This window comes from Comamonas sp. Z1 (assembly GCF_008121555.1).
Lineage (GTDB): Bacteria > Pseudomonadota > Gammaproteobacteria > Burkholderiales > Burkholderiaceae_C > Comamonas > Comamonas thiooxydans.
In genome coordinates, this window is the sequence record NZ_VOQT01000001.1 from 683,932 (window position 1) to 741,602 (window position 57,671).

Here is a 57,671-nt window from a genome sequence, read left to right on the forward strand (position 1 = left end):
GATGCCCTTCATGGTTTCCACCACTTCGGCCACCACGGCGCCGCCCTGCGCTGCCACCTGGGAAGCATTCATCGCCATTTGATTGGCGGCACGGGCGTTGTCGGCGTTCTGGCGCACGGTAGAGCCCAGCTGCTCCATGGAGGCGGCGGTTTCCTCCAGCGCACTGGCCTGCTCCTCGGTGCGACCGGAGAGATCAGCATTTCCCGAGGCAATCTGCGAACTGGCCGAGGCCACGCCTTCCGCGTTCTGGCGTACCGAGCGCACGGTCTGCACCAGACTGCTTTGCATACGCTCCAGGGCGCCGAGCAAGCGGCCTGTTTCGTCCTGTCGCTCCACGCGGATGACGCCGCTCAGATCCCCATTGGCCACACGGTCCGCAGCCTGCACCGCCTGCTCCAGCGGCGCACGGATGGAACGCACCAGCCAGATGCCTGCCCCTGCAGCCCCCAGCACCGCAATCAAGGCAGCCAAGGCAAGCATGCTCACAGCCTGGTCGTAAACCTTCTCCGAAGCCAGAGTCTCGCCCCTTGCCACATCGCCGTTGAACTTGATCAGCTTTTGCAGAGTCGCCGAAGACTGGTCATAGAGCTTGAGAGATTCGCCTCCCAGCAATTGCTTGGCCTGCTCTTTATCGCCTCGACGCGAAATTTCGAACAGTTGCTTGTTCAACTCGACGTAGCGCTCCCGTTCGCGCAGGAACTGCGTGTAGAGCTCGCGCTCCTCGGCAGTGACAATCAAAGGTTCATAGAGCTTTTTTGCCTCCGCCAGGTGTTTCTGCAATTGCTCGAATTGAGCTTCCACCTGAGCCATATAGCCGGGCTCGTCATTATTGACATGTCGCAACTCGAGCAAACGGGTGCGCGCCAGGTCGGTATTGAGTGTATTGATCACTTCCACACTGGGCAGGGCATTGCCGGTGATGGTTTCAGCACTGGAGCGCATGGAGCGCAGCTGCAGCAATGCCATGGCAACCACCACGACCAGCAGCAAGACCAGAACCCCGAACGTACCGAGAATCCGCGTGGAGATTTTGATGCTTTTCATTGATTGCACCTCCCTCTATTACCAATTAGTTTTTATAAATACTTCTTTTGAATCCATGCCCACAAAGCGCAAGGATTCAATGTTTCTGCTCGATCGGGAAATATCTCTCTGAATGGCATACCAGAGATGGAATGGTCCTTGATACCGGCTTATATTTTTTCAATTGTTTCCAGTTTCATATTCCTTGCCTATCTTCACGAGCCTACAGTCATGTAGGCAGTCGCTTACGTCGCACTTGAGTTACTGAAAGTTACCAATCAGTGACAGCAGAGATTCTCGATGCCATGGCAACCTACATAGCCTTGAAAAAGCATCAAGCCACCCCTCTTCTTGATCAATATCAAGACAGTTTGAAGAAAGCTTGTAAAAAAAACCCCGACAGCATTCGCTATAGGGGTTTTGAGACGGAAGTCGTTGAAACCGGCAATACCTCGACCTCAGAACTGCTCCCAATCCTGGTCATTGCTCAAGGCAGGCTGAGCCGTTTTGACCGGCGCAGGCACAGCATTGCCCGGGCCTTGATCGGCTAACGCCGCAGCCCGCGGGCCAGCGCTCATGCCGGCCTTTGCAACCGGCTCGACCCGATTTTTCAGCGCCGCAGCGGCAAAGCTCTGCGCCTGATTCCCCAACTGAAAAATCGCCACCGAATCGACCAGCGCCTTGGCCTGGCGCTGCAAAGAATCGGCGGCCGCCGCGCTCTGCTCCACAAGGGCCGCATTCTGCTGCGTGGTCTGATCCATCTGGGTGACGGCTTCACCCACCTGGGCCACGCCCTGGCTCTGTTCGCGGCTGGCCGCGCTGATCTCGCCCATGATGTCGGTCACGCGGCCTATGGCCGTCACGATTTCGGCCATGGTGTCACCGGCCTTGTCCACCAGCTGCGAGCCTTGCTCCACGCGCTCCACGCTGGCATGGATGAGCTGCTTGATTTCCTTGGCTGCCTCGGCGCTGCGCTGGGCCAGCGTGCGCACCTCGCCCGCAACCACGGCAAAGCCACGGCCTTGCTCACCGGCACGCGCTGCTTCCACGGCCGCATTCAGGGCCAGGATATTGGTCTGAAAGGCAATCGAGTCGATGACGCCGATGATGTCGGCGATCTGGCGGCTGCTGTCGTTGATGCCCTTCATGGTGTCCACCACCTGGGCAACCACATCCCCGCCGCGACCCGCGACATCGGAGGCATTCTTTGCCATTTGATTGGCTGTCTGGGCGTTGTCGGCGTTCTGGCGCACGGTCGAGCCCAGTTGCTCCATGGAGGCCGCAGTTTCCTCCAGGGCGCTGGCCTGGCTTTCGGTGCGAGCCGAAAGATCCGCATTGCCCTGAGCGATTTCGCTGGACGCAAGGGCCACGCCATGGGCATTGCCGCGCACATCCTGAACGACGGAGGACAGTTGCCGACGCATGTCTTCCAGCGCATTGAGCAGCAAGCCCATTTCATCGCGGCGCTGGTTCTTCACCACCATGCCCAGCCTGCCGGCTGCCACGGCCTGCGCCAGCTCAACTGCCGTGGCCACGGGAGCCGTGATGGCGCGTGTCATCGCAATGCCGACCACGGCGGCAAACAGCACCACCAGCGCCAGCGTACCGAGCAGCCAGTAGCGGGCCAGCTCGAAACTGGACTTTTCGGCCTGCTGGGCCTGAGCCGCGTTCTCGAGCTGCAGCGTCATCAGCTTGCCCGTGCTTTCCGCCAGCTGGCTGAAGGCCTGTTCGGACAACCCGGCAAAGAACAGCCCCAGCTCGTCGGCCATGCCTGCCTGGCTGTCCACGGTGTTGTAGTCGCCATCGCGTGCCCGCGCCAGCAACTGCTCGTGCAGCTTCAGGAAATTCGCCTTGTTGGCCTGATAGCCCTCGTAGGCCTCGCGCAGCGGCGGGCTGGCAATCAGCTCATGGACCACCTTTTCCTGCTCGGCAATGGTTTTCAGGCGCTGCTGGATCTGCTGCTCGTAGCCTTCGATCTCAACCAGGGTGCGAGCGGTGGCGATGCCTGCCTCATGGCGGCGCAGCCGGTTGTACTCGGAGCGCATGGAGGCTGCGTTGTAGACACTGGGCAGCGCCACTTCGGAAACCTCACGGCCCGCTGCATGAATGCTGGACAGCTGCAACCAGGCCACCAGGCCGAGCAATGCAGACAACAACACCAGCGCCGTAAAGCTGATGCCCAACTTGGTCCCCACGCGCCAGTCCGAAATCTTCCAACTCATGCGCATCCCCTCGTATATATCGATACAGGCAATAAAAAACGCACCAAGCGATGTCCGCCGGGTGCGTTTCAAATTGTATATATGCAGATAGCGAGGCTTCTCTGCAAGTAAAGGTTAGAGACCCTTTACTAGTTTGGATCAGCCCTTGTAGTTGGCGATACCGTCCACGATTTCCTTGTGTGCCGCGTCCACGCCCTTCCAGCCCAGAACCTTGACCCACTTGCCCTTTTCCAGATCCTTGTAGTGCTCGAAGAAGTGGGCGATCTGCTGCAGGGTCAGCTCATGGATGTCGCTGAGGTGGTTGATCTTGTCGTAGGAAGGCAGCAGCTTCTGTGTGGGAACGGCCAGAACCTTGCCGTCGACGCCGGATTCGTCTTCCATCTCCAGAATGCCGATGGCACGGCAGGGCACCACCACGCCGCTGGGCAGGGGGAAGGGAGTCATCACCAGCACGTCCACGGGGTCGCCGTCGCCAGACAGGGTCTGGGGCACATAGCCGTAGTTCACGGGGTAGTGCATGGCAGTGCCCAGGAAACGATCCACGAACAGGCAGCCGGATTCCTTGTCCACTTCGTACTTCACGGGAGCCGAGTTGGCCGAGATTTCGATGACGACGTTGAAGACTTCAGGCGTCTTGGAGCCGGGGGTCACATTGTTCAGAGACATGATGGTTGGGAGAAGTAATACAAAAAGCCCGCCAGAGCCAACAAAGCATCGGCACCTGAGGGTCAGCCCGCGATTTTAGGCGCATGACCCTAACGCTGGCATTACATGTTTGAAAGATGCGCGTGCAGTCGTGTATTCCCGCCGGGCAGCCTCGCCCACTTCAACCATGAAAACCCACTCAAACCAATACCCATAAATCGGTGTCAGCTCTCAGAACAAGAGCATGTCAGGCGCTCACCGGATGCCGGCGACGCACGGGCCCGCTGCGCTGCTCCACCGCAGCCTGCACCTCCTTGCGCAGGCCCAGAGCAAAACCCAACTCGGCCGCCACAAACAGCGGGCCTATCAGCAGGCCCATCACATCGTCAAGAAAAGCGGGCTTGCGTCCTTCCCAGTAGTGACCGATGAACTGGATCACCCAGCCCAGCACAAACAGGCCCAGCCCCCAGGCCAGCCAGCTCCCCATGGGCTGCGCGGCGACAGGAGTTGCCAGCGCCAGCATGGCGGCCAGCAACACGCTCATGAACAGGCCGTATCGCCCGTCGAGCCGCCAGTAATACACTGCTGCGGCAACCGCTGCCAGCAGAGCCAGCGAGATCGGCATGCCGCCAAGCGCTCCCCATTGCAGCCTGGCCAGCAGAATCACCACCGCCTGCATGATCATGGGCACACCGATGTAGTGCGTGACGATATTGCGCGGGTCGCGGTGGTAGTCGGCGTAGTTGGACAGTTGATCGATTAGGGTTTTCATCGCTGTATCTCCTTGTCGCTTGTCAGAGCATGGTGGCGCAGCATCAACCTTGCCGTCTGTCATGCCACCGACACAAGCGCTAAACCCTTCACCCAGGCCTGCACTGGCCTCAGTGCCCACTGCACGCAAGCGCGGCAGCTTCGAGCATGTCAACTCCAATGATCTCTGGGCCATCGTGCAGGCCGGCCGCTGGTTCCGCTCGCTGCCGCCGGAATTGACCGCCCAGATGCAGCAACTGGCCCAGCCAAGGCTGCTGGCCGCCGGCGAATGGCTGTTTCGCCGCGGCGATGCCCCCTGCGGCCTGTATGCGGTGGCCAGGGGATCGCTCAGCATCTCCGGCACGGCAGCGCTTCAGGAAAACACCCGCACGGCCTTGCTGACCTTGATCGAGCCGCCGAGCTGGCTGGGCGAGATCGCCCTCTTCGATGGCGAGCCCCGCACCCACGACGCCTGCGCCAACACCGCCTGCGCCCTGCTGCATATCCCTATACCGCCGCTGCGCGAATGGCTGGATGCCAACCCGCATTGCTGGCGCCACATGGCCCTGCTGCTGACCCACAAGCTGCGTGCCAGCCTGATCGCGCTGGAAGAGCAGACCGTGCTGCCTGCACCGCAGCGCGTGATGTGCCGTCTGGTGCAAATGGCCATGGGCCACGAGCAATGGGCCGACCGCATGCGCACCCACCGTGAGCTGGCCGTCTCCCAGGAGCAGATCGCACGCATGCTGGGCCTGTCACGCCAGACCACCAACCAGATCCTGCAGGAGTTGCAGCAGGCCGGCTGGCTGCAACTGCGGCGCGGCAAGCTGGAAGTTCTCGACCTGGCTGCACTCAAGGCCGCAGCACTCACCGGGCAAATCCCCCCGAGCAGCTAGGCGCTGCCGGCCTGGCTCGGGGTCCCCCGTCCCGCCCCGCTGTCCGCTTGGTGCTGGACAAGCCTGCTATCTCTTTGATAATGAAATCGGGTCTGATGCACCAGACCCGGCTCAAGATCATCGCGGGCGACCCAGCCGAGTTCCGACATGCCGTCGTTGTCGCCCGCCATAACAACGGATACCCCATGCCCCTGTCTCCCAGTGCCAGCCGCAAGCCAGTCCCCATCAATATGCGCGACGTCAAATACCGGGGCTATGCCCGTGATGACGGCATGTGGGACGTGGAAGCCGAGCTGATCGACCAGAAAACCTATGACATCGAGCTTCATGGCCGCCGCAAAGTGCCAGCGGGCAAGCCGATTCACCATATGTGGATCCGCCTGACCATCGATGCCGACATGGTGGTGCACGGCATAGAGGCCGCCATGGACGACCACCCCCTGGGCCACTGCCCCCAGGCCACAAAGTCCATGCAAAAGATGGTGGGCTGCTGCATAGCCCGCGGCTGGCGCCGCGCCATTGCCGACAATCTGGGCGGGGTAGTGGGCTGCACGCATCTGCGCGAGTTGCTGTTCAATATGGCAACACCCGCTTTTCACACCGTGCTCAACCAGTTCGGCCCCAATGGCTCGGGCCTGCCGCCACGCCATCTGGGTCAGTGCCTGGGCTGGGACTTCAACGGCCCCGGCGTGGCCGAGTTCTACCCCGAGTTCAAGGGCTGGAAGCCGCTCTCTCAGCAACCCGTGGAAACCACTACAAAAGACTGATCCACAATACCATCAAGCACCACCAGCTATCAATTTTGATAGCCCACAACAAGCCCGCAGCCGGCCCGGACTTCGCTCTTGCGGCACAATTGAGCCTATGGCAGAACGTGTGATCCCCTTGGTCGATGAGCGTGCGGCATCGCGCAGCGCAATCGTCCCCAGCCCCCTGCAGGCCCCTACCGGGCTGCTGCAGGATCAATGGGGACGGCCTTTGCGCGACCTGCGCATCAGCGTCACCGACCGCTGCAACTTCCGCTGCAACTACTGCATGCCCAAGGAAGTTTTTGACAAGAACTACCAATATCTGCCCCACAGCTCGCTGTTGAGCTTCGAGGAAATTACGCGCCTGGCCAGGCTTTTTGTCGCCCATGGCGTACGCAAGCTGCGCCTGACCGGCGGCGAGCCACTGCTGCGCAAGAACATCGAAGCCCTGATTGCCCAGCTGGCCGAGCTGCGCACGCCCGACGGCCAGCCGCTGGACCTGACACTGACCACCAACGCCTCGCTGCTGGCGCGCAAGGCCCGCGCCCTGAAGGAAGCCGGCCTGAACCGCGTGACCGTCAGCCTCGACGGACTGGACGACACCGTGTTCCGGCGCATGAACGATGTGGACTTTCCCGTGACCGATGTGCTGGCCGGCATCGAGGCTGCACAGACCGCAGGCCTGTCGCACATCAAGGTGAATATGGTGGTCAAGCGCGGCACCAATGACGACCAGATCCTGCCCATGGCCCGCTACTTCCGTGGCACGGGAATCACGCTGCGATTCATCGAATACATGGATGTGGGAGCCACCAACGGCTGGCGCATGGACGAGGTGCTGCCTTCGGACGAGGTCATAGCCCGTCTGCGCGCCGAGCTGCCGCTGATCCCGCTGGCACCCAGCGCCCCTGGCGAGACCGCCGTGCGCTGGGGCTATGCCGACGCCAGCGGCCGACATGATCCGCAGCTGGGCGAGGTGGGCGTCATCAGTAGTGTGACCCACGCTTTCTGCGGCGACTGCAACCGTGCACGCCTGTCCACCGAGGGCCAGCTCTATCTGTGCCTGTTCGCCAGCCAGGGTTGGGACTTGCGCAGCCTGCTGCGCACCGGTGCCAGCGATGCCGAGATTGCAGCCGCCATTGCCCCCATCTGGCAACAGCGCGACGATCGCTACTCGCAAATGCGCAGCGAAATGCCCCCCGATGTGGCGCCAGTCCGGCAAGGTCGGCGCATCGAGATGAGCTATATCGGTGGCTGACTCACGCATCACCCCCGAGCAGATCACCGGTTGCGTGCTGGCCGGAGGACGCGGTGCGCGCATGGGCGGTGTGGACAAGGGCCTGCAGAGCTTTCAAGGCTTGCCTCTGGCACTGCATGCATTGCAGCGCCTGGCTCTGCAGGTCGGCCCCTTGCTCATCAATGCCAATCGCAATACAGCAGCTTACGCCGAGCTGGGGCAGCCACTGGCTGCCGAGGTCTGCGCCGACAGCCTGCCCGACTACCCCGGCCCGTTGGCGGGCTTCATGGCCGGCCTCGCCCATTGCCGCACGCCATGGCTGCTGTGCGTGCCCTGCGATACGCCGCTGCTGCCCCTCGATCTGGCTGCGCGAATGCTGGCGTCGCGTGGCGATGCCGATATCGTCATCGCTCACGGCTGGGATACCGAGCATGCCCAGCCGGGGCAGCCGCCGCAACTGCGCCCCCAGCCCGTGTTCTGCCTGTTGCGGGCCGGACTCGCCTACAGCCTTGAGCGCTTCATCACCAGTGGTGGCCGCAAGATAGACGCCTGGACCGGCCAGCATCACAGCGCCCAGGCCGTATTTGACCGCCCCGGGGACGAACAGGCCTTCAGCAACGCCAACACGCTGGCCCAGTTGCTTGATCTGGAGCAAATCGCCCCCGAACGCCAATACTGAGTCACCGGCACCACCAGCCAAAAGCGTAAAGTGCCACGCAGCCCATGGCCGCATCCTGTCATGAGGTTTTCTATTTTTTTGCTGTTATGACTGCGACTTTTCAACCTGCCGCCTCCACCAGCGCCCAGACGCTGACCACTGACCAGGTACTGCAACAGCTGCAAGCCTTGCTGCAGCCGCTGGGTGCGGTCGCCGAGGTGGAAGCCGTCGCCCTGCCCGATGCCCTGGATCGTGTGCTGGCAGCCGATGTGATCTGCCCCGTCAACGTACCGCCCCACGACAACAGTGCCATGGACGGCTATGCCTTTGCCGGCAGCGAACTGGAGCAGGCGCGGCCCGGCCAGCCGCTGATGCTGCGTGTGGTGGGGACGGCTCTGGCAGGAGGGCCTTGGCAAGGCCGGCTTGGCGCGGGCGAATGCGTGAAGATCATGACGGGTGCGGTCATGCCGGTGGGTGCGGATACCGTAGTCGCCCATGAGCAGGCCAGCTCTGGCGAGGAGTGCATTCAGTTTGACGGCAGTGCCCTGCGTGCAGGTGCCAATCGTCGCCTGCGCGGCGAAGACCTGGAGCAAGGCTCTGTGGCACTGCAGGCAGGCCAGCGCCTCACACCAGCCGCCCTGGGTCTGCTGGCCAGTCTGGGACTGGGCCAGGTCAGCGTGCGACGCCGCCTCAGCGTGGCTTACTTCTCCACCGGCGACGAGCTGCTGAGCCCAGGCGCCGAGCCGCGCGAGGGAGCCATCTACGACAGCAACCGCTTCAGCCTGCAGGCGCTGCTGCGCCGTCTGGGAGCCCATGTGCTGGACCTGGGAGCAGTGCCCGATGAACCGGCCGCACTGGAAGAGCGCCTGCGCGAAGCAGCCACCCTGGCCGATGTGGTGCTGACCAGTGGCGGCATCAGCACCGGTGAGGCCGATCACACCCGTGCGATGCTGCAGCGCCTGGGCACTGTGCAGTTCTGGCGGGTGGCCATGCGTCCCGGTCGGCCGCTGGCGGTGGGCCTGCTCGCTCCCGCCGGTGGAATCTCATTGACCAGATCAACAGGCATCCCGATCAAGACAAGCGCAAACCGCTCCCAAGATCTGAGCAATCCACCGCCCACTCAGCGCCCGGCGGTGCTGCTGGGACTGCCCGGCAACCCGGTGGCCGCCATGGTGAGCTTTCTGATGTTTGTGCGTCCGGCCCTGGCCATGCTGGCAGGCGAACGCAGCACCCCCGTGCCATTGCTGCAGGCGATCAGCAGCGAGCGCCTGCGCAAACGCCCGGGCCGCACCGAATATCTGCGCGGCGTGCTCGAACTCAATGAGAAGGGCCAGGCCGCCGTGCGCACCACGGGACCGCAAGGCTCGGGCGTGCTCAGCTCCATGGTCGCCGCCGACTGCATCATCGTGCTGAACGATGCGCGCGGCGACGTCCTGCCCGGAGAATCCGTCAACGTCCTGCTACTGCAGGGGCTGATCTGAAAACGGGCTTTCTGCCTGGTGTTCGACCCTCGATCCATTCTGGGAAATATTGCATGCCATACCAAGCCACCCACTGGGCCACAGAACCCACAAGGCAGGCCATCGATGCGCTCAAGGGCGCGAATTTGCTGGAATTCGGCACCCCCTGGTGCGGCCACTGCCAGCGCACCCAGCCGCTGTTGCAGGCTGCGCTGGCTGCCCAGCCGGAAGTGGCGCACATCAAGGTGGAAGACGGTCCCGGCCGGCCGCTGGGCCGCAGCTATCGCGTCAAGCTCTGGCCCACGCTGATTTTTCTGCGTGACGGCAAGGAAGTGGCGCGCATCGTGCGCCCCGAATCCGAGCAACAGATCCAAGAAGCGCTGGCACAAATCACGAACTGAGCCCAACGCATCTGCCCCGGCTCCTGGCTCAGCCCTTCTTAAGTGCCAGCTCCACACCCTTGTTGGCCAGCGCATCGGCGCGCTCATTGCCGGGGTCTCCGGCATGGCCCTTGACCCAGCGCCAGTCGATGCGGTGGCCGCTGCCCTGCACCAGCGCGTCCAGCTGCTTCCAGAGTTCGACATTCTTGACGGGTTCCTTGGAAGCGGTAACCCAGCCCTTGGCCTTCCAACCCTGTATCCACTCGGTAATGCCTTTGCGCACGTACTGACTATCCAGATACAGCACCACATCGCAGGGACGCTTGAGCGCGGACAGCGCCTCGATCACGGCCTTGAGTTCCATGCGGTTATTGGTGGTCCCCAGTTCACCACCAAAGAGTTCTTTCTGCGCCGATCCGGCCTGCAGCAATGCGCCCCAGCCGCCAGGGCCGGGATTGCCCTTGCAGGCACCATCGGTATAGATCACAACTTGATTCAATTTTCTTCCTTGTTACGCCAGGACATGTCCGGCGGCTGCCTCTGGGTCACGGGCGCCTTCATGCCGGCCGGCACGCTGCTCTTGCGCCAGCTCGGGCTCATCAGCCGCATGCCCTGCACACGCTTGACGGCCACCACGCAATAGACGCCCCCCATCACCGGCCAGCAGCGGTGGCCCAGGCCTTCCATGAACTGCCAGCGGCTCAGCCACTTTTCACTTTGAGTGGCAGGACGATAACAGCCAAATTGCACTGCTTCGATCTCGAAGCTCAGCAATCGCAGCCAATCGCGCAAACGCCAGTAGCCCACACCCAGGCTCAGGTCCGGCAAATAGCCCGCACTGCGCTCCACCCGGCGTTGCAAGCCCAGCAGGCTCGAGGGGTTCAGCCCGCTGATCACCAGTCTGCCTTCCGGCACCAGCACGCGCGCAGCCTCGCGCAGCGCGGCATGCGGATCGTTGCAAGCCTCCAGCGTATGCGGCATCAGCAGCAGGTCGAGGCTGGCCTCGGCAAAAGGCAGGGCTTCCGGGGCGGTTCTGAGCGCCGGCATCAACGGGGCAAAATTCTGTGCTTCATCAGCGGGCGGCAGCGGCGGCGACACTGCGGTCGCCTTCGCTTGCGCTACAGTGCCTGCTTTTGCATCCGGAACGGGATCGAGGCCCTCCAGCGCCAGCCAGCGATGAGGCATGCGGTTGCCGCGCAGGCCTTGCAGCTGTGGCAAGCCCAGCTGCAAGGCATGGTAGCCAAAGATATCGGCCACCGCCTCGTCAAAGCGCTGCTGCTCCCATTCCAGGAGATAGTGCCCGAGGGCTGAATCCGTCCAGTGATGCATCTCTATAATTTTGCAGCTCATGAACCTGTTGCCCATTCCCGCTTTTTCCGACAACTACATCTGGATGCTCCACGATGCAGAACATGCCGTGGTCGTCGATCCGGGTCAGGCCGAGCCTGTGCTGAGCACATTGGCACAGCGGGGTCTGAAACTGCAGGGCATTTTAGTCACCCACCATCATGCCGACCATGTGGGCGGCGTGGACGCCATTCGCGCGGCCACGGGTGCTCCGGTCTGGGGCCCCGCCTACGAGACCCTGCCCGAGCCCGTCACGCGCGTGCAGGGGGGCGACCACGTGGAGCTGCTAGGCGGCCCCTGGCAGGTCATCGATGTGCCGGGGCATACCAGCGGCCATATCGCCTTCTTCAGCACCCGGGCGCAAAGCCAGCCCCTGCTGTTCTGCGGCGACACACTGTTCTCGGGCGGCTGCGGTCGCCTTTTCGAAGGCACGGCAGCGCAGATGCAGGCCTCGCTGGACGCACTGGCCGCCCTGCCCGGCAACACGCTGGTGTGCTGCGCACATGAGTACACAATTTCCAACCTGCGATTTGCGCAGGCCGTGGAACCAAACAACCCGGAACTGGCTCAGTATCTGGAACATTGCCAGCAACTGCGCAAGAGCGGGCAGCCGACGCTACCCTCCACATTGCAGACCGAGCTGGCCATCAACCCATTCATGCGAAGCCGCGCTGCAGATGTGATCGCAGCCGCCGTGCACCATGATCCTCAAACCAGGCCCGAGGAGCCCGCCAGCGTTCTGGCTACCTTGCGCCAATGGAAAAACGTTTTCTGATGAAGCTGCTATCCACCCTGCTGCTGACAAGCGCACTGATATTGACCGGCTGCGCCACCACCAGCAGCGTCGACCCCATGTATCCGAACGGCCCGCTCAAACCCCTGGGCCAGGGCAAAGTCGGCAGCTCCGAAGTCGCAGAACTGGAAGCCACGGGCGACCTCTGGGTGCGTATCCGCAAGGGCTTTGCCATGCCCAACCTTGAGCAGGATCTGGTCCAGAACCAGGAGCAGTGGTATGCCACGCGCCCCGACTACATCCAGCGCATGACGGAGCGGTCGAGCAAATACCTGTTCCACATCGTCGAGGAGCTGGAGCGCCGCAACATGCCGACAGAGCTGGCGCTGCTGCCCTTCATCGAGAGCGCCTTCAACCCTCAGGCCGTATCCAGCGCCAAGGCCGCCGGCATGTGGCAGTTCATGCCGGCCACGGGCACCTATTTCGACCTCAAGCAGAATGTCTTCCGCGACGATCGCCGCGATGTGCTGGCCTCGACCCGTGCCGCGCTCGACTATCTGCAAAAGCTCTACAACATGTTCGGCGACTGGCATCTGGCCCTGGCCGCCTATAACTGGGGCGAAGGCAGCGTGGGCCGCGCCATCAAGCGCAATGAAAAGCTGGGCCAGCCCGCCGGCTACCTCGACCTGCAGATGCCGGCCGAAACCCGCAACTACGTGCCCAAGCTGCAAGCCGTCAAGAACATCGTGGCCGAACCCGAGAAGTTCAACACCGAGCTTCCCATCATCGAGAACCACCCCTATTTCCAGGCCGTGGATCTGCCGCACGACATCGACGTGGAGCTGGTGGCCAAGCTGGCCGATGTCAGCGTCAAGGACTTCAAGGCACTCAACCCCAGCTTTCACAAACCGGTGATCTTTGCGCGCGCCACGCCACAGGTGCTGCTGCCCTGGGACAACGCCAAGGTTTTCCGCCGCAATCTGCAGGCCTATAGCGAAGGCCAGTTTGCCAGCTGGACGGTATGGACCGTGCCCACCACCATCACCGTGGCCGAAGCCGCCCAGCGCGCAGGCCTGGGCGAAGCCGACCTGCGCGCCATCAACAACATCCCGCCGCGCATGCTGATCAAGGCCGGCTCGACCCTGATGGTGCCGCGCGATGCCAATGTCAAGACCGATGTGCCCGGCCATGTGGCAGACAACGGTCAGATCTCCTTCGCTCCTGAAGTCGTGACCGTGCGTACCACGGTCAAGGCTCGCAAGCGCGATACCCTGGTCAGCGTGGCCAGCCGCTATGGCATCAGCGTCTCCAACCTCGCGGACTGGAACGACCTCAAGTCCACGGCATCCTTGCGCCCCGGCCAGTCGCTGATTGCCTACCTGCCCAGCCGCGCAGCCCGCAGCGCACGCGCCGAAGCCAACGACAGCCCACGCGAGTCAGCCCGCAACACCCGTGGCGGCAGCAAGGTGGCAGCCGCCAGCAAGAACGCCAGAGCCAGCAGCGCCCCCGCTCCCCGTGGCGGCAAGAGCGAACCCAAAGCACGTGGCGGCACACCGGCCAAGAAGCGCAAATAAGCTTCGCCGCCCGCAAAAAAGCCCGCTGTTCGCAAAATCAGCGGGCTTTTTTATTTCTGCTCTCTCAAAGAAATCAATAGCAGCACACGCCTGATTTCAAATCGCTGGCAGCCAATTCAAGCGATATTTTCAGCGCCTGTCCACCAGCGCGTGGGCAATCGTGCCGAGATCCACATATTCAAGTTCGCTGCCCATCGGCACGCCGCGCGCCAGCCGCGTGACCAGAATGCCGCGCGACTTGAGCGCCTCGCTGACAGCATGGGCCGTGGCCTCGCCCTCTGCCGTGAAGCTGGTGGCCAGAATCACCTCCTGCACCACGCCATCACAGGCACGCTCCAGCAACTGCTTCATGCCGATTTCCTTGGGGCCCACGCCGTCGAGCGGGGACAGCCGCCCCATCAGCACATAGTAATAGCCCTGATAGGCCCCCGTGCGCTCCATGGCGGCCAGATCGGCCGGAGCCTCGACCACGCACAGCCGAGCCCCGTCGCGCCCGGCGTCATCACAGATGCTGCAGATAGCGCCTTCGGTAAACGTATGGCAGCGCTCGCAGTGATGAACAGAGTTCACCGCAGAATCCAGCGCCCGCGCCAGTTGCAGCGCACCAGCCTGATCACGCTGCAGCAAATGAAACGCCATACGCTGCGCCGACTTGATGCCTACGCCCGGCAGTCGGCGCAAGGCCTCGATCAAGGCGTCCAGAGATTGCACATCAGACACAGGCTTGTCCTTTCAGTCACCAGAAAAAAGGCGACCCGGAGATCGCCTGATATTTGAATGCAGGATTTCGCACACCGCACTCAACGCTGGCATGCCCCAAGCCAGAGGCAGCAAGCAAGCGCCGCCGCGCAGCGAGGCTGCCGTCCCCCTCAGGGGGAAGCGGCTTCGCCGCACAGGGGGGAGCCGTTTAAAACGGGAACTTCATCCCGCCGGGCAGGCCGGGCATACCAGCAGTGATCTTGCCCATCTTCTCGTTGGAGGTCTCTTCCGCCTTGCGCACGGCCGCGTTGAAGGCGGCAGCCACCAGGTCTTCCAGCATGTCCTTGTCTTCGGCCAGCAGGCTGGGGTCGATGGTGATGCGCTTGACGTCATGCTTGCAAGTCATCACGACCTTGACCAGACCGGCACCGGATTCGCCTTCGACTTCGATATTGCCCAGCTCTTCCTGAGCCTTCTTCAGGTTGTCCTGCATGGCCTGAGCTTGCTTCATCAAACCGGCGAGTTGTCCTTTGTTGAACATGAGAATTCCTTCTTTTGTTGAAACGCCTTATTCAGGCTGAATAGATATGGGCTTGATGCTACCGGGCACGATTTTCGCGCCAAAGTCTCGCATCAAGGTTTGAACCTGCAGATTGCTTTTGACAATGTCCTCGGCCAGCAACTGGCTGGCTTGTCTTTCCAGGGCCAGTCGACGGGCAGGACTGTCCGTCACAGGCCCCTGCTCAACCTGCAATTGTCGCGCATGACCGGCCGCTTCCAGCGCAGCGCGCAGACGATCACGTGTGCCGGCCTGATTCAGCGAGCTGGACTCCACGCGCAGTAGCCACAGATCGCCGTCACGACCCAGAAGTTGCGACTGCAGCGCCAGCTGCCGCGCCACGGCCACCACGGCCTCGCTCTGCAGCAACTGCTGCACCACGCCAAACCACAGATCACCCTCGGCTGTGCGCTCTACGGGGGCTGCATCCTGGGCCGTGCTGACGTAGCCGCCGCTTGCGCTCTGGGCCGCCGGCTCGTCCGACTCCATGGGCGGCATGACATGCAAGGGCTGGCCGACATCCAGGTCGGCATCATCGCCCCAGCGCCCATCATCAGACCAGCCCTCATCGGGCATGCCTGCCCAGGCCGCCTCGCTGACATCCTGCTCTTCAGGAGCGTCAACCATATCGGCGGCCTCGGCGCTCTCGGGCGCATCGTCGGCAGGCGTCTGCTCGACCTCGGCGGCGGCTTCCTGATTCGCAGCAGCCATGTTTTGCCGAACCGAAGCAGGCTCAGGCGTCACTTCAGGAGCTGGCGGCTGGATCGACTCCGAGACTGCCTGCATCACCGGCCTTGCGACGGAATACGCAGCTGAATCCTCACGATCAGCCACCGCTTGAAGCTGTTGCGGCTCGGCCATGCCAGCGACTGACACAGGCTCTTGCGCCGGAGTCGACTTCGATGCGGGCCCCGGGGCGGCTTGCACAACAGGCTGCAGCACAGACGGCAAGGCCTGAACCTCTGCCGCTGGCTTCTCCGTCACCGCCGGAGGCGGTTGAATCTGAGCCGGAGCCTGGACAACAGGCCGGCTAGGCCTCAGCGCCGGAGTTTTTTTTTCAGCCATGCCGGCTTCGGCGTTTTCCGGCTTGAAGGCCAGCAGCCGCAGCAGGGCCATGGTCAGTGCCGCATATTCATCCGGGGCCAGTCCCAGCTCGACGCGCCCGTGCAGGCAGATGCTGTAGAGCAGCTGAGTCTCGTCGCGCGGCATCAGACTGGCCAGTCGGTCTACTTCGGCGGCCTCCGGGTCGCTGGCATCCAGCGGCATGTCGGGCACGGCCTGCAACACGGCCATGCGCTGCAACACTGCGCACATTTCTTCCAGCGTCGATGCAGCAGACAGACCGTTGTGACGCAGCTCTTCGGAGACTTCAACCACCGTGCGCCCATGACCCTGCGCCAGCGCATCGATCAGGCGGAATACATGGCTGCGGTCCACGCTGCCCAGCATCTGGCGCACCGTCGTCTCCTGCAACTGCCCGCTGCCAAAGGCAATCGCCTGATCGGTCAGGCTCAGTGCATCGCGCATGGAGCCACGCGCGGCGCGCGACAGCAATCGCAGCGCCTGAGGCTCAGCCGGCACGCTTTCCTTGTCCAGCACATGGGTCAGGTGCTCCAGCACCGTCTCCGGCGCCATGGGACGCAGATTGAACTGCAGGCAGCGCGAGAGCACAGTGACAGGCACTTTCTGCGGATCAGTCGTGGCCAGCACGAACTTCAGATACTCCGGAGGCTCCTCCAGCGTCTTGAGCATGGCGTTGAACGCGGTGTTTGTCAGCATGTGCACCTCGTCGATCATGAAGACCTTGAAGCGCCCCTGCACCGGCTTGTACACCGCCTGCTCCAGCAGGCTCTGTACCTCATCCACACCACGGTTGGATGCAGCATCCAGCTCGGTGTAGTCGGGGAAACGCCCGCTATCGATTTCAGTGCATGCCGCACAAACCCCGCAAGGGGTTGCGGTGATTCCACCATTACCGTCCAGGCCCTGGCAATTCAGAGACTTGGCCAGAATGCGCGACACCGTGGTCTTGCCCACGCCACGTGTGCCCGTGAACAGATAGGCATGGTGCAGGCGCTGCTGGGTCAACGCATTGGTCAGAGCCTGAACCACGTGCTCCTGCCCCACCATTTCAGTGAAGGTACGGGGCCGGTATTTGCGAGCAAGCACTAAATAAGACATAGCCTCTGATTCTACGGGGCCGGGACATGCCAACAAGCCTGCTCCTGGAATCTCATTTCACGGCTCGCGGAACTGTGTCGGTTTTGCATCTATAATCGAGAGTGACGGGCCTCCTCGCATGGGGAAGCAGCCAACCGGGTCAGGTGGGGAACCAAGCAGCCCTAACTGTGGATACAGTGCCGAGATCAGGCTCGTCACCTTTCGATGGAAACCTCTTTACAGACAAGAGGCTGTCTTCCGAGAAAGGCAATTCCTCACATGAACAACAAATGCTGCGGCGCTTTCCCCAGGAAAAGTGTTTCGTGCTGACGTCATGTCTTGAATCTCAAATCGACCCCGGAGGCGGTGCTGCCCCGATTTGAACCGAGTCTGAGCCCGTCATTGCATCAGGATCTCCCACAGGCCATTGGCAGACAAGAGCGGTAACAAAGAGGCCAAGAGATCAGATGCAGAAAAGGCCGCAGTCGCGGCCTTTTTGTCTCTACTGGATTGAAATGGCGCCACACAGTGACGCCATGAAAATTCAAACCGGAACGCCCACCAGATCATGCCCCTGCGTGCCCACGATGCGCACGCTGATCAGCTCGCCCACCTTGTAGGTCTTGCTGGCCTTCTCGGGCGGCTGGATGTGAACCACGCCGTCGATCTCGGGGGCATCGGCATAGGTGCGGCCCACACCACCCTTTTTGCCCAGGCTGACCGCCTTGTCCACCAACACCTTCATGACCTGCCCCACCCGGCGCTGCAGACGCCTGGTGGAGACCTCCTCGGCCACCTCCATGAAGCGTGCACGACGTGCTTCGCGCACTTCTTCAGGCAGCATGCCGGGAAGTTCGTTGGCGGTGGCGCCTTCGACGGGGCTGTAGGCAAAGCAGCCGGCACGGTCGATCTCGGCTTCGCGAATGAAGTTAAGCAGATACTCGAACTCCTCCTCGGTCTCGCCGGGGAAGCCGGCAATGAAGGTGGAACGAATCACCAGCTCGGGGCAGATCTTGCGCCACTCGCGGATACGGTCCAGGTTCTTTTCGCCCGATGCGGGTCGCTTCATGCGCTTGAGCACATCGGGGTGGCTGTGCTGCAAGGGCACATCCAGGTAAGGCAGGATCTTGCCCTCGGCCATCAAGGGCAGGACCGCATCCACGGTGGGATAGGGGTAGACATAGTGCAGACGCACCCAGGCACCGTGCTGCTGCGCCAGCTTGCCCAGCTCGTCGGCCAGCTCCAGCATGCGGGTCTTGACGGGCTTGCCGTCCCAGAAACCGGTGCGGTACTTCACATCCACACCATAGGCCGAGGTATCCTGGCTGATCACCAACAGCTCTTTCACGCCCCCTTCGAACAACGCCTTGGCCTCCTTGAGCACATCGCCGATCGGACGCGAAACCAGATCGCCACGCATGCTGGGAATGATGCAAAAGGTGCAGCGATGGTTGCAGCCCTCGGAAATCTTCAGATAGGCATAGTGCTTGGGCGTGAGCTTGATGCCAGCATCGCCAAAGCTGCCAGGCACTAGGTCCACGAATGGGTCATGCGGCTTGGGCAGGTGGGTGTGCACCGCATCCATCACTTCCTGCGTCGCATGGGGTCCCGTGACTGCCAGCACACTGGGGTGCACTTCGGCCACCATGGTGGAGCCGCCCTCTTTGCCAGCCTTGGCACCCAGGCAACCGGTCACGATAACCTTGCCGTTGGCTGCCAGAGCTTCGCCAATGGTGTCCAGGCTTTCTTTGACGGCATCGTCAATGAAGCCGCAGGTGTTGACGATGACCAGATCCGCGCCTTCAAAGGTCTTGGAAGTCTGGTAGCCCTCGGCGCTGAGCTGCGTGAGAATCAGCTCGCTATCAGTCAAGGCCTTGGGGCAGCCCAGCGAAACAAAGCCCACTTTGGGGATTGCGGTTTGCGTGGGGCTAACGGAGTCGATTGATTTCATTTGATTTTTCCAGCAGCGCAGCGTCTACGCGCCAAGCAGAAATTTTATTTCAACGGCCAAATCAGCAGACTCGACTCTGTTGTTCGAGTCAGCCACACGCACGATGAAAAACTGGTAAACGAAAAAGGCGCTACCGCTTCTATAGCTGTAGCGCCTGTATCTGGCTGGTTCCACGAGATTCAAGCTCGCGACCAACGGATTAAAAGCCCGAGTCATCAACAAGCATTGACACGGCCCAAAACAGGTTAATCGACTGATTTTACCAGCTGCGCACCCTGGCTGCTCGCGCCCTCCAGGCCTTCCCAGGGCTAAGGTATGCGATGGAAGCTTGAAACCACCCTGCCCTGCCTAGCAAGAGGCATCCAATAGTCGCCCTCAATGCTTGCTGCAGCGAGCCCAGTCAATATGAGCAGATAAAGGAGCGGCAGCAAGGCATTGCTCACTAGAGAAAAGCCGTTAGCAGAGGATTTCCGACATGCACTGGACAAGCCGACAACCCTGACGATTGTCGAGTGCCAGGGCCGCGCCGAAATTTGCTGCAGTCGCGCCATGGGATTGCCGTAAATTCGCACGATGGCTCCTGACAAGGCCTATGGCCGTGAACCCCTTGTCACGACCACTCGAAATTCATGGGTCAACAACTCCCTCAACACATTCAAACGACTCCAAGCATTCATGCACCCTGAACCAACAGCACTTTCAGCAAGAAAGATACATACTGCCAAGCGCACGGGAGTCACCTATGCGTATCGGTGAACTCGCCGCACTCACAGGCTGCACGCCCAAAGCGCTACGCCTGTATGAGGCGCACGGCTTGCTCGGCACCGTGGCACGCCGGGGCAGCTACCGCCACTACGACCTGGAAGATGTGCAGTGCGTGCAGTGGATCCGCCAGGCGCTGTCTCTGGGTTTTCGCCTGGCTGCGCTACAGCCGCTACGCAGCATCGACACTCCCTCCGGCGCTGCCGCCATCCAGACCCTGCTCCAGACCCGGCGACGCGCCATTGCCGACGAACTGGCGCGGCTGCAAGCTGCCGACACCGCCCTGGCTGCATTGTCCATGGAGCTGAGCACATGCGACGGCGCAAAGACATGCCGTTCACCAGAGCCACTCTCCATTTGACGTTGTAGGGCTTGACTCTGCCCCCAAGGACAAGGTGATGCTGGCTGCTTACGAACTCAGCCCGCCTCTATCACCATGTCCCGTCGCATCCTCATCATCCTCGGCCAGCCCTCCACCAACAGTCTATGTGCCGCCTTGGCGAGCACCTATGCCGATGCCGCGCGCCATGCTGGAGCCGAGGTCCGACTGTTGGAGCTGGGTGAAATGCAGTTCGATCCCATCCTGCGCCACGGATACGAGCATAGCCAGCCGCTGGAGGCCGACCTGCAAGGCGCTCAGCTCGACATTACCTGGGCGCAACACCTGGTGTGGGTCTATCCGATATGGTGGGGCGGACTACCGGCCCTGCTCAAGGGCTTTCTGGATCGCATCTTCCTGCCAGGCTTCGCCTTCAAATACCGGGCCAACTCTGCATTGTGGGACCGCCTGCTGGCCGGCCGCACTGCTGAACTGCTTGTGACAATGGATTTCCCTCCTTGGTACTACCGCTGGATACAACGCCAACCAGGTCACCGGCAAATGAAGCAGAGCACCCTGGAGTTCAGCGGCATCCGGCCCGTGCAGGTGCACAGTTTCGGCCCGGTGGTCAAGTCCAGTGCTGCCAAGCGCGCCGCCTGGATAGAGCGCGTGCGCACGCTGGGCGCCCATGCAGGCTTGCGCTGACAGCGACCCTCGCTGTTCTTTGCTGCGGCAGGAAGGATCGGCAAGCCACCCGATTTCGTTCCGCGAAGCTCCACGCGATCAAGGAATACGGCCGCAGACTGCTGCTGGGCGGATGCATCGACCGGTTGAATCACCGCCCATTGCAGTCATTCATTGAGGCTAAAAACCTGCCTCCCTCCAAAAGACACTCGTCGCAGTTTTCACAAACTGCGCCGCAGCCGCTTCCCACTGGCCGCGAATGCTGACTTTGCCACGCCAACGGTGTTGCAAGACTGCGTCCGTTTCAAGCGGTGTCACCACATCCAGCACCACTCTGTAGACCGGACGCTCCGGGTATAGGGTGCCTTGCATGCTTCGGACCTGAATCATGCCTCCAGCTGCCGCAGACAGCGCAGCTTCCGAGAGCGTGCGACTCGCATCCTGATCAACGCTGCGCACCGTCAAATCCAGTACCGGCCCCACACCAGCGTCAGCGATAAAAATTGCGCTGTCGCCGATGCCGATGCGTTGCACATCTTCTTCCTGCACATAGGCAAGAACCTCCAGTCGATCGCGGCCCACGACCCTACCCAGCAATTCATTCCGGGCCAGCCAGTCTCCCGGTCGAAGATCCGGATCCACGTCGCGCAGCACTCCAGCGCCCGAGGCATTCAGCCGGTAGCGACTGGCTTCGGTTTCCACCGCCTGCTGTTGAGTGGCCGCCTGCAGCTGACGCTCTTGCAGAACCTGCCAATCCCTGCGCAGCTCCGAGTCGAAACCTGCTGCCGCTATTTGCTGCGAATACTGGGTCCTCTGCGCATCGTTCTGAGCCTGAGCGGCCTTGAGAGCCGGGGAGTCCAGCATAAAGACTGGAGCATCAACCTCGACCATGCGTGCGTCGCCAAGCATTTGCTGCTGCAGCTGCGATGCATCAAGCGCATGCAAAGGCCATATCTCGCTGGATTGCAACATACCCTCGGTGCGGATTGGGGCAGGCAGGGGCAGCCAGCAAAGTGCAACAAGCACAAAGGCGACGATGGCACTCCAACGTGCTCTTCGACTACGGACGATCTGAGGCCAGCGCAAATGCCATGCGGCAATCTCGGACCAGAGAGGCTTGGCAATGAACCACACAATCTCCACCAGAAACAGCAAGATGCCCAGCGCCTTTATGAAAAAGTGATACACCAAGGCGGCAATACCCAAAAAAAGAACCAATCGATAAATCCAGGTAGCCCAGGCAAACAAGATAAGCCCGCGACGTTTGGCAACGGTAAAAGACTCCGGGGGAGGTTCACCGAGCTTGAATAATTTCTCTCTGAGATCCCAGCGTGCCAGTGCAAAGGCACGTGAGTGCAGATTAGGCATCTGTAGAAAGTCGGACAACAGAAAATATCCATCAAAACGCATGAACGGACTTGCATTGATGGCCAGCGTACTGACCCATGTCGTAGTGGCCAGCAAAAAAGCCATGGACTTGGGGGCTCCTTCAGGCAACCAGACCCAGGCCAGCAAGGCCCATGCGGCAATCATCAGCTCCGTTGCGATGCCAGCACCCGCCACCTTGAGGCGCTGATCGCGCCGGGTCAATTTCCAGACCTCGTTGGTATCGGTGTATGCCACCGGCCAAAGCACCAGAAAGGCGACACCCATGGTCGGAACGCGGCATCCAAATCGCTTGGCCATCAAGCCATGCCCCAGTTCATGAAGCACCTTGACAAACCCTAGCGTCAAACCATAGGCCAGCAGTCCTTGCCAGGTCAGCGAATCAACCAGGGTGGCCGTGAACGTTTCCCAGGAGCGTGAAACGCCCCAGACCCCGGCAAACAGAGCCAGCAAGCTGACCCAGCCAAACGTTCGGCTGAATAGAAACTCCAGCGAGGGCGCCCATCGTGTCAGCCAGCGATCAGGCCTGATCAGCGGGACCCGAAAAAAGAGGTAGTTATGAAGAAGCCATTGCATCCAGCTTGAGCGTCTGCCCTGCCACCGTTCAGCCATCGCATCGGCGCTATTGGAAGGAGGCTCCAACAGATCATTTCTCTGCGCAAACTGCAAGAGCGCATTCACGTCTTCCTCATGGAGCGTCAATGTCGTTTGAGCACAGACATCTTGCACAATCGCGTCAGCGACGCCCAGATGCCAACGCTTGAACACCTCAAAGCTGGCCCAGTCCAGCTGAAAGAAAAGGTTGCGCACGGGATCATGCAGGGTCCAGCTGGGCTGACCATCGGGCAACACAGGACCGGGAAGCAAATCCAGCTCTTCACGCAAAGCAGGCCATGCGGTACTCATGTCGACCTACCAGGCAATAAACTGGCGCAGGACGGCCCAGGGCTTGCGCAGAACCCAGTAGACCAACGGTACCCAATCACCTTGCAGCTTGGCGGTACCCTTGAGGCCGATACGAGCCTCCTCCTTGGCGAGCGACATGGACGCACGCACTCGATAGGCGTAGCTGCCATCCGGCCTGGCAGTGGCGTCATACGCCATATACCGTAGCTTGCCCTCCAGCCCTGCCATGGGATTCGCTGCCAGATACAGCTTCACTGTGGCGCCCTGGGCCAATGGAATGGCATCACCGATGGGAACCCAGGCCTCGATTTCCACCTCATCAGGCCGGGCAATACGCATCACCCGCTCACCGGTCTGTACAGGCTTGCCAAGCCATTCGGTGGGAGAGTCAAATAAAACCATGCCATCTTCAGGTGCCAGCACCCGGCTGCGATCACGCTGATCGCCCAGATATTGCACCTCTGCACGCTTCTCGCCTATGCGTCCGACAAGCGCTGCAAGCTGAGCCTTGGAGCGAGCGTCGCCCAAGGCCAGTTGGGCAGATTGTCGATATTCGGCTTCAGCGGTCAGCAGAGCTTGCCGGGCAACCTCCAGCCGACTACTGATCTGCGCCTCATCCAGTCCAAACAAGCGCTCGCCTTTACGTACCATTTGATTGGGCTGGACGTGGATCTGATCAATGACACCGTCCAATGGTGCCCTGAGAACCACAGGCTGCGCAGCAACGAGCTCACCAGGAGCAAGCACGCTCATGTGCACAGGAACGGCGCCAAACACAAAAAGCCCGCCCAGGATCCAGATAGATTTTTTTTGCCACCAGCTTTTGGCGCTGACTCTCGATGCCGCAGGTTTTCGCCAGAACCTGGGCTGGCCTGCCTGCAATGCAGAATAGGCATGAAACCAGATATGACTCCATTCGGCGAGAAGCGGAAAGCGCTGCTCTTCAATTGCCTGCGCCCCCGAAATAAGCAGTCCGCCTTTAGGAGCAGGCTTTTGGCCATCTTGCAGCAGAGGCACCCATACCGCATAGGGCCCCAACCATTCGCTCCATGAGCTTGCCAACTCGGAAGGAAGCTGAGCCGGTTCAATGCGCCGAACCTGCATGGGTTGCTGCTCCTGGAGAAACTGGCATACCCCATGCAGCCATTGGGCATAAGGCGTATTTCTATCGGTCTCCACCACGCCGGATAGGGCCGTTACCCCGCCGTCATCCAGCCATAAACATGCCTGACGGTAAGGTACGAGCAAACGGCTATCGTTGACCAGCAAAAAGCGCAACTCGGCATTGCTGCGTGCAACCCTGGCTCGATGCCCCAGCTCAAGCAGCAGCATTGCCGGGTTCACGCTCTGAGGAGAAACGGCTGCGTTCATGGCGCAAGCGCCTTATATGCTGTACTCATGACTCCATCAACCATGGACATACTGGGACATCCTTTTCCCCGTCTGCTGATTTGCCGCATTTGCCATCTTCTCACTCAGTCCGGCTCGCCCTGTGGGCACACTGGATGTAGCCTGTGCATCGCCGACTATCAGCTTGACAGTTCGCACCGACTCGTGTCCCTTTCCATCGCTGACCTTGATCTGCAGAACAAGCGTTGTGCTGAGGTCCTTGGGTGCGTTGATGGTTAGCTGACCGCTATGACGGTCCAAGCGCACCCATCCGGGCAGCTCCTGCTTACCGGAGAAGCTGAACTGGAGCGACTCGATATCCCACGGGCTCTCCGATGCCAGGAGGACGGGCTTCAGGTCCAGAGTGCTGCCCCCACTCGTGACCGAGAACTGCTCAGGTGCTGGATCAAATCCAGAGCGATTGGGTTCTGCCGGCGCGAAAAGCGATGCCCACATCCAGTCATTGACGCCTGCAATTGACTGCGGAAGGCCATATTCAGACCAGCCATCTTGACGAGGCATTCCTGCGTCTCGAGATACGGAGCCGAGCATCATCGATGCAGGGTGTAGAAAACCAGCATTCGGCTCTGGTACCTCGGAAAGTTGAAATGGAGCGAGACCAAGTCCATCAGTGGGACTACTCACAGCAAAGGCATATGGAACAGGCACGGCAGGAGGTACCAGTGGTTCAACAACGCCGCTGAGTGACGTTACCGAAGATACATTGCCCGCAACGTCCCTTTGCTGAACCCAGAGGCTGAATGCCCCGAGACCAGGTAGCTGGAGAGAGTTCCCGCGGCCTTCAATCCAGGAAACGCCATTGTCCAAGGAATACTGCCAACGGCCTCCTGCTTCCAGACCAGAAATGAAGACCAAGCCCGTTGGCGAGACTTGCCGCCCATTCACCAATGTGGCTTGATCCAGAGTAATTTCTGGCGCAACCGGATCAAGGGTATCGATGGCATAGCCATTGGATGCCGCAGTGCCCGTTCCGCTATTGCCGGCCGCATCCACATAGCCGGTGTTGTTCAGCGTGATCACATTGCTGGCATCGGTGATGCCGGCCCTCGGCGTCAGCGTCGCCGTCCAGGTGAGACCGCCATCGCTGGTGGTCAGGTCGCTCAGCACTCCGTTCTCCACCGTGAAGTCGGACAGCTCCAGCCCGGTCACGGCTTCACTAAAGGTGATGGTCACTATGCTGCTGTCTCCCACCTTCAGCGCATTGTCGGCCACCACGATGGTCACCGTCGGGCGCAGCGTATCAATGGCGTAGCTGTTGGAGTCGGTGGCGCCGCTGCCGGCATTGCCTGCCTTGTCTGTCACGCCGGCATTGTTCAGCGTGATCAGGTTGCTGGTGGCCGTGATGTGGGCGGTCGGCGTAAAGGTGGCCGTCCAGGTGACGCCGCCGTCGCTGCTGCTGACAGCGCTCAAGGTGCCGCCGCTGACGCTCAGGTCGGCATTGGTGAAGTCGTCCACCGCTTCACTGAAGGTGATGGTGACGGTGCTGCTCTCGCCGACTGCCAGGGCGGTATCCGCGACCGTGATGGTGGCGGTCGGGCGCAGGGTGTCGATGGCGTAGTTGTTCGAGTCGGTGGCGCCGCTGCCGGCATTGCCTGCCTTGTCTGTCACTCCGGCATTGTTCAGCGTGATCAGGTTGCTGGTGGCCGAGATGTGGGCGGTTGGCGTAAAGGTGGCCGTCCAGGTGACGCCACCGTCGCTGCTGCTGACAGCGCTCAAGGTGCCGCCGCTGATGCTCAGGTCGGCATTGGTGAAGTCGTCCACCGCTTCACTGAAGGTGATGGTCACCAGCGAGGTTTCACCGACCGCAAGACTGGTGTCCGCCACGACAATGGTCGCCGTCGGGCGCAGGGTGTCGATGGCGTAGTTGTTCGAGTCGGTGGCGCCGCTGCCGGCATTGCCTGCCTTGTCTGTCACGCCTGCATTGTTCAGCGTGATCAGGTTGCTGGTGGCCGTGATGTGGGCGGTTGGCGTAAAGGTGGCCGTCCAGGTGACGCCGCCGTCGCTGCTGCTGACAGCACTCAAGGTGCCGCCATTAACGCTCAGATCGCTGTTGTCAAACCCGTCCACCGCTTCACTGAAGGTGATGGTCACCAGCGAGGTTTCACCGACCGCAAGACTGGTGTCCGCCACGACAATAGTCGCCGTCGGGCGCACAGTGTCGACAATCACGCCAGACGTCGCGCCCAGGCCGTTAAGGGTCAGAACGAGGTTGTTGCCAGCGGCATCACGGACGCTGCCACCATTGAGGTCAAGACTGGCGCTGACGCTGATGCCGTCGGCGTCGTTGTCGCCCGCCTGGACGGTGTACTGGAAGACCAGGGTCGAAGTGCCGGAACCGGACACCAGATTGGCGAATACCGTGCTGCCGCCGATATCCAGGAGCAGCCTCGGGACGCCGTTGACCAGTACTGTTTCGCTGATGTTGACCGTGAAGGTCAGGGTGTCGCCGGCATTGTAGGCAGCTCCGGCCGGCACGCTGACATTGCTGACCGTGGGCACCACGGCATCGACCAGCACACCGGTGGTGCTCGCCACGCTGTTCAGGCCGGTGATGATGTTGTTGCCGACCGTATCACGCAGGGTGCCGCCGTTGGCCTGGATGGACGAGCCCAGGGTGATGCCATTGGTGTCCAACTGACCGCTGGCCGCCACTAGGCGGAACACCAGGGCGCTACCACCGCTGCCGCTGAGGTACTGGGCATAGACGGTGCCGCCGATGTCCAGGGTCACAGCGATACGGGGCGTGCCGCCGCTGGTGTCGACGATGACGTTCTCGCTGAAATTCACCGTGAAATCGAGGTTTTGCCCGGCGATGTAGCTGCCGTTGGCTGGCACGTTGACGCTGGTCACCGCTGGCGCCACGCGGTCGATGGCGTAGGTCTCGCCGGTCAGGCCACCGGTCACCGCGTTGTCGACCGCATCGACGATGCCGGTACCGCTGCCGTTCAGGGACAGGGTGACGTTGCCCGCACCGCTGAGGTTGTCGATCACCACGGTGTAGGTATGCCCGTTCACCTGGGTGACACTGGCCAGGGTGCCGGTGACGGTTCCACCAAAGGTGACGTCAAAGTCGCTTGCATCGACGCCGCTGACATCCTCTCTGAAGGTCACGGTGTAGCTGACCGAGCCGCTGTTGGACGGCGAGCCGCCCGCGCGGACGATGCTGGTGACGCTCGGCGCCACGGTATCCACCACCACCTCGGCGGTGCTGCCGACGCTGTTCAGGGTCAGGTTCAGGTCGTTGCCGGCGGCGTCCTTGAAGCTGCCGCCATTGAGATCGAGGCTGCTGGCGATGCTGATGCCGTCTGCATCGTTGTCGCCGGCCTGGACTGTGTACTGGAACACAAGGGTCGAGCCACCGCTGCTGCTCGCCACAAAGTTGGCATAACGGGTAGTGCCGCCGATATCCACGGCCAGGCGCGGCGAGCCGCTGGTGAACACCGCTTCGCTGGCATTGACGGTGAAGCTCAGTACGTCGCCGGCCTTGTAGCCACCATTGGCAGGGACAATAACGTCGGCCACCGTAGGCACCACGCCATCCACCAGGATGCCGCTGGTGGAAGGTGCGATGAAGCCGGTGGTGCTGTCGTTGCCGGCCACGTCGCGGATGCTGCCGCCATTGAGATGGACGTTGCCCGCAACCCGGATGCCGTCGGTGTCCAGCTGGCCGCTGGCGACGGTCAGGCGAAACACCAGGGCGCTGCCGCCGGAGCCGGACAGGTAGTCGGCATACACGGTGCCGCCGGTGTCCAGGGTCACCGCCAGGCGTGGGGCGCCGCCGGTGCTATCGACCGTCACCGCCTCGCTGAAGTTGACGGTGAAGTCCAGGTTCTGCCCTACTCCGTACACGCCATTCGCAGGCAAACCCACATGGTTCACATTCGGCGCCATAGTGTCCAAGACATAGGCCTGCGATAGAACAGCCCCTTCATTGCCTGCGGCATCACTCACCTTCACCTGTAGCGTATTGTTGCCGGGAAGAAGGCTTGCGCTTGCAGACCAACTGCTACCCGAAACAGAAGCACTGGTCCAGTTTGCACCGCCATCCAGCGAAATCAGCACCTTATCGCCTTGCGCCAGCGGCGCCGACAAACTCCCACTGATGGTCTGCGCACCCACATTGGTGATGAAATCGCCTTGCACACCGCTGTCGTTGGAGAAGTGAATTCCTCCCGGTGTCGCTGTCGGCGCCACCGTATCAATCTGCAGTGAGGAAAGCATCCCCGCAGTGCCCGCATTTCCCGCCGTATCCGTATATTCACCTCCTCTGACAAGGATAGAGGCAGAACCGCTGGCGATACCGCTGTTTGGTGTGAATGTGGCAATAAACACCTTGGGGTCGCCGGTGGCCGTCAACGCGCCCAAGGTTCCCCCGGCCACAGAAATAGCGGCGGCACTGAATCCCACAGGCGCTTCCGAGAATGTGAAAGTGATCAGCGCTGGTGTCACACCATTTACCGTCGCCACATCGCTGGAGATAGCGACTGTAGGGGCTGATTGATCCAATATATAAGCCGCTGAGTAAACCGGCCCTGCGTTGCCAGTGCTATCGGCCACGCGCACCTGCAAGACCCCGCTGCCGGACAAAGTTTGGCCGCTCAAGGTCCAATCTCTGCCCACAACAGCCGCTGCTACCCAGGTCGCGCCGTTATCCAGTGATACCTGGACCAGCTCCCCTGCAAGCAGATTGGTTGACAGCGTACCGCTAATGGTTTGCGCGGAAATATTGGTAATCAGGTCGGAGGCACTTGCACCCGTGTCACTGGAAAACTGAACGCCGTCCACCGTAGTGGTCGGCACACCAGTGTCGTAATGGATAGTCGCACTGCTTGTGCCCTGCCCCAAATTGCCAGCAGCGTCCGTGTAACTGCCCGCGTTTATCGACACCTCTGCCAAGCCTGAATTTACATTCGCCGCAGGTGTGAATAGGGCCGTATAGACCCGCGGGTCGGCGGTGACAGCAAAGCCACTCAATGTCCCGCCCGAAACGATCACATCGCCTACGTCAAAACCCTGGGGCACTTCACTGAAAGTGAACGTAATCAACGCAGTCTCACCCGCCTTCAGACTGCTTGCACTGCTGGAAATAGAGGCCACTGGTGCAACAGTATCGATTGCGATGGGGGTTGATATGCCTGCCCCACCCGCATTGCCAGCCGTATCGGTGTAAGTGCCGGCTGCTAACGACACAGCACCGCTGGAACCCGTAAGTCCTGCATTGGGTGTGAAATCCACCGTATAGACCAGCGGATTGGAGGTTGCAGTGAAATTGCTTAAGGTGCCATTCGTTGCGGTCAAGTCACTCACAGTGAACCCGTTTGGCGCTTCGCTAAAGGTGAAGGTAAGGGTTGCCGACTCGCCTGCTTTGAGAGCAGCGACACTGCTGGTGATTACGACGGTGGGCACTGAGGTGTCCAGCACATAAGAGAAAGAGGCAGCCGTGCCGACGTTACCTGCGGCATCTACGACTCGCACTTTCAGGGTGTCGCTGGCGTTCAGCACCTGGCCAGCCAGCGACCAGTTGGGAGAGCCTGGGGAAGCAGAAGCCGTGGCCCAGGTGAAGCCGTTGTCCAGTGAAACTTGTACCGATTCACCACTGGCCAGATTGGCCGTCAGCGTACCGCTGATGGTTTGTGCGGTGGTATTGGTGATCAGATCGGTGCTGGAGCTGCCGGTGTCGGCCGAAAAAGCCACTGAGGCGGCTGTGGTGGTCGGCGCAACGGTGTCGATCACGATGTTCTTATTGGCGCCCAGCGAACCGGCGCTGCCCGGCGCTGCTAGTGCCAGCGAGGCATTGCGGCCGTCGACCGCATCGGTGATGACCGCGCCGTTGAGCGCCAAGGCGTTGATGCTGGCGTAATCCAGATCGGCGCTGTTTTGGCCGACCCCCACGGTGTAGGTGAAGGTCAAGGTGCTGCTGCCGCTGCCACCGGAATAAGTCGCGGTGCCGCCGGAGCTCAGGATCAGGGTCGGCACGCCGCTAATGGTATCGACATCCACCGCGCGGCTGAAATCGACGGTGATGGTGATGGTGTTGCCGCTTTTGTAGCTGCCATCGGATGTGCTGGAGCTGACGCCGACGATACTCGGATTGGGTTGCTCGACATTGATCGAGATGATATCGGTATCGGTCTGCTGGCCACCGGAGCCGGACTGCCCCTGGTCATTGGTGATGATCTGCAGAGAAGCCGCGCCGTGGTAGCCGGGCGTCGGGCTGAAGCGCAGGCCTGCCAGCGCATTGTTGATGTCGGCGAGAGAGCCATCGAAGGTCATGCTGGCATCGACTGTGCCATCACCGGCCAGGAACGACAGGCCCGAGGTGCTGCCCAGGGTGATCAGCCCGTTGATGCCGACGAGCGTCACGCGCAGGTTCCCACCCGCGACATCCACGTCCGAGATGGAAATCGCGTTGCCATTGCCGGCACTGAAGACCAGCGTGCCGTTCGAGAACATGTTCTGGGCACCCGGCACGCTGTTCACCGGAGCGTCGTTCACCGGGCTGATGGCCAGGTTGAAGGTGGCCGATGAAACCTTGGCGCCACCCGTGCCGGTATTGCCGCGGTCATCGAGGCTGACCGTCACGGTGACGTTGCCCGAAGCATTGACCGCCGACAGGTAGCTCACCTGGCTGCCGGCGATGAAGGCGTTGATATCGCTCAGGCTGCCGCTGAGCACCAGCTGGTTGGTGCCCGAGCCTGTCAGCGTCACGCCGGCGCCCGCCAGGGCACTGAAGGTGCCGCTGCCCGGGGCGACACTGAAGGTCGCCTGGACCACATCCGATCCGGCGTCGATGTCGCTGAAGCTGATGCCGTTCAGCACCAGGGGAACGTCCTCGCTGCCGCTCACCGGCAACAACGGCACCACGGGGGTGTTCGGCGCATCGTTCACCGCGTCGACCTGCAGGGTCAGGCTGCCGCTGTCGGTCTTCGCCGGGCCACCGCTGTTGCCCAGGTCAGTGATACTGACACCGAGGGTGACGTTGCCGTTGAAGTTCGCGTTCGGCGAGTAGAAGAGGTTCATCCCGGCGATGTAGGCGTTGATGTCCGCGACCTTGCCGGTGAGGGAGATGGTGTTGAGCCCCGTGTCAACCGCGATGTTTCCGCTGACGGTCGCGAACAGGACGCCGCTGTTGGCCGGCAGCGTGAAGGTGACCTGGACGTTGCCGGTACCCGCGTCGACGTCGGAGACGACGATGCCAGTAATGGGCCCGGTGGTGTCTTCGCTGAGACTGATCACGCCGGGCAGGCTGAGCTGAGGGGAATCGTTGGCGGCAGTCACGGTCACGTTGCGGGTGGCGTCGACGCTGTCGAGCTGGCCGTCGCTCACGCTGAAGCTGACGCTGCGCGTGGTGGTGTCCGGGGTGTCCGAGCTGTTGCTGTAGGTCACCGAGCGCAACGCTGCCTGCCACTGGGCCGCGCTGGCGCCACTGGCGGAAGTGAGGGTCAGTGTGCCAGTGGCGGCGTTGTAGCTGCCGCTGATGTCACCCATGGTGGCAGGATCGTTGGTGAAACCGAGCACATCCTCGGAGGGCCGCAAATTGCCAGTGATCTTCACCGAGGCGCTGTAGAGCAGCGGCGAATCGCTGTCCGACACGGTGAGGCCGCTGTCGACCACCACCGGCGTGGACGCCACGTCCGCTCCTTCGACGAAAGCCGCGCTGCCGCCACTACTGGCGACCACCGGAGCGTCGTTGATCGCGATGACGGTGACGCTGGCGGTGTCGCTGGCAGAGGAGAACGGCGTGGTGCCGCCGCTGCTGGAAGCGTCGAGCTTGAACCCCTGTTGACCGGCGGTGATGCCGCTCTGGTCCCAGGCCTTGAAGGTGAAGCTGGCAGTGGTGCCGTGGATGCCGTCGGGCACGAAGCGCACGCGATCGCTGCTGCGCAGCAGCAGCGCCGAAACCGTGGAAACCGTACCGACGTCCTGCCAGCTGGCGCCGCTGTCCAGACTGTACTGCCAGGTGCCGAGGCCCGCGTTCAGATCGGTAATGGCAATGCCCTGCAGCGCGCCGCTGTCCACATCGCTGACGTTGCCAGTAATGAGGCTGGAAACCGCCTGGCCGACATTGTTGATGTCAGTGTCGGTCAGCCCGTTCAATGACGGCCCGCTCGGGATCAACACCGGCGCATCGTTAACGTTGGTGACCGTCAGGCTAAAGGTGGTACTGACGGTATTGCAGGTGGCATCGGTGGAGGTGATTTTAATACTCAGCACTCCCACATCGCCGTTGCCCGGTGTGCCAGAGAACGTACCCGTCGCCGCATTGAAGGTCAACCACCCAGGCAGGGCGGAGCCGTCTGCGAGGCTGGCGCTCAAGGTCAACGTATCGCCATCCGGATCGGTAAAGGTTCCGGCCGGAACCGTGAAGCTCAGGCTGCCATTCTGCGCAATGCTTTGAGCCGGGATCGTCGCGGAAACCACCGGCGGGCTACCGGTTGCGATGGTCAGGCTGGAGGTGGCGGTGCTGGTGGCATCATCGTTTACCGTCACCGTAATGGTACGAGTGCCGCCCGTTGGGGTGGTCGCCATGTTGATGTACATAATGGCGCGCAGGACGGTCTGGAACGCATCCACCGTTGCTCCGCCCGTGAGGGTCAGCGTTTGTCCGTCGCTGGTCACCGTAATGCCTGCCGCGTGTGCCGCCAGGCGGGCGGACTGCGACAGGGTTAACGATTCGCTGCCGATGTTCTGTACGCCGCTCAGCGCCAGGGTCATGCTCCAGATACGGCTGTCGCCATCAGTCTGGGAAAGGGTCGCCAGCGAATCCGCAATCGCCACGCCGTTACTCAGCCCGCTGGAGACGCCTGCCGAATAGTCGACACCGCTATTACTGCCATTGAGATCAACCTGCGGCGCAGTGCCTGAAGCAAACTGCGATTCATAGGCACCAATATCCACCGAGCCCTGACGGATGCGATCCAGCCCACGAATATCGCTATCACCGGTGACATAAAATTTGCTGCCCTGATTAATGGCGTTAGTGGCGCTGGCGGTCAGGCGTGGGTCGGTGGCGGAGATCTGGCCTGCAACGTTGGTGCCAATCAGGTTGTTAGTGCCAATAACATTGAGAACGGGGCTTGTCCCACCGCCGTAACCATTCATCACCATGGCCACGTCGGTGGCGTTAATGACCGAGTTACGTACCGTCAGGTTCCAAATTTTGGCGTTGTTGAAGTAATCAAAAATGATCCCGTTTTTTTGCCCGCTGATCGTCACGTTACTGAGGGTAATAAGGGTGTTGACCGGGTTGGCCTGATTACCCATAAAGTCAAGTGCAGCGTTGCCCGTGTTAATTGGATCCGTGTAAACCGATTGATTATTGTTAACGAAGGCGGTGTTGGTGATCGACATGGACACCGTTTGCATGGTGCCAGAGACAAAGAGCCTGATGACGGCGTCACCGTTGGCGACGCCGTACAGAATATTGTCGTGAAAATTGACCCGATCGAAATCGAAGTTAAATGTCCCGGTTCCCAGGTTGAACATATCGATAATGCCGTTACCCCAGCCATTATCGATATTATTAGACATATCAACGTTGTAAAGGCGCAGGTTGGCACCGGTCAGATTCGGCTGGAAGCCAATGACGCCTCCGCTAACCTCATTATTCATGGTGGTGAAATGGGTTAGCGTCAGGTTCTGAATGGCGAAGGTGATCGACGGGGTGGCTATCTGGAAACCGGAATAGCCGCCGCCGTTGAGCGTGAAGCTCTGGCCGTCAATCAGCATGGTTTGCGTTGGCGCGGTGATGGAACTGGCGAGCGTCACATCCTTCTGGAAGACGATGTGGTCCACACCCGATGTCTGGTTGGCCCAGTAGAGCGCTTCACGCAGGCTCAGGCCGCCGCCATCGTTAATATCATCCTGGATGGAACCACCAAATGCGGCATCGTCACCGGTGTCCCCCCCCGAGGTAATATACAGCGCGCTGTTGCTGGCCAGCACATTCACCGAGGAGCTGATGCTCAGCGAGGTGGTGTTGTTGCTTGTGCCATTGTCGCTCACGCCAGCCAGGGTGACAGTGCGCGTGCCAGCCGTAACGTTCTCATTGCTATTACCGTAGCGTAAACCGTCAATCAGCCCGGCGACTTGGTCGTTGCTGGCACTCATCCCGTTCAACTGAACAATGGCGATATAGCCTGAACGGAGAACGCTGTAATTGCCGAGGCCAGCCAGTGAGCCGGAACTGTTGCCGTTCAGGCTGAGGTTGTAGCCACCGATATTAATAAATTCGCCGCTGTCGGTGACATTCGACACCGTCAATATTATTGACGTGAACGTCTGGCCGCTGTCGTTGGTGTTGGCGGTAATGCCCGCGAACAGGTCCACGGAACCCGCCATACCGCCGATAAACACCGGGTTACTGCCCGTCGCACTCACGCTGGGCGCAGTGCCAACCGAGGCGGTGGTGACATCCATTTTGACGACGCTTACCGTGTTATTGCCTGCGCTGTCTTTCGCCACCACATAAACATCGTACATGGTACTGGCGGCAAGGCCGCTCAGGGCAAGACTGAAATCATAAGGCGAGGAATTCAGGCTCTGATGGCCATAGGCGCTCGCGAAGCTTCCGCTGGCGTTTTGCCCATTGATAACCTGTGTTGCGGTCGGTGCGCTGGCACCGTCCGGCACCACCACGTAGTAAAAGGCGCCCGCTTCGCTCAGGCTACCGCTAATGGTGAAACCGCTGGCGGTAGCGTTGCTGATAGTCGGTGCCTGGTCAAAGGTCGGGGCGATATCATCAGCGACCGTCAGCGTGACGATTTTTTCATAGCTGGCACCGCCATCGTCGGTAACGCGCAGACGTATAGAGTGCAGTCCTGCAGGCATCCCGGATGGATTGTTCGCCAGTAACGTGTTGCCAACCAGCGCAAAGCTGACGTTGTCGGTGCTGCCTGTGCCGCTGACCAGGCTGTAAGTGAAGGTGCTGGAATCCACATCGGTGGCAGACAAGGTAGCAACCGTGGCGTTGTTGCCTGCGGATTGCCCAAATGCGGTGGATGACAGGGTGATTTCAGTTGGTGCATCGTTGACCGGCACCACCGCGACCACGCTGCTGATATTGGGGGCAACGGTGTTGTTGCTGGCGCCGGAATCGGTCAACTGGGTCAGGGTGACGGTGCGCGCGGCGCTGCCCGGGTTATCGCTGCTGTTGCCGTAGGTCATTCCGGAGAGCAGGCTGTTCATATCGGCATTGCTCAGCGTGGCCCCGCTCAGGGTGATGGTGGCAATTCCCCCGCTCACGCTGATGCTTGCCGTGCCGTAGCCGCTGCCCAGCGAGATGCTGTTGCCGTTGCTCAGGGCAACGTTCACGCCGTGAATGGTCAGATATTCGCTGCTTCCCGCCACATTGCTGACGGTGAATTGCGCGCCTGTGAAGCTCTGTCCGCTGTCGTGGGTGTCGGCGTTGACGCCGCTGAACAGAGTTACCGCGGTACCGTTCTCGGTAAAGGTCGGATTGACGCCGGTGGCGCTCATGCTCGGGGCGAGGGTCGGGGCGCGTACGCTGGCCACATTGATGTTGTCGATGCCCAGGTAGACGACGTCCAGGCCGCTGGAGCGGGTGATGACGAAGGAGTCGACGCCGACGAAGTTGCTGTTGCCGGACAGGTCGAGAGTTTCAAGATTCGACTGACCAAGAAAGATAGGGATGCTGAAAGACTGGCTGGCCCCCGAGACCGCCACACCATTGCGGTAGCCGGTCACGGTCAGGGTCGTCTGCCCTTGATCTGTGGGCAGTGGCGAGCCAAGCGTCACATCAACGCTCTTCAGATCGAAAATGGACCCGCTGTTGGAGGCCACCTTGAAGGACTGCAGCGGTTCACCGTCGGTGGCGCTGTCGATGTAGTAGATGCCATCGCCGGTTCCCCAAGCTAGATCCCCGGCCTCGATTCTGATGGGAGTGTTCGTCATGGTAGTGACCGTCACATCCCAGCCCGAGTTGCTTACGTTCTGCGCCGTCACTCCCTGGTTGCCGACGCCGTTGGCGAGCGCCTTGTAATTGCCATCGCTGCCAAAGTCGGTCGTACCGCTTACGGGGGCGCCGAGCACGCCGTCGTAATCACTGACATCGGCCAGGGCGAAGGGCAAGGCAGCCTCGATACTGCCAGTGCTGGTCTCCAGCACCCAGTCCCCGCCCCTGCTCTGCGCACCGGTCAGGTTGGTGGAAGCGGCCACGTCAGCCCCGGTGCTCTTGGCCAGGGACTCGATGAAATCCCGCCCGGCACCGTCTGCGCCGATCTCGCAACCGTAGAGAAGGATGTCGCCATCGGCGTTCAGGGCCTTGCCGAGACTGGCGAGCGCCTGGCTGTGGCTGGCCAGGTTCTGGCTATCCAGCCAGAGATTGCCCAGTTGCACCTTGCCAGTGTCGCCGTGACTGAGGACATGTACGACATCGATGCCACTGCGACCGTCGAGATAGCCGGCAATCTGCTGCAGGCCGTCCTTGCTACTGTCGAGCACCACCACTTCGGTACCCGGCTTCAGGCCTCTTATCAACTGCTGATAGTCTTGAACCCGATTGTCCACAAACACCACTTCCTGGCGTTGTGGCGCCCCCGAGGAACCCTCGGTCATTCTCTGCGCTTCCGCGGTCAGCGCATGTCGCAGTGCGCTGGCCGCGTCTGCCGTGTGCTCTGCCGCCGCAGGTGCTGCAGAGTCTGCAGCCGCATGAGCCACATCCACCGCAGCCGCACCATCAAACATAAAGCGCTGCTCCAATGCCAGCGGGCGCACGACGAAGGCCTGCTGCAGATGCTGAGGGGCACCGGTCTTTACGGCCTGCGCCGTCATGGCCTGTGTCAGACGGCTCCAGAGTTGGCGGGATTTGCGGGTCATCAAAGTGTCCTTCCGGGATGAAGGTGGCATGGCGCTTGCCTGCCTTGCAGGTTCAGACCGCCGGCTTACCCTCTTCCTGGGAAGCAGTCGGTCTCCTGCTATCGGACTATAAAAACATGAGCATTTTTCGCTTTCTATATTTAGACTTCAGAATAAAAATTACCTGAAACCTTTTAATAGAATGCGTAATATGCTCTTGTATTTGAATGTCTAGGGCTTGCCGGTCTGAGGGGGTGCTAACAACACCTGCCCGCTCATGCCGGCGATCAGCTCTGGAAACTTTCCATGAATGGTGGCATTGACCTTTACGGACTGGCTCACCGGATCCACCCGCGCGGCCAGGCGCTGCACCTTGGCAGGGTAGGTCTTACCGGTTTCGTCAATACGCACCTGGAATTCCGAGCCCGAATGCAGCCAGCTGAGCCAGCGCGAGGGCACCAGGAACTCCAGCTCCAGCGCGGAGTCGTCCAGAATGTCCAGCAAAGCCTGACCCGGCTGCGCATATTGCTGCTCACGAATCTTCTGTTCGGCCACACGACCGGCATAGGGTGCGGTGATCTGGCATTTGCTCAGCAGGCTGCGGTTGGCGGCGACTTCGGCCCTGGCCTTGTTCCATTCGGCCTGAGAGATATCCAGTTCCACCTTGCCGACGGAGTTCAACTCCGCCAGGCGCTGGTTGGCCTTCCAGGTCTTCTCGGTGGCATCAACGCCCGCCTGGGCCTTGTTAAGCTGGGCTTGCGGCAGGCTGCAGTCAAACTGCACCAACAGCTGTCCCTGACGAAATGCGCCTCCCTCCACCACCGGCAGGCGCTGTACCTTGGCACCGATCTCTGCTGCCAGAGTGGTGTAGCGGCGTGGTGAAAGCTGGGCACGGATCTCACGCTGGTCCAGCACGCTGGGCAAGGGGGTCTGAGTCTTGGGAAGGCTCTGGGCAGCCGAGCCGCCTTGGCCATGAGCGGTGAGCGACAGGCCCAGCGCCAGGCCCAGAATCAAGGGAGACATGCAAGACTTCATTGGAATTGGCCCGCGTCCCAGCTTTGCAGCGATTTGCCAACGGCCTGCGTGAGTTCGGGTAAAGGCATGCTGTCGGAGCCCTCGATCACGGGCTCCATGCCCAGGGTGGCTTGCAGGCGGGAGCTGGCGGCCTGCATATTGGATTGGGCTTGGTAACGGCGCAGCACGGAAAGAATGGTGGTGGTCTGCTGGGAGACCCGCTCGAGGGCATTGAGCTTGTCGGCCTGCACCTGATTGTTCACATGCTCGGACAGGCGCTGGTCCACGGAGGCAATGGTCTGCGCTCTTTCATACTGGCGCACGGCGTTCGCAAATTGCAGACGGGCTACATGCAGCTGTGTCAATACCGCCATTTGGGTAGCCAGACGACGCTGATTGGCCAGCTGGACACCCGCGTCAGCCAGTTGACGCTGTGCAGGCAGGGACAGCAGTCCCAGCAGATTGAAGGAGATCTGCAGGCCAGCATCCTGCCAGCGGTCGTTGATCAGATAGCTGTCGCTGCTTTTGTTGACACCGTAGTTGAAGGAAAGGCCGGGGAACATGCGCAACATGACGCGCTTGGTCTCTTCATTGGCGATACGGGCGTTGTACAGGCTCTCGCGCAGATCCGGGTTCAGCAGCAGGGCACGGTCTTCCAGCTTGTCCACCGGCTTCTCCAGCCAGCGCTGGGCATTCGAGGCGGCAGGCTCGATCACGCGCAGCGGCTGGTTCAGCTCTGCGGGCGAGACTCCCATCAAGGATGCCAGCTCGATGCGCGAGGAAGACAGCTCCTGCTGAATGGCCTCCAGCAGTCGGATGTTCTCCAGCAACTGGCGCTGATAGCGCAGCGGCTCCATGGGGGAGCGCAGCTTTTCCGCCTCGACCTTGCGCGAGTCTTCCAGGGCCTTGTCTGCATCCTGGCCTGCGGTCTGCAGCGAAGACTCCAGCGCCTGGGCCGCAGCCACACGCCAGTATGCGATACGTACGTCCTGGATCAGCGTGTGTATGGCCTTGCGGCGACGCTCAGCCGCAATCTGGGCGCGATCCGCGTGCTGACGAGCGGCGTAATAGCTTTGACCGAAGTCCAGCAGGCTCCAGGAGAAGCTCAGCGAAGCCAAGGTCGACTCACGATCCGACGAGATATAGGGATGGGCCAGGGAAGGCGCGCCCGTGACCGAGTCGGTGCTGCGGCTGATCAGATCCTTGTCGCGGTAGCGGTAGCCAGCCGAGGCCACCAGCTTGGGCAGCATGTCGAACTTGGCAACATTGGCCGTGCCCTGGGCCACTGCCTCTTCCATGCCACGCAGACGCTGGGCTGCGTTGTACTTGATGGCCCGCGCAATCGCCTCTTCCAGGCTCACGGGCCCGGTCAGAGGAGCGACGTCCTTGCCAAGGCTTTGCCGATCGGCCTGAACCTGGGACTGAATTTCTTCCGTGGAAAGCGCCTGGCTTGTCAAATTGGCGCAACCGGTGAGCCAGATGGCCGAGCCTAGCAGGGCCGTGAGCCGGACACGGCCACGAAAATTTGTCTCAGACCGGTTGTGAGCAAGGACGTTCATATCTGCTGGGTGATAGTGACAAAGGCGGTTTGACAAGAAGACACCGGCGAGCTCTAGGAACAAGCCCTCAAAAAGTATGCAAAAGTCTTAATTGTCAAAAAGTGTGCCAAGGATATTAACTGGGCAAGGACTGCAAGAGCAATCACTGAAATCAGGTATTTCTTCTGCCAGAAGCACCATGCAGCCGCACTCATTTTTTGCCCCAATTGGTGCATTGAGTCCTTGGTGGTTGCTGGTCAAGCGATTCGGTGGTGATGCAGTGTGTAGCTGCCTGAGGCGGCTTCCAAAGCCGCTTCCCGTTGGAGGCAGCAAGGCGCTCCTTCGGGTTTTCTCAGGGCTTAGGTTCAAAGCTTGCTATTGGAGATCCAGCCCTGAGCTGTGAATTTCGGATCAACACCGTTCGCATGGGTGCTTGCCACGCATTCCCGATGCATTGGAAGGCGTACAACAGCGCCCCCAGGCGCATCAAGCTGCTCCAGCAAAACCAGGCAGCTCAATCGCGGCTGCTACATCGTCAAGCTTGATGAGATCTCGGCACCCGAAATGAAATCGACCGCAACACCACGGGCGTGACGATTGCAGTCGATGGCGCGGAAATGCCTCGTGAGGGGTCCTGAAAACCCTGGCAATCAATCCTGGTCGCTACCTTGCCTCAGGTCGTCCGCGACCGACGCGACAAAGCTGACGCAGAGCGTCAACACCATGAGCGCAAAACTGACAAGCAGCCACTTCATAGCGTCCTCGTGCAATTGATATTTGCAAACAGTATGCTCGCATTGATTGACGGCACTAAATAGATGTTTACGCTAGGGCCAACCACAGACCAAGCACCTGCCACCCCAAGCCCCATATGCTCTCAGGTCCTCTGCAAAAGAGTCACGAGAAAAGCCAAGGCCTGCTCGATGCAGGCGTACGAAGCCAGCCAAGCCATCTGCCTACTGGACGAGATCAGTCGCCAGACACTTGAACGATGCGACCGCCCATGCAGCGACACATCCCACGGCACACCGACTAATGAAGCGAGAACACAGCCGCGGCATCAATCTCAAGTGGCCTGGAAAGCAAATACACTTGAGCGCAATCCACTCCAAGCCTTTTCAGCATATCCAGCTCTTCCGGCCGTTCAACGCCCTCTGCAATCACCAGGCTTCCTATTTCATGCGCGAAGCTGATGAGGCCTCTGGCCAGTGCACGCCGCTTCTCATCTGTATCGATAGAGTGAGTAAGACTCATATCCAGCTTGATGATCTCGGGCTCGAGATTGAGGATATGCCGCATGCTGGAATAGCCTGCACCAGCATCGTCAACCGCCAGTTTCGCGCCCCGGCGACGGTAAGGCTCCAGCCCAATGGCAAGAGCCTTGTAATCCTTGACCGCAGCATGTTCTGTAATCTCCAGGACCAGACGTGAGAGATCATCAATGCCATCAAGTAGTTGATGGAATTTGCTGCTAAGCAGCAATTGTGGCGAGCAGTTGACACTTACACTGCTGTTGGCGGGCAGCCGCTCCAGCGCCGGCAGCACCTTGGAAACAGCGCACAACTCCAGGTCAATGCCCAAACCGGCCTTGTCTGCCACATCGAACCAATAATCCGGCGCATGCCTGGGCTCGACATCAAAACGCGAAAGGCTTTCAAAGCCGCAAATGGCCTTGTCACGCAAACTGCAGATCGGCTGGAAAACCATCCTCGGATCACCGTGCGCCAACGCGGATCGGACTTCACCGACCAACCGTGCCTTGACCTGCTCCTCGGCAGCCTGCTCTTCGATACGGTCTGCCAGGATCTCTGCAAATGCGCGCAGCAATTGCATGTCGCGCTCCCCTAGCGTTGGATTCGGGAGGTAGCTGAAGCAGCAAAGCGTCCCATACACATGCCCATCCGTGAGACGGACTGGAACACTCAAATGGGACCCAATTGGAATGGCATGTGTTGCAGAAATATGCTGAGCAACCGGCACACGACTTGTGTCCGGAATGCATTCGGGCAGCTCGCCATGCACAACCTTCAGGCAGTATCCCTCCTGCATGGGAATGCTCTGGCCTTGATAGAGCGGCCCGCCCGAAACACCGTCCAAATGCTTGAGCACCCGTTCGGTCGCACCGAAGTGTGAGACAAAGGCGATATCCATTCCCAGATGCTTGCGAACCGCACGCAGTATGCGATCCACTCCTTCTGCGCACACACCTGATCTCATCAAATGATTGAGATGGCGATTCCCGGCAACCTCCAGATCGTTCATCTGCATGCCCCCTCTTACATACAGTCGACTCACACGGCTTTTGTCAATATTTAATCTGGAAAAGCATGCAATGTGAAGCGATGATCATCGATATCCAGCAAGTGTCTCAGCATCGGCCGTGGCGAAAATGTCAATCGATCCAACAGTTTCGCCATCCGCCTGGATTCCAGCTGCTGCTCCAGGAATGTTTCCGCGGTGAGTTTTTCTGTATGACGGCTTCATGGCATAAGTCGCCACCTGTTGTCCGCTTTGAAGCCTCCTCAAATCCTCGCTCCACTCAAAAGTAGAGAGCTCACCCCAGGGAGGTCTCTGCATGAAGAAATCCAGAGTTAGTGAAGCGCAGATCTGCTACTTGCCCAGGGCAGTCCATTCTTGCGAATCGGTCTGCATCTGCTGCATGTTCATCAGAACCAATGATCCAAGCATGCCTGCTTAACGCTGGGGTAGTCTTGCCCGCACCAAGGACACGATGCGATTGCACCGCTCACCATCGAAATTGAAGGCGTCACTGAGCGCCATATCCAGATCCTGTGAAAGCCCTTCACGAAGCATGCTTCGTGCACGGAAGAAGCGCGTGCGCACCGTGGCCTCTGGAATTTCCAGTATCTGCGACACCTCTTGCGCACTCATCTCTTCCACCCCGCGCAACATGAAAACCCTGCGGAAGTCATCGGGCAGCAGGTCAATGCGCGCCTCCATGATTTGACGCAACTCTGAACGCATGACGGTTCGATCGGGGCTGCGGTCCATATCGTCTTGCTGCCAACTGGTATCCATCTGCTGAGTCGATACCATCGCGGACTCCAGCGGCACGATCTTCAACTGACGACGTCTGATCTGTCCAAGTGCTTCGTTGACGACAATGCGTACCAGCCATGTCGACAACTTGGCATCCGCCCTGAAATTCCCCAATGCCTGCCAAGCCTGCAAATAGGCCTGCTGCACGACATCTTCAGCATCCGTGTCACTTTTCAAGATGGCTCGTGCGGCGCGGAACAACAAGCGATTGTGGCGTCGCATGATGGCCTCGAAAGCCACCTCATCGCCAGCTGCAGCTCTGAAAGCGAGCTCCAGATCCGACGCATCAGCAACCGTAGGGCTGTGGTTCGAAGGTTGAGTGTGCGGCATGTACGCCTCCTTTGACCATTGGATGGTGTATCCGCATCCAGCGTTCCCGTGTCGATCTGATTCTCGGCCCTGCTGCCAACAGGGGCGGAACGTGGTGACGCTCCGATCCATCCAATAGATGAGTGCTTGCCCTAGACACCGGATTTTCGGTCTCCCAAAGCTGGCCTCGTCACCCACGAAGGAGTGCATCATGTCGTTTTTGCATATCGCTCATCCACAGGAGGCGCGCCGCCTTTTTCTTGGCCAATCCGGGCTGATGCTTTCAGGTGCCGCTGTTGCGCTATTAGCCGGCCGTGAAGCGCTAGCCGCCAAAACCGGCGATGGAAAAGTCCAGGACACTCAAATCCTGAACACCGCCCTGAGTGCAGAGCTGGAGGCCATCGCTGCTTATCAGTTGGGAGCAGAAAGCAAACTGCTGCAACACTCGGTGCTGGATCTGGCCCTGACCTTCCAGGGCCATCACAAAGCGCATGCTGAACTACTAGCCAAGACGGTTGAAAAACTGGGTGGCAAGCCGGTAGTCCCCAAGACTGCTTACAACTTCCCAGCAAATCAGCTGAAATCACAGGAGGATGTGCTGCGCTTTGCGGCACGACTGGAGCAAGGGGCCGTCAGTGCTTATCTGGGAGCCGTTCCCTTGTTCGGCAATCGAGAACTATCCAGGGCTGCGGCCAGCATTCTGGGTGATGAAGCCATGCACTGGGCTGTACTGCGCCAGGCAGTGGGCGAAGCACCGGTCCCCACGGCATTCGTATCATGAACACCGAGCGGTGGCTGCTGCTTGGCATGCTGTCGTTCGCTGCGACAGTGCATGCAGCACCTGACAAACTTCATGGCGAGCAGATATACGCTCGCTGCGCGGCCTGCCATGCGCTGGCATATGACCGAGTGGGACCGCATCATTGCGGCCTGTTGGGACGGCGTGCTGGCACGGTTCCCGGCTTTGCTTACTCGAATGCGATGAAGAATTCCGGCTTCATCTGGGACGAAAAAACACTCGACCGTTTCCTGACCCAGCCCATGAAGGTGCTACCAGGTACGACAATGACGTACGCCGGAATCCCTGACTCCAAGGAGCGTAGCGACTTGATTGCCTACCTCAAGCAAGCCAACGATTCACGAGAGTGTCATTCCCTTCGAGCACTCCCGCATTGAACGCATATACCCTAGCTGCGCATCTCAATCGGCCTGAAGCAGTTCACCAAGAAAATGCTCAGGCCGACTGCTTCAGGCGGTGGATTCCATCGCCCGATGCAACACCATGCCTCGCCTCCGGCGCGAGGAGTCGGCCCAACCGGAATACGCATCGAGGCAAGATGTGGACGACAGATCGCCGGCTGCATGTATTTGGGTCTAGCAGTCACAGTCGAAGACATCGCCCACCCGGGCACATTGCCTTTCAGCAATCAAGGCGGATGGGTCAACAGTCAGCGATGGTACTCACAGTCCCGCGCCATGACGCCAAACATGAACTGACTGAATCCAGACGGGGTGCCGCATGGGCCGGCTTTTTGCTTGCCAAGTCCTGCACCTTTTGTTGCCGCCTTGCAAAATATCGCTGCAGTGCTTGAACTACTGTGCGACAACCTGCACACGATTCAGGTCAACACCCAGTGACTGAGCCCTTTCAAGCAGTCGTCTGAATTGCTGCTCGGGCATGGTCTTGCTGCGCGAAAGCAACCAGAAATAGTCCAAGCTGTTGCCTATCACCAAGGAAGTCTGGTACTCGACATCCAGGCTCACCACGTTGTAGCCGCCGTAGAACGGACCAAAGAAAGAAACCTTGAGCGCAGCCACACTGGGGTCTCCCTGAAAGCGCGCCCTGCCCCTGGCCTCACGCCATTCCTTCTTCGTTTCGTCATAACCTCGGTTGACTACCGTCACCGTGCCATCGTCGTTGAGGCTGTATTGTGCCGATACCTGCGTTAGTCCTGTTTCGAAGCGGTGGTCGATCCTTGCCAATTCATACCAGGTGCCCACGTAGCGCTTGGCATCAAAGCCGTTCACGGGCTGCAGGCCGTGGGGTACCGAGACAGAGCAACCCCAAAACGCAGCAGCAGTTCCTGCTGCAACCGCAGTCAAAGCAGCAGTACGAAGCAAAGCACTTCTCGAAAAATGCATTGTTGTTCATCGAGGTTGAAAACCTCATTCAACCATCCATCATCCTGCCCGCCTTGCAAAGCGGGCTTTTTCTCATTCCGGGACCAATACGCCGGACGAGAATTCTCCTGCGCTCTGTTTGCAGCGTTTGAGCTGCAACACAGGCCTCAAACCGCTTCAAGGCTGACACCTTGACGGGAACACAGCCCATCCCCAAGCAGCAACTATCCGCATCTACCCTAAAAATATCCTCTAGTAGTCGTGATTCCAACGTAATCCAAGCGATCCGTCATTCATCAGGCGAATTCACTGGACTCGCCATCCCTGCAGCTGTACCGTCTTCTTTAGGTTCAGAAACTTGATTGAAGGCCGCCTTCCCCATGAGTAAATCCAAAGAGTCCACAGTCCATCGCATCGTGGATGCAAAGCAGTGGGAACTCAATCGCGAAAAAGAGCGCATCACCTATCCTGCCAACCATGCCGGCCCGATTCAAATGGACTGGCGCAAGCGTGAGAACTACTCGGCCACTGACCTGAACTACCGGGGAAGAAGCAAAACCCCGTAACTGCAACTCTGTCTCCGCTCTCCCGACGAACCCCGCCACTGTTCACTGAGCGGGGTTCTGCTTTTCGGCAAACACATGGCGACCAGTGCCAGCACCGCTGGCATGCCAAAAAACAGGGTCTGGCTCCATCATCACTTCAACTGACCGATCTGCTGAGCCGCAGCCTGTCCGGAGGAAAGCAGCTTCGCTACTCCGACGGACAAAGCCTTTGGTGAAACGGCCCGGAAGTTCTCGGGTTGAGTACGCAAGCCTGATCCAAGGAGCCTTGAGCGCGCTTTGGCATCTATGCATGGCAAATGCCAGGCGAGCCTGTCGCAACTAGCAGCTCGACAGCGCCCCCACTTGCCTTGATGGCTGAGTTCGCTGACCTTGCAGAAAAGAGAGCTCAGACCATGCATATCCCGGTCGTTCGCCGGCTTGCTTTGCCGCCCCCTGAAGCCTCGCGACACAAATGCACCAATCACCAAGGCTGCTGGCCCCATCAGGCTTCACTTCGGGCTGGCAGAGAGTCGTGGCCGACACGATGAGGGAAGGCATGATGCATGCACTGGACCAGGTTCCAGCTCTGCATGCTTACTCCAGACCCGACACAAGAATCGATACGGAGCGCTACCCGAACTGTAGGCCGACAGAGCAAGGGCCACCCGTGTCCATGAACGCGCAAGGAGGGCAAACCGCAATTCCTTGGAGCGATGAATGCTCCACCACGGGAATAAAACATAAAAGCCGCTACAGCTTTAACAGCTGTAGCGGCTTATGTATTCTGGTGGGTCCTGCGAGATTCGAACTCGCGACCAACGGATTAAAAGTCCGCTGCTCTACCGACTGAGCTAAAGACCCTGCCACACATCAAAAGCAGTAGTTGCCTAATCAGTGGAATGACGTTATTGTAATCTATTTTTTCCGGCTCTTTGCCTAATTCTTGAATTAGTTGAATTAGTTGGATTAGCTTGGTTTGCGGGCCAATTGATCAAGTACCCAGCCTGCTGCGCACTGACCAAAGGTAGCTGTCACAGCTACGACCGAACCATAACCGTGGCAGTTGAGACTGCCATCACCGCCCTCGATTGAGCAAGATGCATCCGGTGGTGCGACGGCCTCGCGGCTGAACACACAAGTCACCCCCATGCGCTTGCCATCCTTGGGAGCGCCATGCTGCTTGCGCAGCCGGTAGCGCAGCTGCGACAGAAGCGGATCATGGGTTGTCGCACTCAGGTCTGCAATGTCCACCAAGTGGGCCATGCGCTTGCCGCCTGCGGCACCAACGGAGATAAAGCACTGTCTGGTTTTGCGCGCATGTGCCGCCATTTCGGCCTTGGCCTTGATCTGGTCGCAAGCATCTATCACCGCATCGGCATCTGCCGGCAAGAGTTGCTGCCAGTTGTCCGGATCGACAAATTCATCGATGCAATTGACCACGCAGGCCGGATTGATCTCGGCGATACGATCACGCATGGCATCGATCTTGGCCTGCCCCACCGTGCTGGTCAGCGCGTGGATCTGGCGATTGATATTGGACTCGGCCACATGGTCCATATCGATCAAAGTCAAGCGGCTCACGCCGCTGCGCGCCAGAGCCTCGGCCGTCCATGAACCGACTCCGCCCACACCGACCACCACTACATGGGCCGCACGAATCCGGGCTGCCCCCTGCACGCCGTAGAGGCGCTCCAAACCGCCAAAGCGGCGCTGCACATCTGCTTCTTCCATAGAAAAAACAGCGCCGGATTGGGGCGCTGTTTCCGCTTGAGGCTGAGAATATTCAGCCATTATTTGAGCGTCGCCAGCTTGGACTTTGCAATCCCTGCGGCTTCCGAGTTCGGATAGGCCTGCAGCAGCTCTTCCAGGGTCTTGCGAGCTGCCTTGGTGTCCTTGAGTTCCACCAGACAGTTGGCGATGGACAGGGCCGCTTCGGGTGCACGAGCATGCATGGGTGCATTGGTCATGACCGAGCGGAAATTGGCGATGGCATTCTTGTAGTCGCGCGTGGCGTACTGCGAGTTGCCCAGCCAGAAGCGCACCGACGGTGTATAGCCGCTCTTGGGCCATTGGCGCAGGAAAGCGGCGAAGGCCTGACCGGCCTCGGGGAACTTGCCCGAACGGAACATGCCCAGAGCCTGCTCGAATTCCTGCTGCTCATTGCGATCCGCGGTGAACTCCACGCCGTCCACAGTCACGCTGACGGGTTCGAACTGGCGCAGCCGCTCGTCAAAGCCCTTGGCCAGATCTTTCTGGCCACGCTGCAACTCTGCGGCATCGCGTGTCAGCTGCTCGTTCTGACCTCGCAGCTTGGCCTGGTCCGACTTGAGCGACTCGATCTGCGACTGCAGGTCTAGCAGGCTGCGGCGGGTTTGCTCCTGCGATTGCTGCAGGCTGTCAACGCGCTGGCGCAGTTCGATGATGGCGCGGCGCGCCTCGTCATCACCAAACAGGGCTGCATGGGCGCTGATGGCAGAGCCGGCCAGCAGGCCGGCCACCACCAAGCGAGGCAGCGTTGCGTGACGGAGAGTCAACAAGGCCTGCTTCATCATTAACGGTAGTTGATTTCAACGCGACGGTTTTGAGCGTAGGCGTCTTCGCTATGACCTTCAGCAGCGGGCTTTTCCTTGCCGTAGCTCACTGCTTCAACCTGAGCGTCGTTCACACCCAGCAGGCCCAGAGAACGGCGCACGGCTTCAGCGCGCTTTTGACCCAGGGCCAGGTTGTATTCACGGCCGCCGCGCTCGTCGGTATGGCCTTCCAGTTGCACCTTGGCAGCGGGGTTGGCCTTGATGAACTTGGCATGGGCTTCGATCTGGGGCTGTGCATCAGCCTTGACAGAGTAGCTGTCAAAGTCGAAGTAGACGATGCGGCTGACACCCTGAGGGCCGGCCTTGGAAGCGGCGGAACCTGTCAGGTCCACGCCCGACACGCCACTTTGGCCCTGGCCGCTGGTGCCAGCACCCTGGCTGGACAGCGAACCGTCAACGGGCTTGTCGTCCAGCTTGACGCCAGAGCTGCAACCTGCGACCAGCGCGGTCACAGCCAAAGCCAGGGAAAGACGTTTGATAGTCAACATGAGATTTCTCCGAACAGTCCACAACGGACTTCATCACTAGAAAGAAAGAAGGAAAGCAAACTTCAGATCAGTGTTTTTGGAACGGGCCCCAATCGGGCTCACGTATGTCTCCACTTGCACCGGCCAGACGCGCCTTGATCTTGCCGTCCAGCGTGGTGGTCATGAGTGCTTCACGGCCGCCCTGAATGGTGGCGTAAACAATCAGACGGCTATTGGGCGCAAAACTCGGGCTTTCGTCCGCCGTGGTGTCCGTGACCGAGTTCACTGTGCCTGTCGCCAGATCCATGACCTGGAGCTTGAAACCACCGCCTACGCGGGAGATATAGGCCAGCCATTTGCCGTCGGGGCTGATGGCGGGCGAGATGTTGTAGTTGCCGGTGAAGGTCACTCGCTCGGCACTGCCGCCCGAGGACGAGACCTTGTAGACCTGAGGTGCACCGCCACGATCGCTGACAAAGTAAATGGTGCGGCCGTCACTGGAGAAGCAGGGCTCGGTATCGATGCCGCTGCTTTGCATGAGACGGCGGGGCTCACCGCCCTGGGCACTGAGCAGATACAGCTGCGAACCGCCGTCGCGGCTCAGCGTCACGGCCAGACGGCTGCCGTCTGGCGACCAGGCGGGAGCGCTGTTGGAGCCGCGGAAGTTGGCCAGCAGACGACGATGGCCGCTGGCTACATCGTGCACATAGACCACGGGCTTGCGTGACTCGAAGGACACATAGGCCAGTTGCGTGCCGTTGGGCGCCCAGGCAGGGGAAATGATGGGCTCGGGACTGGACAGCGCGGACTGGGCATTCTCGCCGTCCGCATCGGCAATCCACAGGCGGTAGTGGGCACCGGCCTTGGTCACATAGGCAATGCGGGTGGAGAAAATGCCTTTCTCGCCCGTGAGCTTTTCATAGATGTAGTCGGCAATGCGGTGGGCCACGAGGCGCAGATCGCCGGTGGTGACTGCGAAGCCCTGACCACCCAGATCCTGGCCCTTGACCACATCCCAAAGGCGGAAGCGCACATCCCAGCGGCCATCCGCCAGACGCGTGATGCTGCCGGTCGCCAGCGAATCGGCACCCTTCTGACGCCACTGGGCCACATCGGGGCGTGAGGTCTCGTCAAGCGCCAGGCCTGAGGCATCCACGCCGCGGAACTGTCCGCTGCGCTCCAGGTCGGCCTGGATGATGGCGGAAATCTTCTGTGGGGCCGAGCCCTCTCCCTTGAACTGGGCAATTGCGATCGGCAACTGTGTCAGGCCCACGCCTGTTACCTCAACCCTGAACTGGGCCAGTGCCGGAAGGGCCGGCGTGGCGGCTAACGTTGCCAGCATGGCTCTGCGGGAAGCGCGCGGCCCTGCCGCCCAGGTTGTCAGGGATGGAAGTCGGTCAATAGTCATTGGCAGCCATCAAAATTTCCGGAATTGCCCGGTACAAACACAAGCGCGAATGTTACACACACTGACGGATTCCTGATGTAAGAACGTGCTCAGTAGGGTGATCAAACGCAAGTGCCACAAAACTTTCAGATCGGGAGCATGCCAGAGTCTGCATGAGTGCAGGGACAAGCCCCAGGCCAATTCTGCCGCAGGCTTGCGCTTTATATTCAAACAGGCATAGTTCGTTACAACTTCATCCAGAATTTCATCTATTGAGATCCGTGCGGACTCCAAAAGCACAAGCCCTAAAATCACGCGCTTATGCAAGCCACACCGTCCCCATCGCCGAGCGAGACCGCCAAGGCCGTCCCTGCCCCAGCTCCCGCTCAAGCGGCCCCCGTCAATCCATCCGAGCTGCCGCTGATGCAGCGCCTCAAGCGCCTGACGCCTTATTTCTCGGGCCAGCGCTGGGCCTGGGGTCTGGCCATACTGGCCACGCTGGTGGGGGCAGCCACCGAGCCCGCCATGCCGGCACTGCTCAAACCCTTGCTCGACAGCGGTTTTACGGCTGGCTCGCTTGCGCTGTGGACGGTGCCGGTGTTTCTGATCGGCCTGTTCGTCATTCGCGGCCTGGCCCAGTTCACGGGACAGTACGCCCTGGCACGCATCACCAATGACGGCATGCTGGGTCTGCGCCAGAAGCTGTTCGAGCGCCTGCTGGCCGCCGACATGAGCCTGTTTTCCAGGCAATCGGCATCGGCGCTGTCCAACACCATCGTCTACGAGGTGCAGACCGGTGCCCAGCAGCTGGTGCAGGCCATGATGAGCATCTCTCGCGACGGCTTCACGCTGATCGCCCTACTCGGCTACCTGATCTATCTGAACTGGCAGCTCACGCTGATCGTGGCCTTCATGGTGCCGGGCGTGGCCTGGGTCATGAAGACGCTGTCGCGCCGTCTGTACCGCATCACCAAGTCCAGCCAGACGGCCACCGACGAGCTGGCCTATGTGGTGGAGGAGAACGTGCTGGCCCACCGCATGGTGCGCCTGCATGGTGCCCAGGCTTCGCAGCAGTCGCGCTTTGGCGAGTTGAGCCGGCAGCTGCGCGGCCTGAACACCAAGGCCACCATCGCCTCGGCCGCCATGACGCCGCTGACCCAGGTGCTGGCGGCGATTGCGCTGTCGGTGATTCTCTGCATCGCCCTGTGGCAAAGCCGCGAAGGCGGCGCCGCCATCGGCTCAGCCAGCGTGCAGGATGTGACCGTGGGCGGCTTTGCCGCCTTCATCTCGGCCATGCTGATGCTGATTGCGCCCATTCGCCGCATGGCCGATGTGGCCAACCCCATCACGCGCGGGGTGGCCGCACTGGAGCGTGGCCTGGCCCTGCTCGAAGGCTCCACCGACGAGCAAGGCGGTAGTTTCAAGCCCGCAGCCAAGGTCAGCGGCGCGCTGCAGCTGAGCGATGTGAGCGTGCAGTTCGGCGCGGACAAGGCTCCGGCCCTCTCGCACCTGAGCCTGAACGTCAGGGCCGGCGAAGTCGTGGCCCTGGTCGGGCCGTCCGGTGCCGGCAAGACCACGCTGGTCAATCTGCTGCCCCGCTTTTTCTCGCCCACCAGCGGCCAGATCACTCTGGAAGGCGTGCCCGTGGCCGACTGGGACCTGAACACGCTGCGCCAGCAGTTCGCCATGGTCAGCCAGGACGTGGTCATGCTCAACGACAGCGTCGCGGCCAATGTGGCGCTGGGCAAGGAGATTGACGAGGCCCGCGTCTGGTCCGCGCTGGAAGCCGCCAATCTGGGCGACTTCGTGCGCAATCTGCCTCAGGGCCTGCACACCCTGGTGGGCCACAATGCCAGCCAGCTCTCGGGCGGCCAGCGCCAGCGCCTGGCCATTGCCCGCGCGCTTTACAAGGACGCGCCGATCCTGATTCTGGACGAAGCAACTTCGGCACTGGACAACGAGTCCGAGCGCCTGGTCCAGCAAGCCCTGAACCGGCTGATGCAGGGCCGCACCACGCTGGTGATCGCCCACCGCCTGTCCACCATCGAGCATGCGGACCGCGTGGTCGTCATGGAGCGCGGCCAGATCGCCGAGCAAGGCTCGCATGCACAGCTGATGGAGCTGGGCGGCCTCTATGCCCGCCTGCACAACCAGGTGCGCAGCTCGACCCCCGGCGAGCCTCAAATTTAAGAGCTGCTACCGCATATAAATAAAGGACTTCAGAGTCAGATGACCCTGAAGTCCTTTTTCATTGGGCGCTAGCAGCTATCAAAATAGCAATGAGTGGCGCTGAACCCCGTCCGCTACCAGGTCCCGCGCGAGGGCTGGGTACGGCGCTCATGCTGCAGCGCCTTGCCCAGCAGATCGACCATGTACTGCCGGTCCGCGAGTCTGGCGAAGTCCGCTGCCGTCATATTACGCTGGTTGCGCAGCGTGATGTCCGCCCCCTCCTGCAGCAGCAGCCTGACCACGGCTTCGCTGCTGTACTGGGCGGCCAGCATCAGCGGCGTGCTGCCGTTCGGTGAAGCGGCATCGATATAGGCGCTTTCCTCCAGCAGCAGCTTGATGATGTCCAGCGTCTGCGGCGTATCGGCAGAGGCCGCGTAATGCAGCGGCGCCCAGCCCTCGCGATTGACGTCGGCACCGCGCTTGATGAGCTCGCGCACGATGTCGAGATGGCCCTTGATGCAGGCCATCATCAGCGGCGTCTCATTCTGGCGCGAGGCCAGATTGACATCGATGCGCGGCGCCTTGAGCAGCACATCGAAGACCTTGAGCGAGTCCTGATGCAGGGCCGCCACCAGCCCCGGCCGCCCGCGCGAATCCAGGGTGTTGGCATTGAAGCCGCGAAAGATCAGATTCACCATGGCACTGGAGTTGTCGCTGACCAGCGCCCGCGAATAGTCCTCGTAGTCATTGGCTCGTGCCAGTCCTGGCAGGCCCGCCACCCCGACGACAGCAGCACAGGCCCAGCGCAGGCTCTGGCGGCGGCTCAATGACGATGCAATCGATGGGGCAGCAAAAAGACTCATGCACTGGCTCCAGAGTTCGCTGACAAGGTCACGCCTTTGAACAGGCGGTCAAAGTTGGCACTGGTGGCTGCGGCCACCTCCTCGATGGAAATGCCGCGCACCTCGGCAATCTGCTTGGCCACAAAGGGCACGTATGAAGGATTATTGGTCTTGCCGCGGTAGGGCACGGGCGCCAGATAAGGACTGTCGGTTTCTATCAACAGCCTGTCCAGCGGCACGAAGGCCGCCACGTCGCGCAGATGCTGGGCATTCTTGAAGGTCACGATGCCCGACAGGGAGATGTAGTAACCCATGTCCAGACCGGCACGGGCCACTTCGGCGGTTTCGGTGAAACAGTGAAAGACACCGCCGGCCTGGGTGGCGGAATCTGCCTCCCCGCACTCGCGCAAAATGCCCAGGGTGTCGTCGGAGCTGCTGCGGGTGTGGATGACCAGCGGCTTTTGCGTGATCTGCGCTGCCCTGATATGCGTGCGAAAACGCTCGCGCTGCCATTCCAGATCGGCAATCGTGCGGCCGCCCTTGCGGTCCTCCATGCCGTAGTAATCAAGCCCGGTCTCGCCTATCGCCACCACGCGCGGCAGCGCTGCACGCTCCACCAGGTCCTGCACGCTGGGCTCGGTCATGTCTTCGGTATCGGGGTGCACGCCCACGGTGGCCCAGAAATTGTCGTAGTCCAGCGCCAGCTGGTGCACCTCGGGGAACTCTTCCATCGTCGTGCTGATGCACAGCGCGCGCGTGACCTTGGCAGCGGCCATGGCTTCGCGGATCTGCGCAATATTGGCGCTCAGCTCGGGGAAATTCAGGTGGCAGTGGGAATCGGTAAACATAGAAATTGGACCGCCCCTGAGCGGCTGCGCCGCTTCCCCCAGGGGTCGACGCCATCGCTGCGAGACGGCTCTTGTTCGGCGTCACTGATGTGGGAGTGCGCCAGTATTAATAATCAGATTGTCTGGGTCGGCTTCTCGGAACTCAGGGCCGTGCCCAGAATCTGCTCGATCTTGGCCTTGAGCTCGGCGGACTTGGCATCCTTGGGAAACTGGATGCCCACGCCCTGGGTGCGATTGCCGGAAGCACGCTCGGGCGTCACCCAGGCCACCCGACCCGCGATCGGGTAGCGCTGCGGATCATCGGGCAGGGTCAGCAGCACATAGACATCATCGCCCAGACGATAGTCACGCTGCGTGGGCACAAAAATCCCCCCTTCGGCAAACAACGGAATATAGGCGGCATACAGCGCCGCCTTTTCCTTGATCGCCAGCTGCATCACGCTGGGACGAGGGGTGGTAGTTGCGTTCATAGTGGGTAGCAGAATTCTTGTGGCAGCCGGGCGGCTGTACTCGCGAGGTTAACACCCGGAAAAATTTTGACCAAACCGTGCTTCATGACCTAGCGCACGGCTCTGGCGGCTTTGCCCGAGATCAGTACCGCCCGCGCCCTGGAGGCCAGAGCCTCCATCATCAGCCCCGCATTGAAAGGGTGATCGGCCGTGCGCGCCGCCTGCACCAGCTCGCGCGACCATTCGGCCAGCAGCGCCATGGGCAGCGGCTTGCCCGGCAGATCGGCAGGCGAGAAATACCGGGGCTCGCCGCCACCGGCCAGGGCCATCAGGTCGTGGCAGATCTTCTGCAACGCCTGCACGGCATCCACCGGGGCAAAAGCCGCCAGCGCCGCCACATCCCCCTTGGCCAGCTGCCTGGGCAATTGGGCCCAGGCGGCGGCCTTGCCCGCGTCCGCCGCCATGCGCAGCGCATCGCCGGGTCGACCGCCGGCAGCCTGCAAGGCCGCTGCCGCATCCGGCTCGTTCAGGCCTTGCGCCTGCAGCCACTGCGCGGCCTCGGCCGCCGCAGGCCAGGTCATGGTGTGCGTCAGGCAACGGCTGCGAATGGTGGGCAGCAGTTGGTGCGCGGCCTCGCTGGCCAGCACAAAACGGGTGTCTCCGGGTGGTTCCTCCAGCGTTTTGAGCAAGGCATTGGCAGTAATCGCATTCATTTGCTCGGCCGGGTAGACTAGCACGGCCTTGCCACGTCCGCGCGCGCTGGTGCGCTGGCAGAACTCCACGGCATCGCGCATGGCTTCCACGCGGATTTCCTTGCTGGGCTTGCGCTTCTTGTCGTCGATGTCGGCCTGGGCCTTTTCCGGCAGCGGCCAGCCCAGCTCCATCATCTGCACCTCCGGCATGAGCACGCACAGATCGGCATGGGCACGCACCTCGATGGCATGGCAGCTGGCGCAGTGGCCGCAAGCGCCTTGCGCAGACGGCTGCTCGCAAAGCCAGGCGCGCACCAGCGACAGTCCCAGAGCGTACTGACCCAGACCCGAAGGCCCTTGCAGCAGCCAGGCATGACCACGCTGGGCCAGCAGGCGGCCACGCTGCGCGGCGATCCAGGGCGCTTCAACGTCGCCGGCACTCATGGCTTGCTGCCCACCATGATGGCCAGCCAGCCCTTGCGCACCACGGCCTGGGTGATCTGCTGCCACACGGCGTGGCGGCTGGCATGGGCGTCGATGCGCACAAAGCGCCCAGGCGCAGTCCGGGCTCGCTCCGCATAGCCTTGGGCCACGCGGGCAAAGAACTCGCCGGGCTGGGCTTCGAAGCGGTCGGGAACACGGGCCGTGGCCAGGCGCTCGGCAGCCACTTCGGCAGGCAGGTCAAACCACAGCGTCATATCGGGCTCGCGCATGAAGTCCGAGTCCGGACCGGCATGCAGCGCAGTACCGGTCTGAGCCATGCGCTCCAGAGCCGACAACTGCTCCCAGCTGAAGCCGCGGCCCGCGCCCTGGTAGGCGAAAGTGGCATCGGTGAAGCGGTCGCTGATGACCACCTCGCCACGCGCCAGCGCCGGCTCTATGACCTGCACCAGATGGTCGCGCCGGGCCGCAAACGCGATCAGCGCCTCGGTCAGCGGGTCCATGGCGTCATGCAGCATCAGGGCGCGCAGCTTTTCGGCCAGTGACGTGCCTCCGGGCTCGCGCGTGAGCGTGACCACCCGGCCCTGATCGCGAAAAGCCTGGGCCAGTGCCTCGATATGCGAGGACTTGCCCGCGCCATCGATGCCCTCAAAACTGATGAACAGACCCTTGGGTAAAGCTGTACTCACTGATATTTCCTCTAGTGCGGCGCATGGCGGCACCAGTTGTTTGATTCGACACAGGGCACAGGCCACGGCCTTGTACCCTCTAAGATTGCTCACTGACCGCGCTGGTAGCGGTTGACGGCTCTATTGTGCTCGTCCAGCGAGGCGCTGAAATGGCTGGTGCCATCGCCCTTGGCCACGAAGTACAGGGCCTTGGTCTGATCGGGCTGCACGGCCGCCATCAGCGCAGCCTTGCCGGGCATGGCGATCGGCGTGACGGGCAGACCCGCACGGGTATAGGTGTTCCAGGGCGTGTCCTCCAGCAGATCACGCTTGCGCAGATTGCCGTCAAAGCTGGCCCCCACGCCATAGATGACCGAAGGATCGGTCTGCAGACGCATGCCTATGCGCAGGCGGTTGGAGAAAACGCCGGCAATCTGCGCGCGGTCTGCGGCGCGGCCGGTTTCCTTTTCCACGATGCTGGCCAGGATCAGGGCCTCATCGGCGGATTTGAGCGGGGTATTGGCCGCCCGCATGGCCCAGGCATCGGCCAGACGGCGATCCATGGCATGCAGCGCACGGCGCAGCACGGCCATGTCCGAGCTGCCCTTGGCGTAGGTATAGGTATCGGGGAAGAAGCGGCCTTCGGGCGGCACGCCCGCGCGCTCCAGTGCCGTCATCACAGCCTCGTCGCTGAGCCCTGCGCTATCCTGCTTGAGGAATTCCTCACGCGCCAGCGCCGCTCGCACCTGGCGCCAGTTCCAGCCTTCGACAAGAGTCAGCGCACGCAGGCTTTCCTCGCCGCGCGCCAGCTTCTGCAACAGCACATAAGGTGTGAGACCTGTGCTCAGTTCGTAGTTGCCGGCCTTGATGGCGCGATCCTTGCCCGAGAAGCGAAACCACGCATAGAGCAAACGCGCATCGGTTTGCACCCCGGCCTTGACCACGTTCTGCGCCACGCCACGCGGCGTGGTGCCGGGCTCTATCTCCAGCTCCAGACTGGGCTCGGACAACTGCAGCGGCTGGTTCAGCCACCACCAGGCGCCTCCCGCCGCGAGGGCAGCCAGAAGCAGCAAAAATATCAGTGCTCGAATAAGGGCACGCACAAGCTAGATCCATCAGTACATAGAGCGACGATCATAATTCAGCCATGACCCAGCCCAAGACGCTGCCCCTGAACGGCATTACCCCCATCTCCCACCTTGGT

43 protein-coding genes, 1 tRNA gene and 1 other RNA gene (2 of these 45 only partly in view) are annotated in these 57,671 nt (G+C 60.9%); 16 read left to right on the forward strand and 29 right to left on the reverse strand.

The window, feature by feature from the left end; all coding sequences use genetic code 11:
- The 4 genes from FSY45_RS03035 to FSY45_RS03050 form a co-directional block, all read right to left on the reverse strand.
- Positions 1-1,044 carry the 5' portion of a methyl-accepting chemotaxis protein gene (locus FSY45_RS03035; RefSeq protein ID WP_148747908.1) on the reverse strand. The gene continues 726 nt to the left of window position 1, outside the view, so the window shows 1,044 of its 1,770 coding nt (coding positions 1-1,044); its start codon is at positions 1,042-1,044; the stop codon falls past the left edge of the window.
- A gap of 437 nt (positions 1,045-1,481) precedes the next feature.
- The gene (locus tag FSY45_RS03040; protein ID WP_148747909.1) at positions 1,482-3,245 is read right to left on the reverse strand and encodes a methyl-accepting chemotaxis protein; all 1,764 of its coding nucleotides are present in this window, start codon (positions 3,243-3,245) and stop codon (positions 1,482-1,484) included.
- A 138-nt stretch (positions 3,246-3,383) separates the two neighbouring features.
- Positions 3,384-3,911, reverse strand: a complete 528-nt coding sequence (gene ppa / locus FSY45_RS03045; protein WP_003056663.1) for an inorganic diphosphatase — start codon at positions 3,909-3,911, stop codon at positions 3,384-3,386.
- A gap of 226 nt (positions 3,912-4,137) precedes the next feature.
- Positions 4,138-4,662 carry a DUF962 domain-containing protein gene (locus FSY45_RS03050; protein ID WP_045839647.1) on the reverse strand — a complete coding sequence of 175 codons (525 nt, stop codon included), beginning with the start codon at positions 4,660-4,662 and terminating at the stop codon, positions 4,138-4,140.
- 112 nt (positions 4,663-4,774) lie between these two features.
- Here FSY45_RS03050 and FSY45_RS03055 point away from each other — a divergent pair, with 112 nt between their 5' ends.
- The 6 genes from FSY45_RS03055 to FSY45_RS03080 all read left to right on the forward strand — a co-directional run bounded on the left by FSY45_RS03055 (position 4,775) and on the right by FSY45_RS03080 (position 10,041).
- Positions 4,775-5,536 carry a Crp/Fnr family transcriptional regulator gene (locus FSY45_RS03055; RefSeq protein WP_080944399.1) on the forward strand — a complete coding sequence of 254 codons (762 nt, stop codon included), beginning with the start codon at positions 4,775-4,777 and terminating at the stop codon, positions 5,534-5,536.
- Between the two features lie 185 nt (positions 5,537-5,721).
- A complete protein-coding gene (locus FSY45_RS03060; RefSeq protein ID WP_187427527.1) occupies positions 5,722-6,303 on the forward strand; it encodes a DUF2889 domain-containing protein in 582 nt (193 codons plus the stop codon).
- A gap of 97 nt (positions 6,304-6,400) precedes the next feature.
- Positions 6,401-7,543 (forward strand): GTP 3',8-cyclase MoaA, encoded by a 1,143-nt coding sequence (moaA, locus tag FSY45_RS03065; RefSeq protein ID WP_003066207.1) that lies wholly within the window; start codon positions 6,401-6,403, stop codon positions 7,541-7,543.
- A complete protein-coding gene (gene mobA, locus FSY45_RS03070) occupies positions 7,536-8,201 on the forward strand; it encodes a molybdenum cofactor guanylyltransferase MobA (RefSeq protein WP_046460690.1) in 666 nt (221 codons plus the stop codon). The genes moaA and mobA overlap by 8 nt, the downstream gene beginning before the upstream one ends.
- A gap of 86 nt (positions 8,202-8,287) precedes the next feature.
- Positions 8,288-9,661: a molybdopterin molybdotransferase MoeA gene (locus FSY45_RS03075; protein WP_046460689.1), complete on the forward strand. Its 1,374-nt coding sequence runs from the start codon at positions 8,288-8,290 to the stop codon at positions 9,659-9,661.
- A gap of 53 nt (positions 9,662-9,714) precedes the next feature.
- Entirely contained in the window at positions 9,715-10,041 is a 327-nt protein-coding gene (locus FSY45_RS03080; RefSeq protein ID WP_046460688.1) for a thioredoxin family protein, read from the forward strand.
- A gap of 28 nt (positions 10,042-10,069) precedes the next feature.
- Here FSY45_RS03080 and rnhA read toward each other — a convergent pair whose 3' ends face one another.
- Both rnhA and FSY45_RS03090 read right to left on the reverse strand, forming a co-directional pair.
- A complete protein-coding gene (gene rnhA / locus FSY45_RS03085; protein ID WP_003066200.1) occupies positions 10,070-10,519 on the reverse strand; it encodes a ribonuclease HI in 450 nt (149 codons plus the stop codon).
- A complete protein-coding gene (locus FSY45_RS03090) occupies positions 10,516-11,349 on the reverse strand; it encodes a class I SAM-dependent methyltransferase (protein WP_012837791.1) in 834 nt (277 codons plus the stop codon). The genes rnhA and FSY45_RS03090 overlap by 4 nt, the downstream gene beginning before the upstream one ends.
- A 19-nt stretch (positions 11,350-11,368) precedes the next feature.
- On the opposite strand from FSY45_RS03090, the gene gloB reads away from it, so the two are divergent.
- Positions 11,369-12,142 carry a hydroxyacylglutathione hydrolase gene (gloB, locus tag FSY45_RS03095; RefSeq protein ID WP_046460687.1) on the forward strand — a complete coding sequence of 258 codons (774 nt, stop codon included), beginning with the start codon at positions 11,369-11,371 and terminating at the stop codon, positions 12,140-12,142.
- On the forward strand, positions 12,142-13,674 hold the full coding sequence (locus tag FSY45_RS03100; protein WP_046460686.1) for a transglycosylase SLT domain-containing protein: 1,533 nt from the start codon (positions 12,142-12,144) through the stop codon (positions 13,672-13,674). The genes gloB and FSY45_RS03100 overlap by 1 nt, the downstream gene beginning before the upstream one ends.
- Positions 13,675-13,803: 129 nt before the next feature.
- On the opposite strand, the gene recR is transcribed toward FSY45_RS03100, so the two are convergent.
- From recR to dnaX, 3 genes are all read right to left on the reverse strand, one after another.
- Entirely contained in the window at positions 13,804-14,394 is a 591-nt protein-coding gene (gene recR / locus FSY45_RS03105; protein ID WP_046460685.1) for a recombination mediator RecR, read from the reverse strand.
- 187 nt (positions 14,395-14,581) lie between these two features.
- Positions 14,582-14,914, reverse strand: a complete 333-nt coding sequence (locus FSY45_RS03110; protein WP_003066189.1) for a YbaB/EbfC family nucleoid-associated protein — start codon at positions 14,912-14,914, stop codon at positions 14,582-14,584.
- A gap of 27 nt (positions 14,915-14,941) precedes the next feature.
- Complete coding sequence (gene dnaX / locus FSY45_RS03115) at positions 14,942-17,113, reverse strand: DNA polymerase III subunit gamma/tau (protein WP_046460684.1); 2,172 nt, start codon at positions 17,111-17,113, stop codon at positions 14,942-14,944.
- Between the two features lie 103 nt (positions 17,114-17,216).
- Between dnaX and ffs the strand changes: the two genes are divergently transcribed.
- Positions 17,217-17,312, forward strand: an RNA gene (gene ffs / locus FSY45_RS03120) — signal recognition particle sRNA small type.
- A gap of 324 nt (positions 17,313-17,636) precedes the next feature.
- Here the strand turns inward: ffs and rimO are convergent.
- Positions 17,637-19,043 (reverse strand): 30S ribosomal protein S12 methylthiotransferase RimO, encoded by a 1,407-nt coding sequence (rimO, locus tag FSY45_RS03125; RefSeq protein ID WP_148747911.1) that lies wholly within the window; start codon positions 19,041-19,043, stop codon positions 17,637-17,639.
- Between the two features lie 742 nt (positions 19,044-19,785).
- Between rimO and FSY45_RS03130 the strand changes: the two genes are divergently transcribed.
- Together FSY45_RS03130 and FSY45_RS03135 are read left to right on the forward strand one after the other, a co-directional pair.
- The gene (locus FSY45_RS03130; RefSeq protein ID WP_046460639.1) at positions 19,786-20,166 is read left to right on the forward strand and encodes a MerR family transcriptional regulator; all 381 of its coding nucleotides are present in this window, start codon (positions 19,786-19,788) and stop codon (positions 20,164-20,166) included.
- 75 nt (positions 20,167-20,241) lie between these two features.
- Positions 20,242-20,829 (forward strand): NAD(P)H-dependent oxidoreductase, encoded by a 588-nt coding sequence (locus FSY45_RS03135; RefSeq protein ID WP_046460638.1) that lies wholly within the window; start codon positions 20,242-20,244, stop codon positions 20,827-20,829.
- Positions 20,830-20,988: 159 nt separating this feature from the next.
- Here FSY45_RS03135 and FSY45_RS03140 read toward each other — a convergent pair whose 3' ends face one another.
- The 7 genes from FSY45_RS03140 to FSY45_RS03175 all read right to left on the reverse strand — a co-directional run bounded on the left by FSY45_RS03140 (position 20,989) and on the right by FSY45_RS03175 (position 43,268).
- Complete coding sequence (locus FSY45_RS03140; protein WP_187427520.1) at positions 20,989-23,100, reverse strand: site-2 protease family protein; 2,112 nt, start codon at positions 23,098-23,100, stop codon at positions 20,989-20,991.
- Positions 23,101-23,106: 6 nt separating this feature from the next.
- Positions 23,107-24,378, reverse strand: coding sequence for an efflux RND transporter periplasmic adaptor subunit (locus FSY45_RS03145; protein ID WP_223305627.1), 1,272 nt, complete (start codon positions 24,376-24,378; stop codon positions 23,107-23,109).
- 129 nt (positions 24,379-24,507) lie between these two features.
- Entirely contained in the window at positions 24,508-37,347 is a 12,840-nt protein-coding gene (locus tag FSY45_RS03150) for an Ig-like domain-containing protein (protein WP_187427521.1), read from the reverse strand.
- Positions 37,348-37,557: 210 nt separating this feature from the next.
- On the reverse strand, positions 37,558-38,340 hold the full coding sequence (locus FSY45_RS03160; RefSeq protein ID WP_046460775.1) for an efflux RND transporter periplasmic adaptor subunit: 783 nt from the start codon (positions 38,338-38,340) through the stop codon (positions 37,558-37,560).
- A gap of 17 nt (positions 38,341-38,357) precedes the next feature.
- Complete coding sequence (locus tag FSY45_RS03165; RefSeq protein WP_223305625.1) at positions 38,358-39,899, reverse strand: TolC family protein; 1,542 nt, start codon at positions 39,897-39,899, stop codon at positions 38,358-38,360.
- Positions 39,900-40,910: 1,011 nt separating this feature from the next.
- Positions 40,911-42,146: an EAL domain-containing protein gene (locus tag FSY45_RS03170; protein WP_148747913.1), complete on the reverse strand. Its 1,236-nt coding sequence runs from the start codon at positions 42,144-42,146 to the stop codon at positions 40,911-40,913.
- A 426-nt stretch (positions 42,147-42,572) separates the two neighbouring features.
- Positions 42,573-43,268, reverse strand: a complete 696-nt coding sequence (locus FSY45_RS03175) for an RNA polymerase sigma factor (RefSeq protein ID WP_034363462.1) — start codon at positions 43,266-43,268, stop codon at positions 42,573-42,575.
- Between the two features lie 190 nt (positions 43,269-43,458).
- On the opposite strand from FSY45_RS03175, the gene FSY45_RS03180 reads away from it, so the two are divergent.
- Complete coding sequence (locus tag FSY45_RS03180; protein WP_039051222.1) at positions 43,459-44,028, forward strand: ferritin-like domain-containing protein; 570 nt, start codon at positions 43,459-43,461, stop codon at positions 44,026-44,028.
- Positions 44,025-44,423 carry a c-type cytochrome gene (locus FSY45_RS03185; RefSeq protein ID WP_046460636.1) on the forward strand — a complete coding sequence of 133 codons (399 nt, stop codon included), beginning with the start codon at positions 44,025-44,027 and terminating at the stop codon, positions 44,421-44,423. The genes FSY45_RS03180 and FSY45_RS03185 overlap by 4 nt, the downstream gene beginning before the upstream one ends.
- Positions 44,424-44,840: 417 nt before the next feature.
- On the opposite strand, the gene FSY45_RS03190 is transcribed toward FSY45_RS03185, so the two are convergent.
- On the reverse strand, positions 44,841-45,389 hold the full coding sequence (locus FSY45_RS03190; RefSeq protein ID WP_080944392.1) for a lipocalin family protein: 549 nt from the start codon (positions 45,387-45,389) through the stop codon (positions 44,841-44,843).
- Positions 45,390-45,748: 359 nt separating this feature from the next.
- On the opposite strand from FSY45_RS03190, the gene FSY45_RS03195 reads away from it, so the two are divergent.
- On the forward strand, positions 45,749-45,934 hold the full coding sequence (locus tag FSY45_RS03195; RefSeq protein ID WP_003070780.1) for a hypothetical protein: 186 nt from the start codon (positions 45,749-45,751) through the stop codon (positions 45,932-45,934).
- 764 nt (positions 45,935-46,698) lie between these two features.
- On the opposite strand, the gene FSY45_RS03200 is transcribed toward FSY45_RS03195, so the two are convergent.
- The 5 genes from FSY45_RS03200 to tolB form a co-directional block, all read right to left on the reverse strand.
- Positions 46,699-46,774: transfer RNA gene (locus FSY45_RS03200), tRNA-Lys, on the reverse strand.
- A 105-nt stretch (positions 46,775-46,879) separates the two neighbouring features.
- The gene (locus tag FSY45_RS03205) at positions 46,880-47,704 is read right to left on the reverse strand and encodes a ThiF family adenylyltransferase (RefSeq protein ID WP_046460635.1); all 825 of its coding nucleotides are present in this window, start codon (positions 47,702-47,704) and stop codon (positions 46,880-46,882) included.
- Positions 47,704-48,465: a tol-pal system protein YbgF gene (gene ybgF / locus FSY45_RS03210; RefSeq protein ID WP_003061519.1), complete on the reverse strand. Its 762-nt coding sequence runs from the start codon at positions 48,463-48,465 to the stop codon at positions 47,704-47,706. The genes FSY45_RS03205 and ybgF overlap by 1 nt, the downstream gene beginning before the upstream one ends.
- The gene (pal, locus tag FSY45_RS03215) at positions 48,465-48,992 is read right to left on the reverse strand and encodes a peptidoglycan-associated lipoprotein Pal (protein WP_003061517.1); all 528 of its coding nucleotides are present in this window, start codon (positions 48,990-48,992) and stop codon (positions 48,465-48,467) included. The genes ybgF and pal overlap by 1 nt, the downstream gene beginning before the upstream one ends.
- A gap of 67 nt (positions 48,993-49,059) precedes the next feature.
- Complete coding sequence (gene tolB, locus FSY45_RS03220) at positions 49,060-50,379, reverse strand: Tol-Pal system beta propeller repeat protein TolB (protein ID WP_034361226.1); 1,320 nt, start codon at positions 50,377-50,379, stop codon at positions 49,060-49,062.
- Positions 50,380-50,679: 300 nt separating this feature from the next.
- On the opposite strand from tolB, the gene msbA reads away from it, so the two are divergent.
- Positions 50,680-52,548: a lipid A export permease/ATP-binding protein MsbA gene (gene msbA, locus FSY45_RS03225; RefSeq protein ID WP_046460634.1), complete on the forward strand. Its 1,869-nt coding sequence runs from the start codon at positions 50,680-50,682 to the stop codon at positions 52,546-52,548.
- A 113-nt stretch (positions 52,549-52,661) separates the two neighbouring features.
- Here the strand turns inward: msbA and FSY45_RS03230 are convergent, their stop codons facing one another.
- The 6 genes from FSY45_RS03230 to mltG form a co-directional block, all read right to left on the reverse strand.
- Complete coding sequence (locus FSY45_RS03230) at positions 52,662-53,390, reverse strand: ankyrin repeat domain-containing protein (protein WP_046460633.1); 729 nt, start codon at positions 53,388-53,390, stop codon at positions 52,662-52,664.
- Positions 53,387-54,217, reverse strand: coding sequence for a TatD family hydrolase (locus tag FSY45_RS03235; protein WP_003061510.1), 831 nt, complete (start codon positions 54,215-54,217; stop codon positions 53,387-53,389). Before FSY45_RS03235 ends, FSY45_RS03230 begins: the two co-directional genes overlap by 4 nt.
- A 113-nt stretch (positions 54,218-54,330) precedes the next feature.
- The gene (locus tag FSY45_RS03240; protein ID WP_046460632.1) at positions 54,331-54,687 is read right to left on the reverse strand and encodes a PilZ domain-containing protein; all 357 of its coding nucleotides are present in this window, start codon (positions 54,685-54,687) and stop codon (positions 54,331-54,333) included.
- Between the two features lie 89 nt (positions 54,688-54,776).
- Positions 54,777-55,802 carry a DNA polymerase III subunit delta' gene (gene holB, locus FSY45_RS03245; protein WP_046460631.1) on the reverse strand — a complete coding sequence of 342 codons (1,026 nt, stop codon included), beginning with the start codon at positions 55,800-55,802 and terminating at the stop codon, positions 54,777-54,779.
- Positions 55,799-56,488 carry a dTMP kinase gene (tmk, locus tag FSY45_RS03250; protein WP_046460630.1) on the reverse strand — a complete coding sequence of 230 codons (690 nt, stop codon included), beginning with the start codon at positions 56,486-56,488 and terminating at the stop codon, positions 55,799-55,801. Before tmk ends, holB begins: the two co-directional genes overlap by 4 nt.
- An 89-nt stretch (positions 56,489-56,577) precedes the next feature.
- Positions 56,578-57,570 (reverse strand): endolytic transglycosylase MltG, encoded by a 993-nt coding sequence (gene mltG / locus FSY45_RS03255; RefSeq protein ID WP_034356694.1) that lies wholly within the window; start codon positions 57,568-57,570, stop codon positions 56,578-56,580.
- 44 nt (positions 57,571-57,614) lie between these two features.
- On the opposite strand from mltG, the gene FSY45_RS03260 reads away from it, so the two are divergent.
- On the forward strand, positions 57,615-57,671 hold the start of the coding sequence (locus FSY45_RS03260; RefSeq protein ID WP_046460629.1) for a folate-binding protein YgfZ. It continues 900 nt past the right edge of the window; the window shows 57 of its 957 coding nt (coding positions 1-57); the start codon lies at positions 57,615-57,617; its stop codon lies off the right edge, out of view.

What these genes read in the sequence shown, in the direction of transcription:
- FSY45_RS03170 (WP_148747913.1), bottom strand. Translation starts at nt 42,146, where the DNA reads ATGCAGATGAACGATCTGGAGGTTGCCGGGAATCGCCATCTCAATCAT.
- moaA (WP_003066207.1), top strand. Translation starts at nt 6,401, where the DNA reads ATGGCAGAACGTGTGATCCCCTTGGTCGATGAGCGTGCGGCATCGCGC.
- FSY45_RS03050 (WP_045839647.1), bottom strand. Translation starts at nt 4,662, where the DNA reads ATGAAAACCCTAATCGATCAACTGTCCAACTACGCCGACTACCACCGC.
- ppa (WP_003056663.1), bottom strand. Translation starts at nt 3,911, where the DNA reads ATGTCTCTGAACAATGTGACCCCCGGCTCCAAGACGCCTGAAGTCTTC.
- ybgF (WP_003061519.1), bottom strand. Translation starts at nt 48,465, where the DNA reads ATGATGAAGCAGGCCTTGTTGACTCTCCGTCACGCAACGCTGCCTCGC.
- pal (WP_003061517.1), bottom strand. Translation starts at nt 48,992, where the DNA reads ATGTTGACTATCAAACGTCTTTCCCTGGCTTTGGCTGTGACCGCGCTG.
- rimO (WP_148747911.1), bottom strand. Translation starts at nt 19,043, where the DNA reads ATGAAATCAATCGACTCCGTTAGCCCCACGCAAACCGCAATCCCCAAA.
- holB (WP_046460631.1), bottom strand. Translation starts at nt 55,802, where the DNA reads ATGAGTGCCGGCGACGTTGAAGCGCCCTGGATCGCCGCGCAGCGTGGC.
- FSY45_RS03165 (WP_223305625.1), bottom strand. Translation starts at nt 39,899, where the DNA reads ATGAACGTCCTTGCTCACAACCGGTCTGAGACAAATTTTCGTGGCCGT.
- FSY45_RS03080 (WP_046460688.1), top strand. Translation starts at nt 9,715, where the DNA reads ATGCCATACCAAGCCACCCACTGGGCCACAGAACCCACAAGGCAGGCC.
- FSY45_RS03110 (WP_003066189.1), bottom strand. Translation starts at nt 14,914, where the DNA reads ATGTTCAACAAAGGACAACTCGCCGGTTTGATGAAGCAAGCTCAGGCC.
- tolB (WP_034361226.1), bottom strand. Translation starts at nt 50,379, where the DNA reads ATGACTATTGACCGACTTCCATCCCTGACAACCTGGGCGGCAGGGCCG.
- FSY45_RS03140 (WP_187427520.1), bottom strand. Translation starts at nt 23,100, where the DNA reads ATGAGTACCGCATGGCCTGCTTTGCGTGAAGAGCTGGATTTGCTTCCC.
- msbA (WP_046460634.1), top strand. Translation starts at nt 50,680, where the DNA reads ATGCAAGCCACACCGTCCCCATCGCCGAGCGAGACCGCCAAGGCCGTC.
- FSY45_RS03185 (WP_046460636.1), top strand. Translation starts at nt 44,025, where the DNA reads ATGAACACCGAGCGGTGGCTGCTGCTTGGCATGCTGTCGTTCGCTGCG.
- FSY45_RS03075 (WP_046460689.1), top strand. Translation starts at nt 8,288, where the DNA reads ATGACTGCGACTTTTCAACCTGCCGCCTCCACCAGCGCCCAGACGCTG.
- FSY45_RS03090 (WP_012837791.1), bottom strand. Translation starts at nt 11,349, where the DNA reads ATGCATCACTGGACGGATTCAGCCCTCGGGCACTATCTCCTGGAATGG.
- FSY45_RS03180 (WP_039051222.1), top strand. Translation starts at nt 43,459, where the DNA reads ATGTCGTTTTTGCATATCGCTCATCCACAGGAGGCGCGCCGCCTTTTT.
- gloB (WP_046460687.1), top strand. Translation starts at nt 11,369, where the DNA reads ATGAACCTGTTGCCCATTCCCGCTTTTTCCGACAACTACATCTGGATG.
- FSY45_RS03240 (WP_046460632.1), bottom strand. Translation starts at nt 54,687, where the DNA reads ATGAACGCAACTACCACCCCTCGTCCCAGCGTGATGCAGCTGGCGATC.
- FSY45_RS03190 (WP_080944392.1), bottom strand. Translation starts at nt 45,389, where the DNA reads ATGCATTTTTCGAGAAGTGCTTTGCTTCGTACTGCTGCTTTGACTGCG.
- FSY45_RS03135 (WP_046460638.1), top strand. Translation starts at nt 20,242, where the DNA reads ATGTCCCGTCGCATCCTCATCATCCTCGGCCAGCCCTCCACCAACAGT.
- FSY45_RS03205 (WP_046460635.1), bottom strand. Translation starts at nt 47,704, where the DNA reads ATGGCTGAATATTCTCAGCCTCAAGCGGAAACAGCGCCCCAATCCGGC.
- FSY45_RS03060 (WP_187427527.1), top strand. Translation starts at nt 5,722, where the DNA reads ATGCCCCTGTCTCCCAGTGCCAGCCGCAAGCCAGTCCCCATCAATATG.
- FSY45_RS03040 (WP_148747909.1), bottom strand. Translation starts at nt 3,245, where the DNA reads ATGAGTTGGAAGATTTCGGACTGGCGCGTGGGGACCAAGTTGGGCATC.
- FSY45_RS03100 (WP_046460686.1), top strand. Translation starts at nt 12,142, where the DNA reads ATGAAGCTGCTATCCACCCTGCTGCTGACAAGCGCACTGATATTGACC.
- FSY45_RS03235 (WP_003061510.1), bottom strand. Translation starts at nt 54,217, where the DNA reads ATGTTTACCGATTCCCACTGCCACCTGAATTTCCCCGAGCTGAGCGCC.
- FSY45_RS03230 (WP_046460633.1), bottom strand. Translation starts at nt 53,390, where the DNA reads ATGAGTCTTTTTGCTGCCCCATCGATTGCATCGTCATTGAGCCGCCGC.
- FSY45_RS03130 (WP_046460639.1), top strand. Translation starts at nt 19,786, where the DNA reads ATGCGTATCGGTGAACTCGCCGCACTCACAGGCTGCACGCCCAAAGCG.
- dnaX (WP_046460684.1), bottom strand. Translation starts at nt 17,113, where the DNA reads ATGTCTTATTTAGTGCTTGCTCGCAAATACCGGCCCCGTACCTTCACT.
- FSY45_RS03195 (WP_003070780.1), top strand. Translation starts at nt 45,749, where the DNA reads ATGAGTAAATCCAAAGAGTCCACAGTCCATCGCATCGTGGATGCAAAG.
- FSY45_RS03175 (WP_034363462.1), bottom strand. Translation starts at nt 43,268, where the DNA reads ATGCCGCACACTCAACCTTCGAACCACAGCCCTACGGTTGCTGATGCG.
- FSY45_RS03150 (WP_187427521.1), bottom strand. Translation starts at nt 37,347, where the DNA reads ATGACCCGCAAATCCCGCCAACTCTGGAGCCGTCTGACACAGGCCATG.